The following is a 57,671-nucleotide window of genomic DNA, read 5'->3' on the forward strand; positions in this document are numbered from 1 at the left end:
GACGACCGTCACCCTTCGGGCGGCGTGATCGAACGCGAGCAGTCGGTCGACCAGCAGGAGGGCGGCGTCGGCGGCGTTGTCCCCTGCGGCGACGGGCGCGCCCGCGGCGGCCGCTCCGGCCTCGTACCCCAGCCGTCCCCACCAGCCGACCGGGTGGCCGGACGGCTCGGGATGCCGCCGAGCGGCGAGGTCGTCGCGGAGCGGTTCCAGGATGCCGCCGTGCCGCGTCGAACCGCCCAGGGTCACCGTCCCGTCCGCGACGGACGACGTCGCGGTGACACGCCCTGTCCCGATGAAGGACCGGCCGTCGACCGCATCCACACCGCTGTCCAGCCAGACGGCGTCCTCTGCGGTGCCGCCGAACAGGGTCACGAAGGCGTCCGCCGGGTCGACCCAGGTGTCGAGCCGGAGCACGCGGAGCGGTTGGGCCACCGGACTAGCCTAGGCGAGTGGACGCGCGCAGCACGGAGACCCTGAACACCCTCGCCGACTGGGCGGGCGGTGAGCTCCTGGTTCGCGACGATTGCGAGGTCGTGGAGACCGAACTGCTGGCCGCCGACTCCTTCCTGGTCCGCGACGGCCGGGCGCTGGCGCTGCGACTCCACGGAGCGCGCTTCGCGGAGACGGCCCGCGAGCAGGGCTTCACCGGGAACGACCTGAACGCGTTCTGGGACGCAGGGGTTGCCTCCCTCCCCCGCCAGGGCGACTGGTTCCCCCGGTTCGAGTTGGTGCGGGCGCGGGATGCGCTGCGCCTCCGGTTCCGGCTGCGCCCGGCGCCCGAGCTCACGCAGACCCTCGTTGTAGCGACGGCCGACGGCGACCCCCGGCAGGCGCCGCACCTCAAGGGTCCGGATATCGACCGGCTCAGCGCGTTGCGGCAGCGGGCACAGCGGCGCGGAGCGCAGGAGGCGGTGATCGTCGATGAGGGCCGGGTCTCCGACGGCGCGACGACCGCTCTGCTCTGGTGGCGCGGCGACACACTCTTCGCTCCCCCGTTCTCGCTGCCGCGGGTCGACAGTGTCGCGGCGCGAACGGTCCGCGGCATCGCGGCGGCCCTCGGTACGCCGGTCGAAGAGGAGGAAGCGCGTCCTGCCGAGCTCGGCGGCGCGGTCCTGTGGGCGGTGAACGCGCTGCACGGCATCCGGGCGGTCACGTCCTGGGTCGACGGCCCGGCGCTGGCCCAGGATGCGGCGCGCACGGAGGCGTGGCGCGCCCGCTTCGCCGCGCTGGCCCGGCCGCTTCCGTAGCCCCTGCGGGCGTCAGCGACGCCCCTGGCGGGCCCTGCGGGCCGCCCGGTTGCGCGCCAGGATCCACCCGGTGAGGCCGCCGATCAGGAACACGATCACAATGAGCAGCCACGTCGGCAACTGGACCTGACCCCAGAACACGAAGATCGTGGCCTGGTCGTTCGCGACACCGTTCTGCAGGGCGACGATGACCAGCAGCGCGACCAGCACGATGGCGAACCATTTGCGTTTCAGGAACCGCACGAATCCGCTGTCCTCGGTACGCCGCCCCACTGCCCTGTCGCTCATGCGGTCAGTATGGTGCCAGGCGCCGCCTACCGACAGCACCTCACGGGACGAGCCGGCCGTCCTCCAGGCGGAGCACGCGGTCGACGAGCCCGGCAGGGATGTCGGTGTGCGAGATCAGCAGGACCGTTCGCCCGTCCTCTGCCGCCGTCTCCAGCACATCGCGGACGATGGTGTCCCCGACGGCGGCGTCGACGTTGGCCGTCGGCTCGTCCACCACCAGCACAGGGAAACCCGCGAGCAGTGCCCTGGCGAGAGCGATGCGCTGGGCTTGGCCGCCCGAGACCAGTGCGCCGCGTTCGCCGACCGCAGCAGACAGTCCTCCGCGCGCGAGCGCCCAGTCCCGCAGGCCCACGCGTTCCAGCACGTCGAGCAGTTCGTCGTCCGTCGCCGTCTCACGGGCGAAAAGGAGGTTCTGACGCAGGTCGGAGTCGAACAGGTACGGCCGCTGCTCGACGAGTCCGACGACGGCGCGGACGTCGTCCTGCCGGAGCTCACCGGTGGGGATGCCGTCCAGACGGTACTGGCCGCCGTGATCCAGAAGGCGGGTCAGGACGTGCGCGAGAGCGGTCTTCCCGGCCCCCGTCGGACCGGTGAGCACCACCCGCTCCCCTGGCAGGAGCCGCAGCGACACGTCGTTCAGCACGGCGCTCTCCTCGTCGGGCCAGTAGGCCGAGACGCCGTCCAGGAGCACCTCGGGGACGCCGGTCGACGCGGGCAGCGCCCGCGCGCCCGGCGCATCCACCGGGATCCCGGCCGGCACCTCGGCCGGAGCGGCGGATGCGATGCGCTCGGCGGCGGCCCGTACCCGGCTCCAGGCGCCGAAGACCTGCGGAACCGTCCCGAACACCTCGAAGACCGCCAGCGGGAGTAGCGCGATGACGGCCAGCCCCGGACCGTCGAGCGCGCCGTGGCCGAGTGCCGGGATGCCCGCGGCCAGTGCCGCGACCGTGGCCGCGCCCGCCAGGAGAGACACCGCGCCCGCCGTCAGGCCGAGCCACGCGGCGCGGCTGCGGACCGCTGACGTGAGCCGCGCGCTCGCGCCGCTCACCCGATCCTCAGCGGCTAGCGCGCCGAATGCGGTGAGGACGTCCAGGTTGCCGACCAGGTCCTGCAGGGCGTCGTTCAGCTCGGCACGCAGTGGAGCGATGCGACGCTCAGCCGCTCCGGCGGCCCACCGATTCAGCAACGCCCCGGCGACGAACGCCAGAGCGAGCGTGACGAGCAGCGCGATCCCGGCAGCAGGCAGCACCAGGAAGGCCGCCACCACACTTCCCACGGCGACCACTCCCGCGCCGGCGAGCGGCTGGATGACGCGCAGAGCGAGGTTCTGCAGCTCGTCGACGTCATCGGCGAGCCGGGTCAGCAGGTCGCCGGAGCGTACGCCGCGCAGACCGTCGGGCGCAAGCGGCTCGAGCCGGGCGTACAGGCGCGCGCGGACGGTTCCGAGCTGCCGGAAGGCCGCGTCGTGGCCCGCGAGCCGCTCCAGGTACCGGAAGAACGCGCGTCCGAGGGCGAATGCGCGCACGCCGACCACCGCCATCGACAGGTACATCATCGCGGGCTGCGCGGACGCGCGGGTGATCAGCCAGGCCGACACTCCGAGGAGCGCGACCGCGCTGCCGCCGCTCAGCGCACCGAACCCGATCGCGATCCAGAGCCGACGGGCGGACGGGATCGCCAGTCGCAGGATGCGGCGCACCTCGGCGGGGTCGACCGGGCGTTCGACAGCCGCCTGGGCCACCGTTTCCTCGCGGTGGATCGTCTCAACGGACACCGGACACCTCCTCCGTCGTCAGCTCGGCGCGCACGAGGCCGGCCGCATCCTCCGGCGCCGGGAGCGTCAGCACCACATCCGCCGCGTCGGCAACGGCGGTCCGGTGGCTGACGACCAGGACCGCGACGCCCCCGTCGGCCACCCGTCGCAGCGACCCCAGCAACCGCTGCTCCGTGGCGGCGTCGAGTGCCGAGGTGGGTTCGTCGAGCACGAGCACCGAGCAACCCCGCGATCGCATCCGGTAGAGGGCGCGTGCGACGGCGACGCGCTGTGCCTGACCGCCGGACAGGCCCACTCCACCCGGGCCGAGTACCCGGTCGGCGTCCACATCGGCCGCCGCCGCATCCCGGAGCGCCGCCACGACCAGCCCCCGGTCGGCGGTCTCTCCGAGCGCGACGTTCTCAGCGACAGTGCCGGCGAGGAGTCCCGGGCGCTGCCCGGCCCAGGCCACGGCATCGCGTCGGCCGGCCGGGTCTGATCGACCACCTGCCTGGACCCGTCCCTCCACCGGCACGAAGCCGAGGAGCCCCGCGATCAGACTGGACTTGCCCGCCCCACTCGGTGCCCGAAGCACAGCGAGGGTCCCCGGCGCGACGGAGGCGGTGAAGCAGTCCACCACGATGCGGTCGTCGTAGCGGATGCGGACGTCCTCGAAGACCAGCCCTGCGGATGCGCCCGGCTGCGACGGTGCCGCGGCCGTCGGGTGCTCCGCCGTCGGCAGCTCCGCCGCCTCCTCGATGATCGCGAGCGCGTTCGCCGCCGCCTCGATCCCCTCGGTGGCCGCGTGGTAGGCCGCGCCGACGTTGCGGAGCGGCAGGAACGCCTCCGGTGCGAGGAGCAGCACGAACAGGCCGACCGACAGGTCGAGCGAGCCGCCCAGCAGTCGCAGCCCGATGGTCACCGCGATCACCGCGACCGACAGGCTCGCCGCCAGCTCCAGGACGAACCCCGAAAGGAACGACATCCGGAGGACACGCATGGTGTGCACCCGGTACTGCTCGCTCACCTGCCGAATCCGCGCCTCCTGCCGGTGCTGCCGCCCGAACAGCTTCAGGGTGGCGAGGCCCGCCACCACGTCGAGGAAGCCGGTCGACAGAGCGGAGAGTGCGCGCCACTGGCGCTGCTGCGCCGCTTGCGTGGCCCAGCCGACGAGCACCATGAACACCGGGATCAGCGGCAGCGTGACCATGAGGATGAGCCCGCTGGTCAGGTCCCGCCAGCCGATCGTCAGCACCAGCAGTGGTGTCGCGACGGCGGTCCCGATCAGCTGCGGGAGGTACTTCGAGAAGTAGCCGTCGAGGGCCTCCATGCCGTGTCCGGCGATCAAGGTCGCGTCGGCCGAGCTCCGGCGGGAGGCCCATCCCGGACCCAACCGCCCGACGGCGGCGACCACTCGCTCACGGAGCTGGCCGACGACCCGCGCCCCACCCCGGGACGACACCGACTCCACCGCCCACAGCAGTACCGCCCGGAGCAGTACCACGAGAGCAAGCAGCGCGAGCGTCCCGCCCAACGAGGCGAGGGGCTCGCCGGCGATCGCTCGAACGATCAGGTCGGTGACCAGCCAGGCGAACGCCACGACGGACACGGTCTGCAGCAGAGCCAGCAGGGCGCCGGCAGCGAGGGTGCCGCGCGTCGCCGACGCGTAGCGGAGGAGGCGGGGGTCGAGCGGCCGCATGTCAGGCCGTCACCGGATGCTGGGTGTCGCCCGCCTCGTCTGCACGCTGCCCGGCCCCCGGCTCCAGCGGGATGTGGTCACGCGTCACACGCTTGCGGAACACCCAGTAGGTGAACGCCTGATAGACCAGGATCAGCGGCAGGGAGATCGCCGCCACCCAGGTCATGATGGTCAACGTCGTGTCGGAGCTCGATGCGTTCGTGATCGTCAGGCTGTTCTGCGGGTCCGGCGACGACGGCATCACGTTCGGGAACAAGGCGGCGAAGAGCGACACCACCGCCAGACCGATTGTGGCGGCCATGAACGCGAACGACCAGCCCTCCGCGCCTCGCAGGTTGGCGATCCAGGATGCGACCAGCGCCACGGCGGCGACCACCGCCAAGGCCAGGAACACCGGCGAGAAGTGCGAGAGCGCGGTCCAGCCCAGGAAGACCACCGCCACGACGATCGCGGCGATGCCCGAACGGGCGGCCAGCCGCCGCGCCCGGAGGCGCAGCGCACCGTCGGTCTTCAGCGAGATGAAGACGACGCCGTGCGTGAAGAACAGCAGCAGCGTGGTCAGTCCGCCGACCAACGCGTAGCCGTTCAGCAGATCGAAGAGGCTGCCGGTGTAGTCGTGATTGGCATCCAACGCGACGCCCTGCACGATGTTCGCGAAGGCGACCCCCCAGAGGAACGCGGGAACGGCCGAGCCGACCACGATCATCCCGTCGAACCATTTCTTCCACCGCGCGCCAGACCGCTGGTGCCGGTACTCGAACGAGACCCCACGCACGATCAGCGCAAGCAGGATGAGCAGCAGCGCCAGATAGAACCCGCTGAACAGTGTCGCGTACCACTCCGGGAAGGCGGCGAAGAGCGAGGCACCGGCGACGATGACCCAGGTCTCGTTGAGGTCCCAGACCGGGCCGATGGTGTTGATCATCACGCGGCGGTCGACGTCGTCGCGGCCGAGGAACGGCAGCGCCATCCCGACCCCGAAGTCGAAGCCGTCGAGCACGAAGTAGCCGACGAAGAAGAAGGCGATGATTCCGAACCAGAGAACTGCGAGATCCATTGCCGTGCTCCTCCTAGTAGACCGTCGCGACGGGGATGGGCTCGCCCGCGTCATCGAGGTGCTTCTCGATCGGCGCCGGGCCTTTCTGGGCGGCGCGCTTGATCAGCTTGAATTCCACCACCGCGAGCGTTCCGTAGATCGCGGTGAAGGCGATCAGCGAGATGAGCACCTCGAGGCCGCTCGTCCCGGGAGAGACGCCGTCGGCCGTCTTCATCAGGCTGAACACGATCCAGGGCTGCCGCCCCATCTCGGTGAACACCCAGCCGACGATCATCGCAAGGAGCGACAGCGGCATCGCCCAGACGGCCACCCTCCACACCCACGGCCGGGCGGGCATCCGCCCCTTCCGCGTCAGCCACAGGCCCACGACGGCGATCAGGATGTGCAGCGAGCCGAGCCCGATCATCCAGCGGAAGGCCCAGTAGGTGATCCAGATGATCGGCGTGTAGTCGCCAGGGCCGTACAGGTGCGTGTACTGCGCCTGCAGGTCGTTGATGCCCTCAACGGTGCCGGTGAGCGTGTGCGTCGAGAGGAACGAGAGCAGGTACGGGATGCGGATGCTGAAGAGCTCGTGCACGCCGTCAGGGGTTCCGAGGGTGAAGATCGAGAACGAGGCATCCGCCCCCGTCGACGTCTTGTACAGCGCCTCGGCCGCGGCCATCTTCATCGGCTGCGTCTCGACCATCGCCAGGCCTAGCTGGTCGCCCGAGAGCACCGTGCCGATTCCGGCGCCGATCATGAGCCACAGGCCGAACCGCAGTGCGGGACGCATCGTGTCGAGGTGACGGTTGCGTGACAGGTGCCACGCGGCGACGGCGATGATCACGCCGGCCGAGACCATGAAGCAGCCGAAGATCGTGTGCGGGAAGGCCGCAAGCGCCACCTTGTTCGTGAGCACCGCCCACAGGTCGGTGAGCTCCGCGCGGCCCTTGACCGGGTTGAGGTGGTAGCCGACCGGGTTCTGCATGAAGGCGTTGGCGGCGAGGATGAAATATGCCGAGAGGACGCTGCCGACCGAGACGACCCAGATCGTAGCGAGGTGGATGCCTTTCGGCAGGCGATCCCAGCCGAAGATCCAGAGCCCGATGAAGGTCGCCTCCAGGAAGAAGGCGAGCAGACCCTCCAGGGCCAGGGGTGCGCCGAAGATGTCGCCGACGAAGCGCGAATAGTTGGACCAGTTCATGCCGAACTGGAACTCCTGGACGATGCCGGTTACCACGCCCATCGCGAAGTTGATGAGGAAGATCTTGCCGAAGAAGTGGGTCAGCTGCAGGTAGTGCGCCTTGGCCGTCCGGTACCAGGCGGTCTGGAAGATCGCCGTGCAGGTGACCAGGCCGATGGTGAGCGGGACGAACAGGAAGTGGTAGACCGTGGTCAGCCCGAACTGCCAGCGCGACAGCAGGAGCGGGTCCAGCAGTTCGTTCACGTGCGATCCTCCGATGAAGTTCTACGCTTCGTAGAAGCAACTTCTACAGAGTGTAGAACATTCCCAGCCGGTTCGCGCTACCCTGGATTCGTGGCGAATCTCGGAGAACTGGAGCGGGCGGTCATGGACGCCCTGTGGGACGGCGACGCCCCCATCACGGCGGGCGAGCTGCGCGACAAGCTGACGGCCTCCCGCGAGAGCGCGAAGGCGCCGGCGCTGACCACGATCCTCACCGTGCTCTCCCGGCTGGAGTCCAAAGGCTTCGTCGCTCGCGACCGCGACGCGCGTCCCCACCTCTACTACGCCGCCCTCACCCGGGCGGGCCACGTCGCCGACCTCATGCGCGAGGTGCTGGAGTCGTCCTCCGACCGCACCGAGGCGCTGGCCTACTTCGTCGGCTCGGTCGACGAATCCGAGGCCGAGGTGCTGCGCCGGCTGCTCGACGCGCGCAGCGTGTGAGCACCGACCCCGTCGCACCGCTCGCCGGGGCGATCTTCCTCGGCGCGCTCGCGATCGCGCTGGCCTGGCCGGTACCCCTGCTGCTGGCACGAGCGAAGTGGCCGTCTGCAGCGCCCGTTCTCGCGGTCGCCCTCTGGCAGTCCATCGCGCTCGCCGGTGGCATCTCCATGATCGGCTCTCTGCTGCTGGCCGGGCTCATCCCGTTCGGAGACGACCTGTGGACGCGCATCCAGGGCGCCGCGGCGTCGCTGTTCCACGGGCCGCTGCCGCCGGCCGCCAGCCTCCTGAACGCGTTCCTGCTGAGCGCGGCCGTCCTGCTCACGGCGCACCTCGTCCTGAACCTCGCCCTCACCTCCGTCCGCAGCCGCAACCAGCGGCACCGGCACATGGAGCTGCTGCGGCTGCTGTCCTCGCCCCTGCCGGACACCCCGAGCACGCGCGTCATCGACCACCCGGCGCCCGCGGCGTACTGCCTGCCCGGCGCGCGAAGCGTCACCGTGCTGTCGGAGGGCATGATCGGGCTGCTCTCCACCGATCAGCTCGATGCCGTTGTCGCCCACGAACGTGCCCACCTGCGTCAGAAGCATCACCTGCTCCTGGACGCGTTCCGCTCCTGGAAGCGCTCGCTGCCCTGGTTCCCGATCGCCACCCGGGCGCAGGATGCCGTCGCGATGCTGCTGGAGATGCTCGCGGACGACACCGCTCGCCGGACCTCCGGGGATGCGGTGCTGGCCGACGCCATCCGCCTGGTGGATGAGACCGGGCCGGCCGGAGCAGCCCTCGGTGCCCCGAAGGATCGACGGACGCCCGAGCAGCGGCGGGCCGCCCTGCTCGCTCGCGAGGAGCGGCTCACGCCCGGCGGGCGGACCGTCGGCCCGGTGCTGCGCGCGAGTGTGGTGACCGTGACCGTGCTGCTGGTGGTCGTACCGCCCCTCGTCGTTCTGTTGAGCTGAGGGCCGGAACGCCAAGCGGCGGCCCGGAGATCCGGGCCGCCGCTGGGTACCGCGGTGTCGAGTAGTGGCGAGCCGCCTACTTCTTGATCGGGTGATCCTGAAGCCACTTCTTGGCGACCGCGTCCGGCTGCGTCTTGCTGGCGCCCTGGTTGTCACCGTTCATGACGATGAGGTCATCGGTGGTGAGCTCCTTGGAGACCTTGTTCAGCACATCCTTGACCGTGCTCGACGCCTTCGAGGTGTTGATCAGCGGCACGATGTTCTGCGCCGCGATCAGGCTCTTCGGGTCTTTCAGGGACACGAAGCCGTTGTCCTTGATCGCCGGAGTGGTCGTGTAGATGTCGGCCAGCTGCACATCGCCGTTCTTCAGCGCGGCGACGGTCAGCGGGCCGCCGGAGTCGCTGATCGGCTTGAGCGTGGCGGTGACGCCGTACGCCGACTTCAGGCCCGGAATGCCGTAAGGCCGGGTACCGAACTCGGGATTGCCACCAACGGTCAGCGGGTCGGTGACCTTCTTGAGGTCGTCCAGGCTCTTGACGCCCCACTTCTCCGAGAACTCCTTGGTGACGTTGTAGGAGTCGGCGTCCTGCGCCTCCGACTGGTCGAGCACCTCGTAGCCCTTGGGCAGCGCCTTGCTGAGGCCCGAGTACACGTCACTGCTGGAGGTGGCGGTGCTGTTCTTGTCGTAGAACTGGAGCAGGTTACCGCTGTACTCGGGGATCAGGTCGATCGAGCCGTCCTGGAGCGCTTTCAGGTAGACGTCGCGCTGCCCGATGCTGGGCTTGTACGACACCTCGACGCCGTTGGCCGCGAGGGCCTGGCCGTAGATCTGCATGAGGATCTCGGACTCGCCGAACGCCGCCGAGCCGACCGTGATGGTGTCGGAGGACGAGGAGGCCTTGTCGCTGCTGAACGCGCCGCCACCGGACGAGCAGGCGCTGAGGGCGACGAGCGCCCCAGCGGCGAGCACGCCGGCCGCGATGCGACTCTTCTTGGATGCGAGCATGATTTTCTCTTCTCTTGGTTTTTCCCGCGGTGACGGGCTCTTCGGTGTGCGTGGAAGGTGAAAGCAGTCAGGTGGTCGGCGCGCTCTCGGTCGCGACGGTCGGCCGCTCCGATCGGTGGTTGTCGCCGTCCGTGGTGTCGCGGACGCGTCCGGCGATCACGCCGCGCGGGACGACGAGTCTCTGCACGATCGCGAAGACCGCGTCCGCGACGAGTGCGAGCACGACGACGAGGATGGAACCGCCGAGCATCTCCGGGTAGTTCTGCACGGCCAGCCCGTCGAACAGGAAACGGCCGAGCCCTCCGACGGGCAGGATCGCCGCGACGGTCCAGGTGGCGATCACCTGCAGGCCGCCGGAGCGGATTCCGCCGATCACCAGGGGCAGTGCCAGAGGAAGCTCGACCTTGGTGAACACCTGCCACCCCGTCATGCCGATGGAGCGCGCGGCATCGATGGTGTTCCGGTCGACCGACTCCAGCCCCGAGTAGGCGCCCGCGAGCACCGGAGGGATCGCGAGGATCGTCAGCGCGATGAGGGGCGGCACGATGGTGAGGTTCGTGGTGATCAGGGCCAGATACACCACGAGACCCAGCGTCGGAAGCGCACGCAGGGCGCCGGAGACGCCGACCGACAGGCCCCGGAAGCGTCCGGTGTGGCCGACGGCGAACCCGATGGGAAGCGCGATGATCGCTGCCAGCAGCAGGGTGAGCAGGGAGTACAGGATGTGCTCACCCAGACGCGTCGGGATGCCGCTGGGGCCGGCCCAGTTCGCCGGGTCCGCGAGCCAGCCGAAGGCGGCGACGAAATCGGTCATGCGCCCCTCACCGCCTTCATCGCCGCGCTCCGGCTGAGACGTCGCGTGCTGCTATCGAGCCGAGTCCACGGGAGCAGGAGTCGCCCCAGCAGCACCAGCACCAGGTCGAAGACCAGCGCCACGATCATGATCGCGACGATGCCGACCACGACCTCCTCCGTGTACGACCGGTTCAGGCCGTCCGTGAACAGGTAGCCGAGATTGGGGACACCGATCAGCGCCGCGACACTCACCAGGCTGACGGTGCTCACCGAGACCACACGCAGTCCCGCCAGCAGGACGGGACCGCCGAGCGGAAGCTCGACCGACCAGAATCGACGCCAGGCCGAGAATCCGATCGCGGTCGCCGACTGGAGGACGTCGCCCTGGACCGACGCCAGAGCGTCCGCCACTGTGCGGACCATGAGCGCGACCGCGTAGATGCTCAACGCGAGGACGACGTTCACCGGTGCCAGGATCTGCGTCCCGATCAGGGCGGGCATCGCGAAGAACAGCGGCAACGACGGGATCGTGTACAGGATGCCGCCGATCGTGAGCAGTACGCCGCGGCTCAGCCGGTAGCGGTTCGCCAGCCAACCGATCGGAAGCGAGACGATGAAGCCGATGACGATCGGAAGCGCCGCCAGCCACACGTGCGAGACCGTGAGATTCCAGACCTGGTCGAAGTTCGACCACAGAAAACTCACGACGCGTCCTCACCCTGCGCCGGAGCACCCGCGACCGAAACGGTCGCGGCCTTTGCTTCGGAGGGGCCGGCGTCGCCGAGCGGCGAGCCGGTGAGGACGCCCGCAGCGCGGCCGTCGCTGTCGACGAGCACCGAACCGGTGGCGGTCTCCTCGATGTGCAGGGCGCGGCGGCCCCGGTCGGCGCCGATGAAGGACGCGACGAAGTCGTCGGCGGGGTCGGCGAGGATCTCGGCCGGCGTGCCCTTCTGCGCGACGACGCCTCCCTTGCGGAAGATGACGACCTGGTCGCCCAGCTTGAACGCCTCGTCGATGTCGTGCGTGACGAAGACCACCGTCTTGTCGAGGTCGCGCTGCAGGTGCAGCAGCTCGTTCTGCAGGTCGTCCCGGACGATCGGGTCGACGGCGCCGAACGGCTCGTCCATGAGCAGGATGTTCGGGTCGACCGCGAGCCCGCGTGCGACACCGACGCGCTGCTGCTGCCCGCCGGACAGCTGACTCGGATAGCGATCGGCGAGCGAGCGCTCGAGGCCGACGGTATCCATCAGCTCCAGAGCCCGCTCGCGCGCGGACTTCTTGGCGGTGCCCTTCAGCAGCGGCACTGTGGCGATGTTGTCCACCACTTTGCGGTGCGGCAGCAGGCCGGAGTTCTGCATCACATAACCGATCGAGCGGCGCAGGGCGACAGGCTTGAGGCCCAGCACATCCTCGCCGTCGATCTCGATGTGGCCAGAGGTCGGGTCGACCATCCGGTTGATCATCCGCAGGATGGTCGTCTTGCCGCTGCCCGACGAACCGACCAGCACGGTGATCTTCCGCGAAGGGACGACCAGCGAGAAGTCGTCGACGGCCAGCGTCCCGTCGGGGAAGCGCTTGGTGACATCACGGAACTCGATCACGACAGCGCCCTCGTGAACCGGGTCGCTGCGCTCAGGGCGTCGCGCGAAAGAGCGGGGACTGTGTCAGCCATCGCCTTCAGCCAAACAGCCGCGGGCTGATTTGGCAACGAAATGCGTCGAATCGTGACGTACAGGGTCGGTCGCATGCCGGCCCCCCTTCATTCGATGTCGTGGCCGTTCGGCGGCGTTCGCACTCTGTTCGGAGCACTCGGACCTGTGGATGGCAACTTGCCACCGACCACCGACATTCCCGGATCCGGGTCAGTCTTTCGTGTCGAATCGCCGTTCGAGGTACTCGCGCGCAACGGTGCGGGCTTCGGAGATGTACCGCTCGTCACCGTTCGGATCCTCGACGAAGGCGCGGTTGATCAGGGAATCCATGATCTCGACGACGACCTCGAGCCGGAAGGCGAGGTCCGCGCCGCCCGGCAGCCCGTACTCGTCGGAGAGGATCTGTGCGAACTGCTGCGCGAAACCGATGGCGCGGACCACCTCGTCCTCGGGCACGCCCCCGCGCTCGGCGTCCGCGAAGCGGATGATGCGGAAACCGCGCTCGGTGCGGAACATGTCGACGAAGGCGTCGATGGCGGCCTCGACGGCGTTCCACCAGTGCTCCGGCGCCTGCGCGTCGATCGCGGCGACCACCGAGTGGCGGTAGCGCAGCAGCGCCCGGTCGCGCAGCGCCTGCAGCAGCACGATGCGGTCGGGGAAGTAGCGATAGACGGTGCCGATGGATGCTCCGGCGCGCTCCGCGACCATGGCGGTGGTGAGCCGGTCGAAGCCGATCTCGTCCACCACTTCGGCGGCCGCGTCGAGCAGAGCGTCGATGCGCGCTGCACTGCGCTCCTGGATCGGCTCCGTACGGACGAGCGGCGCTCCGACGGGGCTCTGTCCAGCGACCAGATCATTGATGGGCACGAGGGCGACTCCTTCTCTCAGTCGATTAAGGCGGTGGTGCGGGTCCCCAGCCCGGCACCGCGTGAGCGGTGCACTGAAAGGATCATAATCGTGGAAACCTCACTTCTGCTGGGCATTACCCCCCGACACACCGTATTAATGTCCCCCAAATCTGGGGGATGCGTTCGAATGACCTTCCCTCCATGAGAAAATGGACCAGATGCTCTCCCCCGAATCGCGCCCAGTGAAGGCGTCCCGCGACCCCGCCGGGCGACGCGGCGCATCGGTCGAGCCGATCATGCACCGTGCCGCTCGCATCGAGGACGCTGTGCACGAGTTCCGCGCTCGGCGCGCCCGCAGGCGTGGATTTCTGGCAACCGTCGTGCCCTACACCGGCTACGGCTCCCCCAGCTGGGTGCGCATCCTGGGCCGCGTCGTGCTCGCGAAAGACCCGCGGCCGGGGAGCCGGGCCGAGCGACTGCACCGAAAGCGCGAAGAATCGGTCCGCGGCTGGCGGTCGTTCGTCAGCGTCCCGCTGGCCGGCACGACGGTCACCGTCGAGATCGAGGGCGACCGGCACGAGGTGAAGACCGACCGCGGTGGCGTCATCGACACGGTCATCCCGGTGCAGCTCACGCCGGGGCGGCACACCGTGCGGCTCTTCACTGCCGAATCGACGCGGGTCTTCGAAGCGCCGATCTACATCGTCGACCCCGCGGCGACCTTCGGCATCATCTCCGACGTCGACGACACCGTGATGGTCACCGCGCTCCCGCGGCCCTTCCTCGCCGCCTGGAACACGTTCGTCCTCGACGAGCACGCCCGCGTTCCCACCCCCGGCATGTCCGTCCTTCTCGAGCGACTGTCGGCCGCGCATCCGGGCTCACCCGTCGTGTATCTCTCGACCGGAGCCTGGAACGTCGCGCCGACACTGACCCGTTTCCTGTCGCGCAACCTGTTCCCTGCCGGTCCGCTGCTGCTCACCGACTGGGGGCCGACGCACGACCGCCTGTTCCGCAGCGGGCGGGAGCACAAGCGCACCAGCCTGCTTCGGCTCTCCGAGGAGTTCCCCGGGGTGAAGTGGCTGCTGATCGGCGACGACGGCCAGCACGACGAAGACCTGTACGGCGAGTTCACGGTCGCGCACCCGGAGAAGGTGTCAGCTGTGGCCATCCGTCAGTTGTCGAGCGGCGAAGCGGTCCTCGCGGGCGGCCGCTCGAAGGCGGAGAAGCACAGCGAACTGTCGGGGACGCCGTGGGTGTACGCGCCCGACGGTGCGGGACTCAGCGAGCAGCTGACAGACCTGGGGCTGGTCTAGCCGACCGGAGCGCACCCACAGGGCCGGAGTGCGCCATGTCGGCGGTCCCTGCCAGGCTGGACCCATGCCCGCCAGCCGCACCGCCCGCACCAGCCGCGTGAGCCGCGGCGACCTCCTCCGTCTGCGTCGGCTGGCCCAGGCGATCGACGGCCCCCGCGAGCCCGACCCGGCAGCGGCCGCGCGCCGCCTGCTCGCTCTCCAGGGGCAGGACTTCGCGGCGGGATGCTGGGCGCTCGCCCTCCGCACCACCGGTTCGACGCTGAACGACGTGCTGGCCGACCTCGATGCCGGCCGCATCATCCGCTCCTGGCCGATGCGCGGCACCCTCCATTTCGTGGCGCCCGACGACCTGCGATGGATGCTGTCGGTCACGATGGATCGAATGGTCGCCAGTCTGGGCCGGCGTCAGGAGCAGCTGGGCCTGGCGCGCGCCGACTTCGAACGGGCGGCAGAGGTGGTCAGCGCGGCCCTCACCGGCGGTGGCAGCATCAGCCGGGCCGATGTCATGGAGTTGTGGGAGTCTGCGGGCATCGCGACCACCGGCCAACGCGGCTACCACCTGATCTACTTCCTCGCGCAGACCGGACTGCTGTGCTGGGGTCCGGTCGTGCGCTCGGGAAACGGCAATCCCACGCAGGCTCTCGTCCTGCTCGACGAATGGGCGCCGCCTCCCCCGGCTCTGGAGCCGGACGAGGCACTGGCCCGGTTCCTGCTCCGCTACCTGAGCGGCCACGGACCGGCGACAGTGCGCGACTTCGTCTGGTGGACCAAGGGCACCGTGGCCGGCGCGAAGACGGCGCTGGGCGTTCTCGGCGATTCCGTCACCACGCTCGACGTCGACGGCGTCGAGTACCTCGTCACGACCGAACTCGTGGACGGGGCGGCGGGCGCTCCGGCCACCCGCGCCGAGAAGGAGGCGGTGCACCTGCTGCCCGCCTTCGACGAATATCTGCTGGGTTATCAGGACCGCGCACCCATCCTCGACGACGAGCACGCGGAACTCATCGTGCCCGGGAACAACGGTGTCTTCCAGGCGATCATCGTCGCGGGCGGCCGGATCGTCGGCACCTGGCGCCGGGACGGCCGAACCGTCGTCCCGTTGCCCTTCGCACCGCTGACACCGGCCCGGCAGGGCCGACTGGAACGCGCGGCGACGGCGTACTCCCGCTTCGCCGGGTAGCGTGGAGGGGTGGCACGCATAAGCTCGACCCGACGCCGACTCCCGGCCGGGATCGCGCTCCCCGCCACCATCCGCACCAGTACGAGGGCGCCGTTCCTCCAGGTGGTGAAGACCGCGGTGGCGATGATCGTCGCGTGGGCGGTGGCCAGCGTCTTCGTCCACGGCGAGCTACCGATCTTCGCGACGATCGCGGCACTCCTGGTGGTGCAGCCGAGCGTGAATCAGTCGGTGGGGCGCGCCATCGAGCGTTCCCTGGGGGTCATCGGCGGCGTGCTCGTCGCCTACCTGATCGGGTTGGCCTTCGGGACGAACAGCTGGATCGTGCTGCTGGCGGTCGTCGTCTCCGTGCTCCTCGCCTGGGCGCTCAAGCTGACGCCGGGGACGGCGAATCAGGTGCCGATCACGGCGATGCTCGTGCTCGCCATCGGCGCGTCCGACCCGCAGTACGCGCTCGCCCGCATCGTCGAGACGGTCCTCGGGGCGGCCGTGGGCGTCGTCGTGAACGTGGCGATCGTCCCGCCGGTGCTGACCGGTCCGGCACGGCAGTCGGTGCTGGCGCTGGGCACGGAGATCGCGGCCACCCTCGAACGGCTGGCGGACGCCCTCAAGGCGACGCACAGCCGGGCGGAGTTGGACGCGCTGCTGATCGAGGCGCGGCTGCTGCGGCCGATGGAGACCAAGGCTCAGTCCGCGCTGACGGCCGCGGACGACAGCCTCTCGCTGAACCCGCGGCAGCGGAAGCATCGGGTCTACCTGACCCACGACCAGCAGCTCTTCGACAGCCTGCGACCGTTGATCAACCGCACGCTCGGCATGACCCGGGCGTACCACGACCACTACGACGACAGCCTCGCCGCCGAGCCGACCATCCATGCGATCGCCGACGAACTGCACCGCGCGGCGCACGACCTGCGGCTGCTCGCTCGCGACCCCGAGGAGCCGATCGTGGAACCGGGCACGGAGACGGCCGGCGTTCCCGTGCTCACCGCGCCGCTGACCGTCGCGACGCCCGACCCGCGCCACTGGGTGCTCATCGGGTCGCTGGTGGAGGACTTGCGGCGCATCCACGTCGAGATCGCCGGCGACGACGCGTCGACGGCCTGACCTCGCCTACGCCGTCAGCTCGGCGACCGCCTCCGTGACGGGAAGGGTGCGCCGGTCACCGGTTCGCCGGTTCCACAGCTCGACCTCGCCCTCCGCAGCGCCGCGACCCACCACGAGAACGCGCGGAACGCCGATCAGCTCGGCGTCGCCGAACTTGACGCCGGGCGAAACCTTCGGGCGGTCGTCGTAGAGCACGTCGAGGCGGGCGTCCTCGAACTGTGCCACGATCTCCTCCGCCAGCTCGTAGGCGGCTGCGTCACGGCCCGCTGCGACCACATGCACGTCGAAGGGCGCGACTGACTCCGGCCAGACGAGACCGCGGTCATCGTTGTTCTCCTCGGCGATGATCGCGAGGATGCGTGTCACGCCGATGCCGTAGGAGCCCATGGTGACGGTCACCAGCTTGCCGTTCTCGTCGAGCACCTTGAGACCGAGCGCCTCTGCGTACTTGCGGCCGAGCTGGAAGACGTGGCCGATCTCCATGCCACGGGCGAGCTCGACGGGTCCCGAGCCGTCGGGCGCGGGATCGCCCGGCTTGACTTCGGCTGTCTCGACAACGCCATCCCAGCCGAAGTCACGGCCGGCGACCAGGCCGAAGACATGCTTGCCGTCGATGTTCGCGCCGGTGATCCATCCCGAGCCGTCGACCACGCGCGGGTCGACGACGTAGTGGATGCCGGTCGCCGACTTCTCGCCCAGCACAGCGCCCTCGGGCGACCACGGTCCGATGTAGCCCTTCACCAGGCCGGGATGCTTGGCGAAGTCGTCGCCGTTCGCCGCGTCCACCTGGGCGGGTGCGAAGGCGACCTCGGCACGCTTCATGTCGACCTCGCGGTCGCCGGGCAGACCGACGACGACGAGTTCGCGGGTTCCGTCGAGCTGCGTGAGCGCGAGCACGACGTTCTTCAGGGTGTCGGCGGCGCTCCAGGACCGGCCGTCCGGGCGGGGGTGCTTCTCGTTCGCGAGGTCGACCAGCGACTGGATCGTCGGAGTGCCCGGGGTGTCGAGCACCTCCTGCGGAGTCAGCTTCTCGTACGAGCGCGCGGGCGGCGGCGTGGTGGTGAACGCCTCGACGTTGGCAGCGTAGCCGCCGGCCGAGCGGACGAAGGTGTCTTCGCCGACGGGCGTCGGGTGCAGGAACTCCTCCGACCGGGAACCGCCCATGGCGCCGGCGTCGGCCTGAACGATGACGTAGGAGAGGCCGAGACGGGTGAAGATGCGCTCATACGCGTCGCGCTGCGCGAGGTAGCTCGCATCGAGTCCGTCGTCGGTGTAGTCGAACGAGTACGCGTCCTTCATCGTGAACTCACGGCCGCGCAGGAGGCCGGCGCGAGGGCGTGCCTCGTCGCGGTACTTGTCCTGGATCTGGAAGATCGTCAGCGGCAGGTCTTTGTAGGACGAATAGAGGTCTTTGACGAGCAGGGTGAAGACCTCCTCGTGCGTCGGCGCCAGCAGGTAGTCGGCGCCCTTGCGGTCCTGCAACCGGAAGAGACCCTCGCCGTATTCCTCCCAGCGGCCCGTCACCTCGTAGGGCTCGCGCGGCAGCAGCGCCGGGAAGTGCACCTCGTGCGCACCGGCCGCGGACATCTCCTCGCGGATGATTCGCTCGATCTTCTCCTTGACCCGCAGGCCCAGCGGGAGCCACGCGAAGATCCCCGGTGCCTGGCGGCGGATGTAGCCGGCGCGGACCAGCAACCGATGGCTGGTGACCTCGGCGTCCGACGGGTCTTCACGGAGGGTGCGGAGGAAGTAGTTGCTCAAGCGAGTAGGCACCGTTCCATATTAAGGGGCCGGGGATAGGGTGGTCGGCATGCCCGACCGCCGGACCCGCGTCGCCCACTCCCCCGCCGCTGCTCCGCTGGCCGCCTCGCTGGCGGCCCTGCGGCGGGAGCTGAAGGTGCCCGACGGCTTCCCTGCCGTCGTGGAGGCGGAGGCGGCCGGCGTGGCCGCGCGGCATCCCCTACCCGAGGCCGACCTCACCGAGCTGCCGTTCCTCACCATCGACCCCGCAGGCTCCACCGATCTCGACCAGGCGATGCATCTGTCGCGCAGCGCGAACGGTTTCCGGGTCCGCTACGCGATCGCCGACGTACCCACGCTCGTGGCTCCGGGAGGCGAGGTGGATGCGGAGGCTCGGCGTCGCGGCCAGACCATCTACGCGCCCGACGGCCGCGTCCCGCTGCACCCCGCCGCCATCGGCGAGAACGCCGGTTCGCTGCTGCCCGACGTCGTCCGCGGAGCCTTCGTCTGGGACATCGCGCTCGACGCCGACGGCCACGAGACCTCCGCCCACGTGTCGCGGGCACGCATCCGTTCGCGACGCCAGTGGAGCTACGAGGAGGCGCAGGCCGCAGTCGACGACGGCAGCGCTCCGCCGGAGCTGGCGGTGCTCCGGGAGATCGGCGCCGCGCGGATCGCCTGCGAACGGGAACGCGGCGGCGCGAGTCTCAACACCCCCGACGAGGAGGTCGTCGCCCGGGATGGCACTTACACGCTCCAGCGGCGGGCGACGCTCCCCGTCGAGGAGTGGAATGCGCAGCTCTCCCTCCTGACCGGGATGGCGGCCGCCGGGCTGATGCTCGAGGCCCGGGTCGGCATCCTGCGCACGATGCCCGCTCCGAGCGAGGAAGCGTTCACGGCCTTCCGCACGCAGACGATCGCCCTTGGGCTGCCGTGGGGCGAGGGGATGCCGTACGGCGAGTACCTCCGGATGCTCGACCCCGCGCATCCCCGCGCCGCCGCGGTGCTGCAGGCGGCGACGGCGCTGTTCCGCGGAGCCGGCTACGTCGTCATGGACGGCGAGGTCCCGGCCGATCCGCAGCAGGCGGCGATCGCCGCTCCGTACGCGCACGTCACCGCGCCGCTGCGCCGTCTCGCCGACCGCTGGGCACTGGTGATCTGCGAGGCGGTCTGCGCCGGACTGCCCGTGCCCGCATGGGCGCGCGACTCGCTGGGCGAGCTGCCCTCGATCATGGGTACGTCGTCCCGGTTGGCCGCACAGGTGGAGGCCGGGGCGGTGGATCGCGTGGAGGCTGCCCTGCTCAGCTCCCGGATCGGAACCGAACTGGATGCCACAGTGCTCGCCGTCCGCAACGGCACGGTCCTGGTGCAACTCGACGACCCACCGGTCAGCGCCTCAGCACCCCGTGCGGACGGCGTCGCGCCGGGCGACCGGGTGCGGCTCCGGGTGCAGGCCGCCGACATCACGACTGGCCGGGTCGTGTTCGAGCCCGTCACCGGGTGAGCGCGGCCCCCGGGACGGGAATCAGTGGGCTCCGACGGTGACTGACGGCTCACCGGACGGACGGTCGTCCATCTCGTCGGCCAGGCGGTTCGCCTCGGCGATCAGGGTCGCGACGATCTCCGACTCGGGGACCGTCTTGATGACCTCGCCCTTGACGAAGATCTGACCCTTGCCGTTGCCGCTCGCCACACCGAGGTCGGCCTCGCGGGCCTCCCCGGGGCCGTTGACGACGCAGCCCATGACGGCGACGCGGAGCGGCACGCTCATGCCCTGCAAGCCCTCTGTGACGCTGTCGGCGAGCGAGTAGACGTCGACCTGAGCCCGGCCGCAGCTCGGGCAGGAGACGATCTCCAGCTTGCGCTCCCGCAGGTTCAGCGACTGCAGGATCTGCAAGCCCACCTTGACCTCCTCCGCCGGAGGCGCCGACAGCGAGACGCGGATGGTGTCGCCGATGCCCTCGCCGAGCAGGATGCCGAAAGCGGTCGCCGACTTGATCGTGCCCTGGAAGGCCGGGCCGGCCTCGGTGACGCCCAGGTGGAGCGGCCAGTCGCCGCGCTCGGCGAGCATCCGGTAGGCCTTGACCATGACGATCGGGTCGTTGTGCTTGACCGAGATCTTGAAGTCGTGGAAGTCGTGCTCCTCGAACAGGCTCGCCTCCCAGACGGCCGACTCGACGAGCGCCTCCGGGGTCGCCTTGCCGTACTTCTCGAGCAGGCGGCGGTCGAGCGATCCCGCGTTCACGCCGATACGGAGCGACACGTCGGCCGCTTTCGCGCGCCGGGCGATCTCGGCGACCTGGTCGTCGAACTTGCGGATGTTGCCGGGGTTCACCCGCACGGCCGCGCATCCGGCGTCGATGGCCGCGTACACGTAGTTCGGCTGGAAGTGGATGTCGGCGATCACCGGGATCTGGCTCTTCTTCGCGATGATCGGCAACGCCTCGGCGTCGTCGCGGCTCGGGACGGCGACGCGGACGATGTCGCAGCCGGAGGCGGTCAGCTCGGCGATCTGCTGCAGCGTGGCGTTGATGTTGGTGGTCGGCGTCGTGGTCATCGACTGGACGCTGACGGGTGCGTCCCCACCGACCAGCACTTTGCCCACGCGGATCTGGCGGGACGTGCGACGGGGGGCGAGGGTTTCGGGGACCTTGGGCATCCCCAGATTGATTGCTGCCACGGTCTCAATCCTACGCGGCTGCGTGGGAGGCGGCTGGGTACCGGCCGAGGGCCGGCCATACGTGCACTAGCCGAACAGGTTGACCGGTTTGACGATGTCGGCGTACATCAGCAGGACGCTCATCCCGCCGAGCACGACGACGACCGCGAAGGTGAGCGGCATGAGCTTGGCCATGTCCACCGGCCCCGGATCGCGGCGGCGGAAGAGCTTCGCGACCGTGCGCCGCAGCCCCTCCCACAGCGCTCCGGCGATGTGGCCGCCGTCGAGGGGCAGCAGCGGGACCAGGTTGAAGACGAACAGCGCGATGTTGAGGGAGGCGAGCATCCCGATCATCGTGTACACCTTGTCGACCGCCGGGACGCCGTCCAGTGCCGTCAGCTCACCGGCGGCGCGGCCGATACCGACCACGCTGATCGGGCCGTTGGGGTCGCGCGGTGCTGACCCGAAGGCGGCGTTCCAGACGTCGACCATGCGCTGCGGGAGGTGGACGAAGACGTTGGCGACGGCACCGGTCTGGGCGCCGACCGCCGGAAGCACGGCCGTGGGCGGCTGCGGCACCAGCTTCGTCAGTGGGCCGATGCCGACGAAGCCGACCGTCAGCGTCTCGATGCCGCCGGCGGCGTTCTTGACGACTGCCCCGTTCGCGTCGGTCTTCGCGACCTTGTTGATCACAGGGGTCAGTTGCACCGTCCGCTGGACGCCGTCCCTGCTGAGCACCACGCTCAGGGTCTGGCCGGCCGACTTCCGGATGATCGCGGTGGACTGGGCCCAGCTGGCGATCTTCGTGCCGTCGATGCTGACGATCGTGTCGCCGGGGCGGAGGCCGGCGGCCGCGGCGGGGCCCTGTGTCGCATCCGCCGGGCAGGCGTCACCTGTCTGGCTCGTCTGGCTCGTGCTCCCTGGCGGCAGCACGCACGGGCTCACCGTGGCAACCGTCGTCGAACTCTGCGGCGCGCCGAAGCCCATCAGCAGCACACCGAACAGGAGCACACCGATGAGCAGGTTCATGAACGGTCCGCCGAACATGATGATGATCCGCTTCCAGACCGGCAGCCGATAGAAGGTCCGCTCCTCCTCGCCGACCGCGACGGTCTCCGCGCTCGCGGTCCGCGCATCCTGAGCCAGCTGCTGCATGAAACCGGTGGTCGCGTTGCGGCCGCGGCCGCCGTCCTTGCCGGGCGGGAACATCCCGATCATCGAGATGTAGCCGCCGAGCGGGATGGCCTTCACCCCGTACTCGGTCTCGCCCCGCCTGAAGGAGAACAGTGTCTTGCCGAAGCCGATCATGTACTGCGTCACCTTGACGCCGAACAGCTTGGCCGGGACGAGGTGCCCGATTTCGTGCAGCGCGATCGACAGAGCGACGCCGATCAGGATGATGACGACGCCGAGGACGAACAGGAGCACGGATTCCACGGCTTCAGGCTAGCGGTGGCCGCCTTGGAGGAGGCCGCGAAGCGGATGGGTGACCGCTATGCGCCTGCTGTCAACGTGCGGCGATCAGCGCGTCGGCCTTGGACCGCGCCCAGCGCTCCGCCTCAGCGAGAGAATCCCTGGTCAGCTCCCCCGACGGCACGTGCGCGTCGACCACGCGCTCCACCGTCCCGAGGATGTCGAGATAGCCGATCGCGCCCGCGTGGAATGCGGCCACCGCCTGCTCGTTCGCAGCGTTGAAGACGGCCGGGTACGTGCCGGCGGCCATGCCGACCCGCTTCGCGAGTGCGACCGCGGGGAACGCCTCGCCGTCGAGCGGCTCGAACGTCCAGGTGTGCGCCGTCGCCCAGTCCAGAGGCGTGCCGACGTCGGGCACGCGGTCCGGCCAGCCGAGGCCGAGCGAGATCGGCAGACGCATGTCCGGCGGTGATGCCTGAGCGATGGTGGAGCCGTCGACGAACTCGACCATCGAGTGGATGACGGACTGTGGGTGCACGGTGACATCGATCCGGTCGTACGGCACGTCGAAGAGCAGGTGGGCCTCGATGACCTCCAGGCCCTTGTTCACGAGAGTCGACGAGTTGGTGGTGACCACCAGGCCCATGTCCCAGGTGGGATGCGCGAGCGCCTGCCGCGGTGTCACGTCACGCAGCGAGTCACGCGACCGGCCACGGAACGGGCCGCCCGATGCGGTGAGGACGAGGCGACGCACCTCCGAGGGCGTGCCCGAACGGAGGGCCTGAGCGATGGCCGAATGCTCGGAGTCGACCGGGACGATCTGCCCAGGAGCCGCGGCGCGCTTGACGAGCGAGCCGCCCACGATCAGGGACTCCTTGTTGGCCAGCGCGAGCATCGCACCCACCTCCAACGCCGCCAGGGTCGGGCCGAGGCCGACCGAGCCGGTGATGCCGTTGAGCACCACATCCGCCTCGACCGAACGCACCAGCAGCTCGGAGTCGTCGGCACCGAGAGCAGTGTCGACCACGCCGAAGCGCTCCGCCTGCGCGGCGAGCTCGTCGGCGTTCCGACCGGCGCTCAGGCCGACGACGCGGAACCGGTCAGGGTTCGCCGCGACGACGTCGAGCGCCTGCGTGCCGATGGAACCGGTGGACCCGAGGATGATGACTCTGCGCACGACGCCATCGTACGCACGGTGCCCACCTGCGGGGCCTCGTCGGAAACGGAGGAGCTTCGTGCCGATGTCGGCCGCAACTCCTCCGTTTCCAGCGGGTGAGCGGCGCGCCGCGGGCAACCTCCTCCTTTTCCAATCGCTCTGAACGAGACGGGAAAGGGAGGAGTTCGCAGTCGACACGCCGAGTGGGGTCGGGAACGGAGGAGCCGTGGGGCCGCCCCGGCTCAGATCCCTTGATCATCGCGAGATCGACGTCACCGTCTGCAAAGCATTGGGGAACGTGATCATCTGCGTCGCTTGGATGATGTAGGTGGTGCCGCTGGCGAGCTTCACGGTCGTCGTACGATTCCCGGCCGCGACCGATCGAATGCTGCCCTGACTGATGGCGATGGACCCCGTACCGTCGTATCCGACCGGAGTGCCATCTCCCCGTTTCATGCACACACCGGTCGTCGTGCAACCAGGCGCTGTCCACGTGATCGCAGCGTTTGCGCTCAGCGGGGTTGCGAACGCAAGCGTTACTGCGAGAACCGCTGTTCCTCCGTACCTGGCGCCGGTTGGCGCGCGTAGGAACCTATGAATCAGAAATACAAGTAGTCCAGAGGCGATATGCCCGGTCGGCTAGCTCGTCGCCTTGAGGATGTCCAGAACGAAGACCATGGTGTCGGTGCCCTTGATCTCACCGTTACCGGCGCTGCCGTAGCCGTCTGCCGGCGGGATGACGACGATGACCTGCGAGCCGACCTTCTGGCCGACGAGAGCCTTCGTGAACCCGGGGACGAACCCCGAGGCCGTGTTCGTGTACGGCGCACCACGGCTCCACGTGGCGTCGAACGTCCCGCCGGTCCGCCACAGCACCCCCTTGTACTGGATTGTCACCGTATCCGTTGCCTGCACTGTGGCGCCGTCGCCCTGCTTGAGCACGGCGATCTTGGTCTCGGTCGGCGGGTCGGCCTTGGGGATGGTGATGCTCGGCTCGCCGGTCTTGGCGTTCAGCTTCACGGTCGGGAAGCCCTCGGTGGGGGCGACCGACTTGCCGTTGGCACGGGTCGGCGGCATGTCGACCACATCCGCCACGAACACGACGCTGTCCTTGTCGGTGAGGCTCAGCTTCGAGAGGTCCTGGTTGCCGAAGGCAGCCTTCGCCGGCGCCGTCAGCACGACGCGCGAGCCGACCGGAAGGCACTCGACAGCCCGGACCAGGCCCGGTACGTACGCCTTGTCGTCGACCTGGACGGTGGCTGCAGCCGAGCCGTCGAAGCCCTGGGCCGCCGTCAGCTCCTTGCCGGTGGTCCCGTTGTAGGCGGCCAACGCGATGTCGACGCTGGAGCCGCCGACCGCCTTGGCGCCGTGGCCCGTGATGACGACCGTGCGCTCCACATCCGTCGCCTTCAGCGGGGCCTTGAACGAGACCTTCGGGCTCGACCGGTATGCGCCGGTCACGCTGACCGCCTTCGAGGTCGCGCCCGACTTCACGTTCTGGCAGGCGTTCGCGGCGGGGGTCGCGGTCGTCGACGGTTCGGCGGAGCTGCACGCCGCCAGCCCGGCGACGAGGAGGGCCGCGGTCGCGGAGGCGGTCAGGGCCTTGAGAGAGGTACGCACGGTCGTCCATCCTGCCCTATCCGCCTCCGTCGAACCTGACAGGCGGTCATGGGTGCGCTGAATGCGGCCGCATACGATGGAGGGCATGACCCGCGAATTCTCCGTGCCCCAGTCCCGTCACCTCCTCACCGAGCTGCCCGGCCCGCGTTCGGTCGAACTGCAGCAGCGCCGCGTCGCCACGGTGAGCCGCGGCGCGGGGACCCTCGCGAACATCTACATGGAGTCCGGCTCCGGCGCGATCCTGGTGGATGTGGACGGCAACCGCCTGATCGACCTCGGTTGCGGCATCGGCGTCACCACGATCGGCCACGCGCACCCGGCCGTCGCCGCGGCGGCCGCCGAGCAGGCGTCCAAGCTCACCCACACTCTGTTCACCGTGACCCCGTACGAGAACTACGTCGCGGTGGCCGAGAAGCTCGCCGAGATCACGCCGGGCGACTTCGAGAAGCACAGCATCCTGGTCAACACGGGGGCGGAGGCCGTGGAGAACGCGGTCAAGATCGCGCGCAAGTACACCGGTCGCCGCGCCATCGCGACACTCGACCACGCCTTCCACGGCCGTACCAACCTGACCATGGCGATGACCTACCGCCCCTGGCCGGAGCGCGCCGGCATGGGACCGTTCCCCGGTGAGATCTACAGCCTGCCGATCAGCTACCCGTTCCGCGATCCTGAGGGGATGACCGGCGAGGAGGCCGCCGAGCGCACGATCGACTACATCCGCACCCACATCGGTGCCACCGAACTGGCTGCGCTTTTCGTCGAGCCGATCCAGGGCGACGGCGGCATCATCATCCCGGCGCCCGGGTACTTCGCCCGCCTGGCCGAGTTCTGCGCCGAGAACGGCATCGTCTTCGTCGCCGACGAGATCCAGGCCGGCATCGGCCGCACCGGAACCTGGTACTCGATCGAGCACCACGGAGTCGTCCCCGACCTGGTGACCAGCGCGAAGGGCATCGCAGGCGGCTTCCCGCTCGCGGCCGTCACGGGGCGCGCCGAGATCATGGATGCCGTCCAGCCGGGCGGAATCGGCGGCACCTTCGGCGGCAACCCGGTCTCCACCGCCGCGGCCCTCGCGGTGTTCCAGGCCTTCGAGGACGAGGACCTGCTGGCGGAGGCACGCCGGGTCGAGAAGGCGCTGTGGGCGCGGATCGGCGACTGGGCCGAGCGGTTCCCGGTGGTCGGCGAGGTGCGCGGAAAGGGCGCGATGTTCGGCGTCGAGCTGGTCAAGCCGGGCACCAAGACGCCGAACCCCGAGGCTCTGCAGGCGGTGCTCAAGCATGCCACGCGCAACGGTGTCATCCCGCTGGATGCGGGCAGCTGGGACAGCGTGCTGCGCCTGCTGCCGTCGGTCGTCATCTCCGAGGAGCTGATCGACGACGCCGCCACCGTGCTCGAGGAGGCGCTCGGCCGCCTGAGCTGAGCGCGTTTGTGCGCCGTCGGGGGCCGCAGAGGAGCTTCTCAGTTCGGCATCTGTAGCGTTGAAGGCACGCTGTCCGCGGTGTCGAAGGGAGATCACTCGTGCGGCTCCCCCGCCTGCGGCTCCCCCGCCTGCGCCTGATCGCCGCGGCGTCCGCCGTCGCGGCGGGACTCGCGCTGGTGCCCGCTGCGGCGGTCGCCGAGTCGCCTGCGCCGTTCTCGCCCGGCTACATCATCAGCGATGACAGCTTCTTCAACCCGGATGCCATGACGGCCGGGCAGATCCAGCGCTTCCTCGAAGACCGGTCGTGCCACCCGAAGGACGCCTCCCCCTGCCTCGCCGACTTCCGGATGGACGCGCCGGCGCAGCCCGCTTCGGCGGAGCGTTGCACGGCCATGTCCGCACGGAAGAACGAGCGCGCAAGCAGCATCATCGCCCGCGTGGCGGCAGCCTGCACGGTCAGCCCGCGTGTGCTGCTGGTGCTGCTGCAGAAGGAGCAGTCCCTGCTGACCACGCCCAGCGCCTCGGGCTACCAGAAGGCGACGGGCTACGCCTGCCCGGACACCGCCGCCTGCGACACCCGCTACTTCGGGTTCTTCAACCAGGTCTACCGAGCGGCGTGGCAGTTCCGCGAGTACACCGTCCACCCGAAGGACTGGCGCTACAGGGTGGGCGGCAACACCATCCAGTACCACCCGAGTGCGGCGTGCGGGTCGAGCCCGGTCACCATCCTCAATCAGGCGACCGCGAACCTGTACAACTACACCCCCTATCAGCCGAACGAGGCGACGCTGAAGAAGGGCCCGGGCGACGCCTGCTCGGCCTACGGCAACCTCAACTTCTCGCGGCTGTACAACGCGTGGTTCGGCTCGCCATTGGCGGTGCGGTACACCGGCTTCGTCGATGGCTGCCTGGTCTACGTTCGTGGCTTCGGGTGCAGCCCGGTCGCACCGCTCGCGCCCTGACGGCTTATTCCGATTCCGGCATACAGGGCCGCCTACGCTCGAAAGGTGAGCATCGACGAGCCTGACGATGATGCCGCCGAGGTGAAGAAGCCCGGCGCGCTGTACTTCCTCGGCCGTGTGCTCATGGCGCCGCTCCTCAAGCTGGTCTACCGGCCGCGGGTGATCGGCAAGCGCAACGTCCCGAAGCACGGCAAGGTGATCCTGGCGAGCAACCACCTGTCGTTCATCGACTCGGTGGTGATCCCGATGACCGCGCCGCGGCGTGTCCAGTTCCTGGCCAAGTCGACCTACTTCGAAGGCACCGGGGTGAAGGGACGCGTCTCCCGCGACTTCTTCACCGCGATCGGCGCGGTCGGCGTCAAACGCGGAGCGGGAGCGGCAGCGCAGGAGGCCCTGGAGCAGTCGCGCAAGATCATCGACACGGGCGCGGCCTTCGCGGTGTACCCGGAGGGGACCCGCTCGCTCGACGGTCGCCTGTACAAGGGTCGCACCGGGGTCGGCTGGCTGGCGCTCACGACCGGCGCCGTCGTCGTCCCCGTCGGGCTGGTCGGGACCGACCAGATGCAACCCGTCGGCGCGAAGTTCCCGAAGCCGCACCGGATCACGGTCACGTTCGGCGAGCCGATCGACGTCTCGCGTTTCGGATCTGCCGACTCCGGACGCGCCCGCCGCCAGGCCACGGATGCGATCATGGCGGCCATCCACGGGCTCACCGGGCAGGAACTCGCCGGCGTCTACAACGAGACGCCGCCGGCGAACGCTGTCGAGCGCGTCAAGCGCGCATTCCGCCCCGAACGCCTCTAGCCGCCGAGTTCAGGCGAGGGTCAGCAGCTCGGGGGCGTGGTGCACGGGGAAGTTGACGCTCGCCGCGATGAAGCACTTCTCCGAGGCCGGCCCGTGCAGGGAGGCGGCGAACTCGGCCTGCGCGGGGTCGGCGATCGTCACCCGCGGGCGCAGGGTCACCTCGCTGAAATGGCCGCCGCCGTTCCCGGTCTGGACCATGGTGCCGGTCGCTGCATCCGTGTATCCGACGACGACGATGCCCGCGCGGGCGGCCTCCGCCAGGTAGCTGAGCATATGGCACTGCGACAACGCAGCGAGCAGCAGTTCCTCCGGGTTCCATCGGTCGCGGTCGCCGAAGAAGACGCGGTCTGCCGAGCCCTCGATCGGCTGCTTGTCCGGTGCGCTGACCACATGGTCGCGTCCGTACTCCTTGTAGCCGCTGGTGCCCGTCCCCCGGTTCCCGGTCCACTGCAGGTCGATCGCATACCCGTGCTCGAGCTTCATGCATCGATTCTCGCACCGCGGTTAGACTCGAATCACCATGACTGACACCGTGAGCACATTCGCGCCCGTCTACTCCGTTCCACAAGAACGCCGCATCATCACCGCCATTCCCGGCCCGAAGTCGCAGGAGTTGCACGAGCGTCGCCTCGCCGTCGTGCCGACCGGCGTATCGTCGGCGCTGCCGATCTACATCGCCCGCGCGAACGGCGCGATCCTCGTGGATGTGGACGGCAACCAGTTCGTCGACTTCGGCGCGGGCATCGGGGTGACCACGGTCGGGCACACCGAGGCCAGCGTCGTGGAGGCCGCGGCCGGGCAGCTGCAGGACGTCATCCACACGCTCTTCACGATCACCCCGTACGAGGAGTACGTACGCGTCGCCGAGCTGCTCGCCGAGCACACCCCCGGCGACCATACGAAAAAGACCGTCCTGGTCAACTCGGGCGCCGAGGCCGTCGAGAACGGCGTCAAGATCGCCCGCAAATTCACCGGCCGTCGCGCCGTCGCCGTCCTCGACCACGCCTACCACGGCCGCACGAACCTCACCATGGCCATGAACTACAAGGCCATGCCCTATGCGACCGGCTTCGGCCCGTTCGCAGGCGACGTCTACCACGCGCCCAACTCCTACCCGTACCGCGACGGCCTCAGCGGCGCCGAGGCTGCCGCACGCACCATCGCGTACCTCGAGAAGGTCGTCGGCGCCTCCGACCTGGCCTGCCTCGTCGCCGAGCCGATCCAGGGCGAGGGCGGCTTCATCGTCCCGGCCGAGGGCTACCTCGCCGCGCTGCAGGAGTGGTGCACCGCGAACCGAGTAGTCTTCATCGCGGACGAGATCCAGAGCGGGATGGCGCGCACCGGCGCCCTCTACGCCAGCGAGCACTTCGGTGTGGTCCCGGACATGGTGCTCAGCGCAAAGGGCATCGCGGGCGGCCTCCCCCTCGCCGCCGTCACTGGGCGCGCCGAGATCATGGACTCCGCCCAGCCGGGCGGTCTCGGCGGGACCTTCGGCGGAAACCCGGTCGCTGCCGCCGCCGCGGTCGCCGTCTTCGAGACCATCGAGCGCAACGACCTGCTCGCTCAGGCCCGTCGCATCGAGAGCGCGCTGAAGCCGGCGCTCGAGAAGCTTCAGCAGAAGTACGACATCATCGGCGACGTGCGCGGCATCGGCGCGATGATCGCCATCGAGCTGGTCAAGCCGGGCACCGGCGACACGACCAAGGAGCCCAACCCGGACGCGGTCAACGCCATCGTCGCAGCGGCCGCCCAGCAGGGCATCCTGTTCCTCAACGCCGGCACCTGGGGCAACGTCCTCCGTTTCCTGCCCAGCCTGGCCGTGTCCGACGAGCTGATCGCCGACGCCGTGTCGGTGATCGACGACGCCATCGCGGCACTGTGAGCACCGGGACGCCCGTGACCGCTGAAGTGTTCTCCGTCGACGATTCGGTGGAGCTCGCCGTCGTCGAACGGAGCGGCTTCGTGGAGTCACGCCACGCCGGCTCGGCCGTGGTGCTGGACCCGGACGGCACGGTGATCCGCAGCCTCGGCGCCCCCGCGCGTCCGGTCTTCCCCCGGTCGAGCATGAAGCCGTTCCAAGCGATCGCGGTGATGGGAGCAGGCGTCGCCCTGGAGGGCGCGACCGCGGTGCTCGCCACCGCCAGCCACGCCGGGACGCCGTCGCACCTGTCGGTGGTGCGCAAGCTGCTCGCGCAGGCTCAGCTCGCAGAGGACGCCCTTCAGTGCCCGGCGGACTGGCCGCTCGACACGGCCGCACGGGACGAACTGGTCCGCGCCGGCGAGCACAAGCATCCGGTCTTCATGAACTGCTCGGGCAAGCACGCCGCGATGCTGCTGGCCTGCCGGGTCAACGGCTGGCCGACCGAGAGCTACCTGGACCCGACGCATCCCGTACAGCAGCACATCCGCGACACGATCGAACGGCTGACCGGCGAGAAGGTCGTCGCGACCGGCGTGGACGGCTGCGGTGCACCGGTCCACGCGATGTCGCTGATCGCCCTGGCCCGCGGCATCCACCGGATCGCGACCGCGTCGGACGGCTCTCCGTTCGCGCTCTTCCGTAACGCCGCCCTGCTCAAGAATGCGGTGCTCGCGGACGGCTGGGCGATCGACGGGCCCGGGCGGGCGAATACGGTCGTCATCGACGAACTGGGCGTCTTCGCCAAGGGCGGCGCCGAGGGTGTCATGGTCATGGCCGCGCCGGATGGCACCACGGTGACGCTGAAGGTGCTCGACGGCAGCCTCCGCGCCGCCTCCATCGTCGCCCTGCGCCTCCTGGCCGACGCCGACGCGCTGACCCACGACGCCGTCGACCGCGTCGCTCCCGCTTTGGACCTCGCCGTCCTCGGCCGTGGCACCCCCGTCGGCGCCATCCGGGCCTCCTACACCTGACCCCCCGCCGTCGAGTACACAAAGAGTGCACGCTTTTCCGCAAGGAAGCGTGCACTCTTTGTGTACTCGACGGCGGGGAGCGGGGCGGTTATTGGCGGGCGAGGCGGCGGGAGCGCGCGGCGGCGGTCAGCTGCGAGACGAGCACCACGAGGAGGGTCAGGATGAAGACGGCCGAGGCGATCACGTTGGCCTGCGCCGGGATGCCGCGCGATGCCGCGATGTAGATGTACATCGGGAAGGTGGTCACCGCGCCGGCGTTGAAGTTCGTGATGATGAAGTCGTCGAAGCTGAGCGAGAACGACAGCAGTGCCGCCGACAGGATGCCCGGGAGCAGCAGCGGGAAGGTGATCCTCCAGAAGACGGCGTTCGGCGACCCGTACAGGTCGCGCCCCGCCTCCTCCATCGCGGGGTCGAGGGAGGCGACGCGCGCCTTCACCGTGACCACCACGAAGCTGATGCAGAACATGACGTGGGCGATGATGATCGTCAGGAAGCCCTTGTTCACGCCGAGGCTCAGGAACTGGGCGGCCAGGCCCGCGCCGAGCACCACCTCCGGGCTCGCCATCGGCAGGAAGAGCAGCAGGCTGGTCTGCGACCGGAGCCGGAACCGGTAGCGCATCAGGGCGATCGCGATCATGGTGCCGAGCGCCGTGGCGATCACCGTCGAGATGACACCGATGATGATGCTCGCCGAGAACGCGTCGCAGATGCCGGCGGCGTCGCAGACGTTGGTCCAGTTGCGCAGGGTGAAGCCGCGCCACGCGATGTTGTTCTTGATCGCGTCGTTGAACGAAAAGACGAACGTGTAGACGATGGGGATGAGCAGGAACGCCAGGGCAAGGAACGCGTAGACCCCGAGTCCGAGGCCCTTGAATCGGCGCCTGCCCTTGGCCGCGCTCGGCGGCGTGGTGGTGTCGGTGGGTGTCGCCATCGTGGTCACAACAGCTCCTCCGTCCCGCTCCGCCGCACGTACGCACCGACGATGACGAGGATGACCGCCATCAGGATGACGGACATGGAGGCCGCCGTCGGGTAGTTCTGCAGCACCAGGAAGTTGCTCTCGATGACGTTGCCCATCATCGAGGTGTCGGCGGCACCGAGGAAGTCCTGCGACGCATTGATGTAGTCGCCGGCCGCCGGGATGAACGTGAGGAGCGTCCCCGACACGATCCCCGGAAGGGACAGCGGGATGGTCACCCTGCGGAACGTCGTCCACGGGCTCGCGTACAGGTCCTGTCCCGCCTCCAGGAGCCGCGTGTCCAACCGCTCCAGCGTCGCGTACAGCGGCAGGCACATGAACGGGATGAAGTTGTAGGTCAGGCCGAAGATCACCGAGAACGGCGTCCCGGTGATGTGGGCGTCCGGCGGCAGGATGGACACCGCTTTCAGCGAACTGGCGATCCACCCGTCGTCGCTGAGGATCGCCTTCCACGCCAGCGTCCGCAGCAGGAAGCTGATGAAGAACGGTGCGATCACCAGGGTCATCAGGAGGTTCTGCACGAGCGGCCGGCCGCGCATCGTCACACCGATGAAGTAGGCGAGCGGGTAGCTGATCAGCAGAGCGGCCGCGGTCGCGATGATGGCGTAGACGAAGGAGCGCAGGATCTGCGGCCAGTACTCCGACAGCGAATCGGCGTAGTTCTGCCACTGGAACGCGGTCTGGTACTGCCCGATGTCGCCGTCCACGACGGGGGCCTGGAAGGAGGTGATGATCAGCGAGACCAGCGGCGTCAGGAAGAACAGGATGAGGTAGAGCACCCCGGGCAGGAGGAGGACGAGCGCGATACCGCTCTTGCGGCGGACCGCGGGCTCCTGGTCCTGCGTCGGCGGCGCCCCCGTGAATGCGGCGAGGGCCATCTACGCCTCCTCCAGCTCCGTCAGCATCCGCTCCCGCGCCTGCGCCGCCAACGCCTGCGTGTCGGCGTCCTCGACGAAGCGACCGTCGGCGGGCGGCTCGTCGGCGAGCACGAACGTGTGGTCGGCGTCCCAGGCCACCCAGACGTCGGCGCCGAGCGCGGCGACCGGTCCGCTCGCGGTGTTCTGGGCGAAGACGACGACGGTGCCGAGGGCGGGCACGTCCACGAGGTACTGGGTGCTGACGCCGCTGAACGACACGTCGGTCACCCGGCCGGGACCGAGCCGGTTGGCGCCGGCCCGGATGGTCTCTGGCGTCGCGTGCAACGTCAGCTTCTCGGGGCGGACCCCGACCGTGACGAAGCCGCTGGTGCGCTGCGCGCGCGACCGCGGAACCTGGATGCGCTCTCCCCCGACATCGACGCCGAGCGTGTCCGTCCCGGACTCCTGGATCGGACCAGCGAACAGATTCGACTGCCCGAGGAAGTTCGCGACGAACACCGTCGACGGCAGCTCGTAGAGCACCTCCGGTGAGCCCATCTGCTCGATCCGCCCCTTGTTCATCACGGCGACCGTGTCGGCCATGGTCATGGCCTCCTCCTGGTCGTGCGTGACGTGCACGAAGGTGAGCCCGACCTCCAGCTGGATGGACTTCAGCTCCAGCTGCATCTGTCGCCGCAGCTTCAGGTCGAGCGCGCCGAGCGGCTCGTCGAGCAGGAGCAGTGCGGGCCGGTTGACGACGGCCCGGGCGAGCGCGACGCGCTGCTGCTGGCCGCCGGACAGTTGGGCCGGGCGGCGCGCAGCCAGGTGATCGAGCTCGACCAGCCGCAGCGCCTCGTGGGCTTTCGCGATCGGGTCGCCGATGCGGCGCCGGCGCAGCCCGAAGGCGACGTTCTCGAGCACCGTCATGTGAGGGAACAGCGCGTAGCTCTGGAACACCGTGTTGACGGGACGCTGGAATGGCTTGGTGCGGGTCACATCCTCGCCGCCGATCAGGATGCGTCCCTCGGTCGGCTCCTCCAGCCCGGCCACCAGGCGCAGTGTCGTCGTCTTGCCGCAGCCGCTCGGGCCGAGGAGGGCGAAGAAGGAGCCGGCGGGGATGGTGAGGTCCAGCTGCTCGATCGCGGTGAAGCCCGGGAACCGCTTCTTGATGCCGTCCAGGCGCAGATCCGCGCCCGACTCGGCGAACACTCCCCTGGCCATCAGGCCCCCAGGATCACTTTCTGGAACGCCGCCTGGTACTTCTGCTCCTCGGCCGGGGTCAGGGTCCGGAACACCTTGACCTTCTTGAGCGTCGCGTCGTCGGGGAAGATCAGCTGGTTATCGGCGAGCTCCGGGTCGATCTTCGTGGCCGCCTCCTTGGCGCCCTGCACCGGGGTGATGTAGTTGACCCACGCGGCGACCTCGGCCGCCACCTCCGGCTGGTAGTAGTAGTCGATCAGCTTCTCGGCGTTCGCCTTCCGGGTGGAGCCGATCGGAATGACGAAGTTGTCGCTCCACAGCGTCCCGCCCGCCTCCGGGATGGCGAACTGCCAGTTGTCGCCTGCCTCCGCATTCAGCTGGGTGATGTCGCCGGACCAGCAGATCGCGGCGAGCGTGTCTCCGGACTTCAGGTCGTTCAGGTACGAGTTGCCCTTGATGTTGCGGATCTGGCCGTCGTTGACGTGCTTGGTGATCGTGTCGATGGCCTTGTTGAAGTCGTCGTCGCTGAAGTTCTTCGAGATGTCGACGCCCTGCTGCAACATGATCAGGCCCATGGTGTCGCGCATCTCGCTGAGCACGCCGACCTTGCCTTTGAGGTCGGACTTCCACAGGTCGTCGATGCTCTTCAGACCCTGGGGCAGCTTCTCCTTGTTCCAGGCGATGCCGGCGAACCCGCTCTGCCACGGCAGCGACTTGGTGCGGCCCGGGTCGAAGTCGACATCCTTGAGGTTGGCGACGAGGTTCTTCTTGTTCGGGATGGCGGACTCGTCGAACGGCTGGACGTAGCCCAGGCGGATCCAGCGCGCGATCATCCAGTCGGTGAGGCAGACGGTGTCGGCGCCGATGTCCTTGCCGAGGGCGAGCTGGTCCTTCACCTTGGCGTAGTAGGTGTTGTTGTCGTCGACGGCGACGTCGTACTTGACCGCGATGCCGCTCTGCTTCTCGAACGCCTCGAGCGTCGGGTATTTGCCGGCGTCGTCCTGGTCGAGATACGCCTGCCAGTTCGCCCAGGTGAGCGTCTTGTCGGTGGCGGACTGGTCTTTGGCGGCGCTGGGCTTGTTGGAGGCGCCCCCGGTGGAGCAGGCGGCCAGGGCGAGGGCGGCGGCGCCGGCTCCCGCGCCGGCGAGGAGCCCGCGACGCGTCAGCTGGGACGCGCGCGCCGACTGGACGAGCTGGCGGATCATCGGGTCTTGCGGGAGGTTGCTCGGTTTCACAGTGGTGCTCCTTGGGGATCGAACACGGACCACGGGCGACGGCGCATCGGGCGGCACTCCGTCGTGCCGTCGCGGTGGACCGATCCTGACATAGAACCGTTGCGATCCGCAGCACTCTGTGGCCGGATCATCCATTTGGAAACACAATCTTTACGAAATCCGTGCCAGATCGGTCGAAACGCCCGGGAAACCGCAGACCGGCCCTTCTGCCGGCGACGGGCTCGTGGATGCACTGCGGCGGCGAGCATCGCTGCGGAAACCGTCTGCTCGAACGACATCCGCCCGCGAAATCAGTGTTCCGATGGCAAGATTCCCATCGAAATCCTCCGTGAACCTCGCTATGGTGAAAGCGAATCACATGTCGAGTGTCGAAGGAGCCCCATGAAGGTCGCGATCCCCCGCGAGATCAAGAACAACGAGTTCCGAGTGGCGATCACGCCCGCAGGAGTCCACGACCTGGTCGGTGCGGGGCACGACGTCTTCGTCGAGTCGGGCGCCGGCGTGGGTTCCTCCATCCCCGATGAGCTCTATGCCAAGTCGGGCGCGACCATCCTCCCGGATGCCGCAGCCACCTGGGAGGCCGGCGACCTCATCCTGAAGGTGAAGGAGCCGATCGAAAGCGAGTACGGCTACTTCCGCCGGGGACTGGTGCTCTTCACCTACCTCCACCTCGCGGCCGACGCTGCGCTGACCCGCGCCCTGATCGACGGCGGTGTGACGGCGATCGCGTACGAGACCGTTCAGCTGCCGACGCGTGCCCTGCCCCTGCTGGCCCCGATGAGCGAGGTCGCCGGACGACTGGCGCCCATCGTCGGCGCCAACACGATGCTCAAGCCGAACGGCGGACCCGGCCTGCTCGTCCCCGGCGTCCCGGGAACCCACCCGGCCGTGGTGACCGTACTCGGCGGCGGCGTCGCCGGAACGAACGCGATCTCGGTCGCCGTCGGGCTCGGCGCAGAGGTCACGGTGCTCGACACGAACATCCAGCGCCTGCGTGAGCTCGACGCCCACTACGCCGGGCGCATCAAGACCATCGCCTCGAACAGCTTCGAGATCGACAAGGCGGTCGTCGCCTCCGACCTCGTCATCGGCTCGGTGCTCGTGCCCGGCGCGAAGGCTCCCAAGCTCGTCACGAACGAGCTGGTGTCGCGGATGAAGGCGGGCAGCGTCCTCGTCGACATCGCGGTGGACCAGGGCGGCTGCTTCGAGGACTCGCACCCGACCACGCACGCCGACCCGACCTTCACCGTGCACCAGTCGGTGTTCTACTGCGTCGCGAACATGCCGGGCGCAGTGCCGCACACCTCGACGTATGCGCTCACCAACGCGACGCTGCCGTACGCGCGCGCCATCGCGAACCGCGGCTGGCAGGACGCGCTGCGGGCCGACCCGTCGCTGGCTCTCGGTCTCAACGTCCACGACGGCCGGGTGACAAACGAGGGCGTCGCAGCGGCGCACGGCCTCGAAGCGGCCTCCGTCGAGGACGAGCTGGCCTGAGGGCAAGAGCTCAGCGGGCGAGGCTCAGCGGGCGAGGTTTCCGGCGCCCGGTTCGGGCGCCGGTCAGGAGACGTCGAACCACTGGTCGCCGATCTCGACCCTGGTGCCGCGGGTGACCCGGTAGCGGCGGCCGGCCTCGCACTGCCGGGCGACACCGCCGAGTGGATGCGCGACCGTGCCGTTGCCGGAGTAGCGGTCGCAGATCCACAGTTCGTCACCCTCCAGCCCGAACTCGAGGTGCGTCTTCGAGACGCTGCGCGTGGGGTCGGAGACGACCACCAGGTGGTCGACCTCCTCGCCCGGCTGGGTGATCGGGCGGCGGCCGACGAGGCCGGAGCCGGACACCTCGACGGCGTCGCCCGTCGAGAAGCTCAGGGTGAAGGAGCGCTGGACGGTGGGACGCGCGCGCGGCGCATCCTCCAGCGACACGATGGTCATCGCCTGGGTGGGCGGGAGTCCGTCCTCGTCGAGCTCGAATTCTGCGCCCTGGAGGTCGGCGGGGAACCGCCCGGCGACCGCAGGCGCTGCGGGGCGCTCTGCGACGCGCTCGGAGATGATCGAGGTGTCCGACGGACGCGAGTCGGCGAGCTCCGGAGCACGAAGGCGCGATGAGGTCACCGAGCTGCCGCACATCGGGCAGAACAGCGTCCCGTCCGCCAGTTCCGCTCCACATACGCGACAGTTCATCGGCTCCGTCCCTTCCGGCTCGCTCTTCCACGGTAGCCGAGCGATCGCAAGGAGACGGCCGCGAGCAGCCCCTTCCACCGCGTGTCGCGTTTGGCGAGCTGCCCCCGGAGGTCGTCGACGGCCTTCCACACCGACTCGGCCTCCGCGGGGGTCGGGGCGACGCCGCTGAAGGTGGCCCGGTCGGCGACTTTGGCCAGCGCATTCGCGCGCGACCCGCCGATGGTGTCGGCGAACTCCACCCTGGTCGCCGCAGGGGGCCGGTCGTACCCGTGGTCCACGGCGGCGTCGGCGAATTCGCGCCACCCGCCGACGATCCGTTCGCGCGCGGTCGCCGCGGAGCGCCGCAGGACCCGTCGCCTCCATTTGGCGGCCAGCACGGCGAGGAACGGGGCCGCCACGATCGCCAGGACGAGCAGGGTCCAGCCGACCACCGTCAGGATGGCGAGGAGAGTCTCCAGCACCGGGTTGGGGCGCGGCTGCTTGGACGGGTCGACCTGCGCCTGGGGAGGTTCGTCGTTGCGCTGCGGGTTGTCGTCCACCGGGGGTTGCACGTTGGTCTGCGGACGGGAGATCTGCGTCGGCTGGTCGGGCTGCTTCGGCGGCACCGGACGGACGGGCGGTGTCGGGTCGACGGTCACCCATCCGCGCGTCGTCTGCACCTCGATCCAGGCGGAGATGTCCGAGCCGGTGAAGGTCACGGCCGAGGACGTGTTGTCTTTCGGCGCGACGAAGCCAACGGTCACGCGTGCCGGGAATCCGAGTTGCCGCGCCATGAGCGCCGCGGTCACGGCGTACTGCTCCTGGTCGCCGAGCATGGGCACGTCGGTGAGCAGTTCTGTGATGCGGTCGGCGCCGTGGCCGGAGCGGCTTGGCGGCTCGTTCGGGCCGATGCCGTGGCTGAGGTAGCCGTCCTGCGCCAGGCCGCGCAGAGCGGCCGCGAGCTTTGCGCCCGCACCGGACACGCCCGCGGTGTACTTCTGCAGCGCCGACTGCAGCTCGTCCGGGATGACCGACGGACGGGGCACGGAGTCGGTTCCCGGCTGCACCTTCTGCAGCTGGGAGGCGGTGAGCAGCGGCTTCACCACCGATTCCTCGACGTACGCGTCGCCGCTGTGCAGCGAGGTGGTCACCGCCCCCGTGCCGGTCACGTCGTTGTAGAAGAACGCGCCGGCGAGCCGTCCGGCCTGCTGACCGGAGAACTGCACCTGCTCGAGCTGACCGTTGCCCGGCAGCCAGGGGCCCCGGTAGTCGCGGATGACGACGGTCGTCGTCGTCTGCTTCCCGGTCGTCGCTCGCTGGTCGAGGCGGTAGGGGACGCGCGTGAACGATCCGGAGGCGCTTGTCACATCGCCGCTGCCCACCGAGTAGGTGACGCCGTCGTAGGTGTCCAGGGTGGCGATCCTGATGCGATGGTCGGCCGGGAGCCCGCTCACCGAGAGCATCGGCGCGTCGGCCTTGCCCGGCTGCAGGTAGGAGCGGAAGCCGCTCAGCGGGCTCGCATAATCGCGTGGGTCAAAGGGCTGCTCCACGGCGGTGCGAACCACCTCACGGTCCCCCGGTGGCGGCAGCAGCGCGGCGGCCGCGACGCCGCCGGCCGCCGCGGCGACCAGCATGACCGTCGCACCCGCTGCGGTGAGAAGCGCGGTCGAGCGGCGCTCGCTGCGGGACTCGACGAGCAGGCCGCTCTGCTCGCGAAGGGTGCGGACGGCCGCCGACCGGCGTTCCAGCCGGAAGCGGATCAGCCACGCGAGGAGCACGACGAAGAGCGTGAACAGCAGGGGCAGCGGCACGGAGGCGACCGACGAACCGAGCAGGATCCCGGCGACGACCAGGAGCACGGGCGGGATGGCGGCGAGCTCCGGCCGGGACGACCGCAGCGCGATCGTCACGGTGAGGACCGTCGTGAGCAGGATGAGGAGGAACGCCGGCACCAGCAACGCCTGGTACGACCCGACCGGGACGCTGATCGTCACCAGCTGCTTCCAGCTCAGCCAGGTGCCCTGGACCAGGTCGACGAATCCCTGGCCGCTCGGCAAGAGCCCACCGGCGGCCGCCTCCGACGGCACTGCGAGCTGCACGCCCGTGCCCAGGAAGACCACGACGATGAGCCCGCCGATCACGATGCTGGGGAGCCGCCACGCCCATCCGACGACCCCGATCGCGGTTCCCAGCACCAGAGTGACGACGAGCATCATCATGAACTCCGCCGACTGGTAGACGGGCCAGAACGACCAGGCGCCGATGGCCACCGCCACGACGGCGAAGACGACGTCGAGGAGCGCCCGGACGGAGCGACGGGCGGGCATCAGGTGGCCAGCCGTTTCGCGAGGCTGCGCTGCAGGTCCTCCAGGTAGCCGATGGTGAGGACGCTCAGGTCGGCGACGCGGCGGAGCGACGGGACGGCGCCCTCGTCGCAGACGATCGCCACCACATCCACGCCGAGCGGGAAGTGGGCCGCCGCCGCCCGCAACTGCGACGCGCTCGGTGTGGAGCCGCAGATCAAGAACGCGATCGAGATGCCGGCGGAGTCGTCGGAGGCGACCTGGGCGAGCTCCGGGAGGCGCAGAGCCGACTCCGCGGTCTCCACACCGGCCAGGTCATCCAGGAGCCGCCCGCGGTTGATCGTGCTCAGCCGCCGGACGGTGAACACCATCCGTTTGGCGAAGTCGGGCGTCTCGGCGCTGGCGACGACAGACACCGTGCGCGAATCGATCATCGCCCGCACGCCGAGCGAGCCGGTGGCGCTGACGGCGAGCTCGAACTCCTCTTCGGTGGCGTAGTCGGCCGCGGACAGGCTGAGCGCGACCAGGAGGTGGCTGCGGCGGGTCTCCTCGAACTGACGGACCATGTAGCTGCCCGTCTTCGCCGTCGACTTCCAGTGGATGTAGCGGCGCTCGTCCCCTGGCAGGTACTCGCGCAATGCGTGGAAGGCGATGTCGCTGGCGGTCAGGTCGCGGGTCGGCGAGCCCTCCAGGTCGCGGACGAACCCGGTGCTCATGCTCGGGATGGCGATGGTGCGCGGGTGGACGAACAGGTCGAGCGACTCCGCCCAGACCACTTCGCGGCGGAGCAGCCCGATGGGGTCGGCTCGCACCGTCCGCACCGGGCCGATGGGCACGATCCCGCGCCGGGTCGTGGGCACGACGAACACATCCGAGTGCTCCTCGGCGGGCGCGAGGGAGGGCGCGGCGAACTCGGCGAGCCCGAGACCCACCGGCACCTCGACGCGGACGCCGGGGAGCCTCCGCCGCAGCGGATTGCGGACCGCCACCTCGCCGGGGGCGCGCTCGCCGACCACCACGCGGTTGGCGGGCAGGGACAGGCCCACGTCGTACGCGGTCCGCCCGATCAGGTAGCCGGAAGCGACGACCAGGAGCACCACGGCCGTCCACCCGGCGACGACGGCCTCGATCCAGCCCCAGACGTAACCGGCCGTGAGCGCCAGGACGGCGAGGACGAGCATCGACCAGCCGAGCGCCGTCACCACGGCGCCGACGCGGCGGGCGAGCGCGGCAACGGCCTTCCCGGCGGTGGCGGAGCTGCGCACGGCCCACACGATCGCGTCGGCGAGGAAGCCCTCGCGCTCGCCGACGATTCGGGCGCGCGCGTTGGTCAGCTCGGTCTGCGAACGGGTGACCGTTGTCACACGGCGGCCCGATCACTCGGGGGCGGGGTCTCGATGAGAAGCTGCCCGATCAGGCTGGACGGGCTGACGCCTTCGAACTCGGCCTCGGGGTCGAGGATGAGCCGGTGGGCGAGCACCGGCTCGGCGAGGGCTTTCACGTCGTCGGGGGTGACGTAGTAGCGGCCGGAAGCGGCCGCGAGCGTCTTCGCGGCACGCAGCAGCGCCAGTGCGCCGCGCACGCTGACGCCCAGCCGGATCTCGTCAGCGGTGCGACTGGCCTCGACCAGGCGGGACACGTAGTCGTTGATGGTCGGGTCGACGTGGACGCCCCGCGCCATGGACGCCATCTCCGCCACCGTTGCGGCGGAGATGACCTCGGGCACGACCACTTCGTGTGCCTTACGCTCCGAGCCCTCCAGGATGCGCAGCGTCGCCTCGTGGTCCGGGTACCCGATCGACGCCTTCATCAGGAAGCGGTCGAGCTGCGCCTCCGGCAACCGGTAGGTCCCGGCCTGCTCGATCGGGTTTTGCGTCGCGATGACCATGAACGGCGCTCCGACGGAGTGGCGGACGCCGTCGACCGTGACCTGCTGCTCCTCCATCACCTCCAGCAGTGCCGACTGGGTCTTCGGGCTGGCCCGGTTGATCTCGTCCGCGAGCACGATGTTGGCGAACACCGGCCCGCGGTGGAACTCGAAGTCGCCGGTCCGCTGGTCGTAGATGTTGACGCCGGTGATGTCGCCCGGCAGCAGGTCAGGCGTGAACTGGACCCGGTTGGTCGTGCCCCGGACGCTCTCCGCGATCGCACGCGCCAGCGAGGTCTTCCCGGTTCCAGGGAAGTCTTCGAGCAGCAGGTGCCCTTCGCTGAACAGTGCCGTCAACGCCAGCCGGATGACGTGCGACTTGCCCAGGAGCACGCGGTCGATGTTCCCGACGAGTCGATCGAAGACTCCGGAGAACCATCCGGCCTGCTCGGGGGTCATCGTCATGCTCCGGCCTCTTTCGGTTCGGGGCGCGGCGTGGTCGGCCGCAGGGATGGGGAGGTGCGCCACGGGTTGCGGCTGCACTCAGTATGCCGTTCGCGGATCATGGCAGCGTCGATCCTGGATAGTCGTAGGCGTACGTGTCGGGTTTGACGATTACGCGCACCGTGAGGGTGGGCGACAGGTCGTCGGCCGGCGCCGTGCAGGTGGCGGTCTGTCCGGCGGGCGGCATCGGCGTCTCCGTCGTTCCGTCGCAGCTGTAGGTCACGGCGTCGTAAGTGCCGGTCGGCCAGCTCGTCCAGGTGAAGACGTGGCTGGCGGGGTCGTACCGCGCTCCGTCGATCTGGAGGCTCACAGCGACGCCGAGACCCTGCGTCGCGCTCTGGTCGGTGCACAGCGAGGACCCGTCGGGGTAGCCCTCGCACACCCGGGTGATCCGCACGGTGAGCGGCACACCGTAGTGGTCGGCGCCCGAACCGGTCAGTACCCCGCTGGTGCCCGACAGGCTTCCGGAGTCGACGACCGCGCCACCGTTCAGGAGCTGATAATCGAACGTCGGGTTCGACCCGCCGCCTGCCTGATACGCGATCGTCACCCCGAAGTCCGCCGTGCGTCCGTTCTGCACGCGGGGGCCGACCGTGATGCTCGTCACGTCGCCGGGCGACTCCCGGGGCGTCGCGCTCACGATCGCCGCCTGCGTGCATCCCTGGCCGTTGTAGGCGTAGACGACGAAGTTGTACGTCTGGTTCGGGCTCAGCCCGTTGAAGGTCGTGCTCCCGCCGTCCACCTGTCGCAGTCCACTGGTGGAGAGCGACGGCTGCCCCTGGGCGACGCCGCTGACCGCGCACTGCGTCGGATTGCCGCCCTGGAACGCCGCCACATAATAGGCGCCGATCGACTTGCCGTTGTCTCCGAACACGCTGGGCCAGCTCAAGGTCGCACTCGTGCCGTCTTTCGTGTCGGGCTGCGCGACCGGTGCGGTGCCGGTGAGCGTAGGGGCTCCGGCGGGGATCCCGCTCCCCTGGGCCTGATTCCACGTCGTCCGGCCCTGGTAGAAGTCGTTGTGCGACGCGATGCTGAAACCGATCGAGGCCCCGTTCGCGATACCGGGGTCGGTCAGATTCAGCGCGTACGTCGTGCCGACCGGGTCTGAGCCGGAGACCTGCAACGTGTTGCTGAGGCCTCCGAATGACACCACGTAGGAGGTGATCGGACTGGCCCCCGGGGCATCGCCGGGCTTCGACCAGGTGATCCGGAGCCCGTGGTCGAGCGGAGTGGAGCCGAGGCCGGCCGGCGCGTTGGGGATGACGTCGGACCAGACCGGCTCGGCGTACGCCGTCGGGTCGGACAGCCCGAGCGCGTTCCTGGCGCGGACGCTGAGCGTCACGGCGTTGTCGGGGCCGTTGCCCGGCGTTGTGATCGCGCAGGTGGTGGTCGTGCACGGGGTTGTGGAGATCACCTGTCCGGTGGACGCGTTGGCCATGGTGACCTCGAACCCGGTGATCGGCGAGTTGTTGAAGGCGCCCGGGATCCAGCTCAGCGTGAGGCTTCGGTCGGCGATGTTCGCGATCTGAACGTTGGAGACCGGCGCCGGGTGGTCCTGCACCGACACCGTCACGGTTCCCCACGTGTAGCGGTCGGGGTCGCCCGTGGCGTCGGCGACTTCGTACTGCAGCGTGGTGTCCGTGGGCTGAGCGGTCGCCGAGACGGAGACCTGCAGCTGCGCGTTGCCGGCGCTGGGGGTGATGCTGAGTCCGTCCGGGAGCCCGCTGCCGAGACCGCGCACCGCGACGACGCTGAGCGGCTTGCCGGGGAACGGGTTGGTCGCGGTGTCGTTGGCGAGCACGTCCACCGTGGTCGTCTGGCCGCGCGGCGCGATCACCCGGTCGGGTTGCGGGCTCGCCAGCGGCCGCGTGGACGGGACCACCGAGATGTCGATGCGCCCCGCCTGACCGGCGTTCACCGCATCCTTCACTCCGATCGAGAGCGAGGGGGTGGACCCCTTCGGCGTTCCGGTCGCGACCGTGACCGTGAGCTTCTGGCCGTCGAGGGATGCGCTCACGCCATCCGGTCGCGGGTTCTGGATGGAGTACACCAGCTCGTTCTGGTCCTTGGCGTACGGGTACTTGGTGATCTTCGCCAGGTCGATCGTCTTCGTCTGGCCCGGCTCGAAGTCGATCAGCGCACCGGTGAACACCGGCGGTTGGTTCTCTCGCGGTGTGACGTCGATCGGCAGCACGATGGTCGCAACGTTGCCGTCGCTGGCGCTGGAGCCGTCGGTCACCTGGAACGAGATCGAGGCCGGCCCGAAGTACCGGGGCGACGACGTGAACTGCAGCGTGTCGTTGCCGACCACGAGGTCGTCCCCGTTGGCGTGCGTCGCGCGGACGGTGGCCGCGTCGGTGAGCCGCACCTTCCGGTCGCCGACCGCGACGATGTAATCGTTCAGGTGGATGGTGAGCGTCTTCTCGCTGACCACCGACAGCTTGGGCGCCCCCCGCTTCAGTTGGGGAAGGGCGTCGTCGTAGCCCGGGACATGGACGAAGCCGTAGGCGACGACGGACTCGTCTTCGGGATTGGCCACCCGGAACGGCACGATCTGGCTCTTCGCGCCGATGGCGATCCGCAACCGCTTCGCGTCGGTGACCTGGGCGTCGCTGCTGTAGCCGGGGACCACGGAGAGCTTGAGCGTCGAGACGGGGCCGTCGGCGAAGAACACATTGGCGAGGACGTTCACGTCCACGCGGTCCTTTCCGAGGATGTCGGAGAGCCCCAATGTCGTGTCGGAGACGACCGGCCGCGCCGGAGGCGCTTTCGGGTCGACGGTCAGCCGCAGGAACGCCTGGCTGGTGCCGCCGCGCTCGTTCTGGATCGTGTACAGGAACCCGTAGGCTCCCGGCGCTTTGGGTGCCGTCACGGTCACGACGGGTCCGCTCAGCTTCGCCTTCGCTTTGCCGTCGAGCGACGTGACGGCGGTGACGCTGAGCGGGCTGCCGTCGGGGTCGCTGTCGTTGGCGAGCACCTGCACGCTGAGCGTGCGCCCCGGGCGGGCGGTCACGTCGTCCTCGACCGCGACCGGGTTACGCGCACCCTCGACGCGGGCCGCGATGCCGACGCGGACGGTGCCGGTCGCCCGTGCGCCGAGCGCGTCCACGACCGAGTAACTGAAGCTGTCGGTGCCTGCGGCGTAGTCTCCGGCCTGGAAGTCCATCCAGTCGGCTCCCGAGGCGATGACGGCGCCCTTCTGCGGGTTGGTCTCCTGGCCGATGAACTGCACCGAGTCGCCGTCGGGGTCGATCCCCGAGAGTGGGACGGTGATGCGGACCGTGTCCCCCGCGAGCACGCGCGCTGTCACCGTCTTGGGCACCGGCGGGTTGTTCGTCGCTGCATCCCGCTCGCGCACGGCGATGGTGACATCGGCGGTCGCCCACTGACCGTCCGCGCCGTAGACCCGGTAGGCGGCGGTGTAGTTGCCCGGCTTCGACGGCGCGAGGTAGCGCAAGTGGTCGCCGCTGACGAAGAGCAGGCCGCCGCCGTTCGGCAGCGGCGTTGCCAGCGTCGGGTCGAGCGTCAGTTTGTCGCCGTCGGGCTGCACATCGTTGGCGAGCACGGGGATGTCGACCACGTCGCGCACACGCACCGACACCGAGTCGGGCGCGGCGATCGGCGGCTGGTGCACCGTCAGCGGCGGCAGCTGCACGACGGTCACCGTGCCAACGGTGTCCGCGAGGCCGTTGCTGAGCCGGTAGTGGAAGTCGACCGGGCCCTCGAGCGGGCGGCTGAGCGTCACCCGGAGGGTGCGCTGCTGCAGCACCTGGACGCGCACGCCGGTCGAGGCGGCGGGATCGGTGACCCCGGTGACCAGGAGGACGCCGCCGGACGGGTCGATGTCGGTCGACAGCACGTCCACATCCTGGGAGGACTGCTCGCGGATGAACGCAGTGTGCGGGACGGCGATCGGAGCCGTCTTGGCGCCCGGTGGCGCCTTCACCTCGACGCGCACCACACCGGTCGCCGTGACGACGCCGTCGGTGACCGAGTACTCGATGTTGTGCGTGCCCGCCTGATCGGACTCGAACCGGAAGGTGCCGCCCTGGTAGTCGGGTGTGATCGTGGCGTCGGCCTTGGTCGGCACGGTGCTCAGCCGGACGGTCGCGTTGCCGCCGCGGACATGATCGAGCGGCGACACGGTCACCTCTTGGCCCTGGTAGGCGAGCACGGCGAACGGGTCGGCGATGATCGGCACCTGGCCCGGAGCCCGCACGGTCACGGCGAGCAGCCCCACCGACTCGGCGCGGCCGTCGGAGAGGGTGAGGGCCACGTCCTTGACACCGGTACCGTCGCCGTGGTCGGAGTACGCGACCTGGCCCTGCGGGGTGAAGGTCACCGTGTCGGGCGCTGCGATGGAGGCGCCGGACAGGTAGAATGAGTCGCCGTCGGGGTCGTAGCAGTCCCCGATCACCGGCGCGGACACCCGGCCGCCGGTCTGCACGACGGCCTTGGCGTTCCGGACGCAGGCCGGTGGCGAATTCTCGGCGGCCGAGCGCACCGTCACGGTGACGTGCGCGGTCGCCGTGCCGCCGCGTCCATCGGAGATCGTGTAGTCGAAGGCGATCTCGCCGGTGGCCGTGTCCGGCAGCGAGATCTGCAGCTGCTGGTCGGCGTTGGTCAGCTCCAGCGTGCCCTGCTCGGCGGGAATGCCGGTGAAGGAGTCGATGGTGAGCACATCGCCGTTCGGGTCGTAGTCGTTCAGCAGCACCGGCAGCGGCGTCACCCGGCCCGGCCGCGCGCCGAACGCATCGTTGACGGCGACGGGAGGCTGCTCCTGCTTCTCGTACTGCGGGGCGGTGTCCTGCTTGGTCTGGTTGACGAGCTCTTGGGTGGTCTTCTTCGACACCAGTTCGTCCCAGTTGTCGATGCGCGTGTTGCCGCTCTGCACGGCCCAGGCCACACCCGAACGGCCGTCGTTGAGAACGACCCGATCGCCGTTGGCACGGAACGCCAGGGTGGCCCCTGACGGCACGTCTTTCAGTGTCGACCGCTCCCCCGCGCCGGATGCCGCACAGGACCGCCAGGCGGTCCCGTCTCCCCACGCCGCGTAGGTGCAGCCGGCCACCGTCACCGGCGGGGCCGCCGCCCCGGTGACCTGACGGACCGGCCGGCTGGGCCGCCCGCCGTCGAGCGGCACCCGCACCAGGCCGGTGTCGGTCGCGATCCAGACCGCGTTCCCACCGGCGGAGGGCTGCTGCAAGACCGCATCGGCCCCCGCCGGCAGGAGGGAGGCCAGGTCGACCGCGCGGCCATCCACCCACACCGTCCGCTGGTCGGGATCGAGCAGCGCCCAGTGACCGCCCACCGAGGTCAGCGACACGTTCGCCCCGTCGCCGCGCGTCGCGACGGTCGTGGTGGTGGTCGACGGCTCCGCCGCGTTCAGGTCGGCGCGAAACAACGAGCGGGTCGCCGGCTGGTACGCGAACAGGATGCCGGATGGGTCCATCGCGGACACCGCTCGACCGCCAAGGTCGACGGTCGGGGCGGACCCGGAGTTGAAGAGGTCGAGCTGCTGCACGGTGGTGAGCCACAGCTGGCCTGTCGTCCGCGACAGCAGCGCGACGTGACCGCCGGCGAGAGACACCTGCGGCGACCGCGGGGGCAGCGCGACCGATTTGCCCGTCTCGGCCTTGGCCGGGTCGACCACGGCGATGGTGTTGGCCTCGCCGTCGACGAGCAGGACGTCGGTGCCGTCCTGGACGACATCCAGCGCCTCGCCGGTTCCGGCGACCACCGAATTGAGTTTGTCGATCTCGGTGTTCGCGCGCCCGAGCGACTTCTTCGCGTCGCTGGCCACCCACACCGCCGCGTCGTTGAGCTGCAGGTGCTGCGCGCTGTAGCCGCCCGAGACGACCGCGAGCGTCGTCACCAGAGCCGCGACGGCCGTGCCGCTGACGGCCGTCGCCGCGACCGACTTGTGCGCGGCGAGCCAGGAGCCGATGGCGGCCAGCCGGGTCACGTCCCGTCCGTCCTCTGAACGCACTTCTGGCCGCTCGGCGTGCCCGTCTTGCCGTTGCGGTTGACCGTCACGGTCACGCACACGGTCGCGCCGGGCTTCGCATCGACGCGGAACTCGGTCGCGTGCTGGCTGCTGGGCGGCTGATCCTGCATCGTCACCTGGTACGTGTCGCCCTCGTGCAGTCCGGGATCGCTCCAGCTGAACACGATGGTGCTTCCGGTGACGCGTCCGCTCAGGTCTCGGACGGTCGGGATGTCGTCGCTCGAGCCCGCACGCACCAGCACGAACGCTGCGGTGATGCCGAGCACGAGTACGAGTGCAGCGCAGGCGATGAGCGCGATGACGAGCGACCTCGGGGTCTTCGACGGCGGCGCCTGCTGCGGGGTCTGCGCGCTTCCGAGGCTCTCGCGCACCACGGTGCGTGTCGGGGCCCTCGTGATCGTCGCCGACGCGGGTGCCGCACGCCGCCGACGACGCCGGCCTCCGGGGTCGACCGCGACGACGCCCTTCACCCGCGTGCGGTCCTCCGGGTCGCCGGCGGTGGCCAGCGCCCAGTCGTCCATGGCGACCTCGATCGGCGTCTGCGGCAGGCCGAGTTCGGCCTCGACCGCCTGCAGCTCGCGGATGAACTCGAGCGCGCTGCGCTGCCGCTGGGACGGCTTGCGGGACATCGCGCGCAGCAACACCTGCTCCAGCCGCGGCGGGACGTCCGCACGGCCGATCGGCAGCGGACGGCTCTTGCTGATCCGGTGCATGAGCTCGGAGGCGGTGTTCTCCTTGCCCGGCACCTCGAACGGCGAGCGGCCGGCCAGCAGCGAGTACATCGTCGCGCCGAGCGACCACACCTCGCTGGCGATCGTCCCGCTGGTCTCGTCGAGCAGCACCTCCGGCGCCGACCAGGGAATGGAGAGGCCGATGGCCTCGGTCACGTCCGCTTCGCTCAGCGTGGCGGCGATACCGAAGTCGCTGAGCACCGGATGCCCGTAGGCGGTGCTCAGGATGTTGGACGGCTTGATGTCCCGGTGTAGCACTCCCGCCCTGTGCGCGGTCTCGACCGCGCTGGCGATCCGGACGCCGATGCTGAGCACCTCCGGCACGGGCAGCGGCTCGGAGCGGTAGCGGTGCCCGATCGCCGAGGAGCACAACTCCATGACGAGGTACGGCCGGCCGTCGGACGAGACGCTCGCCTGGTAGACGGTGAGGATCGAGGGATGCGTGCTCAGCTGCGCCATCAGGTTGGCCTCGGCCTGGAACATCTGCTTGACCTGGCTGGTGACCACCTCGGCGAGCATGACCTTGACCGCGACCTGGCGGCGGGGCATGTTCTGTTCGTAGAGGAACACGTCGGCGAAGCCGCCGGAACCGAGCACCCGGACGTACGAGAAACCGGGGAGGTTGGGCGGTTGGGACGGCAGGCGCCGGGCCATCGGCTCCTCCCGTTCCTTCGGTGAAACGCGTTCGCGGGTGCAAAAGCGTCTGCCAATTGTAGGCAGCCGTCGCCGAGCATCAGCCGGGCTGAACCCGCACTGGGGACAACTCCATTACCCCCAAGTCGGGGGACACTTTCAGTGCCGTCGGGCCGCTCGGCGGGTCTCGCCGTCGCGGTGGGCACCAGACTCGGGCGTTGCCAGCACATCCACCACGACGACCGTCACGTTGTCCCGCCCGCCGTTGCCGAGGGCCGCATCCATCAGCTGCTGCGCCGCATCGAGCGGCGAAGAGCCCTCCGCCAGGAAGTACCGGATGCCGTGCTCGGTCAGCTCCTTCGTCAGGCCGTCCGAGCAGACCAGCAGCCGCGACCCCGCGACGATCGGGAGCAGGAAGTAGTCGGGGATCGGGTCCTCGTTGAAGCCCACCGCGCGGGTGATCACGTTGCTGTGCGGGTGCACCTCCGCCTCCGCCGGCGTGATCGCGCCGGCGTCGAGCAGCTCCTGGACGATCGAGTGATCGACGGTGAGCTGTTCCAGCGTGCCGTCGCGGTAGCTGTAGACGCGCGAGTCGCCGATGTTGAAGACCAGCCAGTACGGCGAGCCGTCGACGAGCGTCAGCGCGATCCCGGTCACGGTCGTCCCTGTGCCGAGGTCGGTCTGCCCCACCCCGCGTGTCATGTCGTCGACCGCGGACCGCAGTGCCTCGGTCAGAGCGACTTCGCCCACGAAGTCGACCTTCACCTTCTCGGCGAGACGCGTCACCACGGCGGTGCTGGCGAAGTCGCCCGCGGTGTGCCCGCCCATCCCGTCGGCCACCGCGAAGATGGGCGACCGCGCCAGGAGGCTGTCCTCATTCACGCTGCGCCGGTAGCCGGTGTCGCTGAGCGCCGCCCAGGACAGACTGATGCGCGCGTCGGGATCGCCGGGGACGGCCACGGTGTGGCGTCTGCTGCTGCGACCGATCTGGGTCACTCGCGTCCTTCGTCTCGGCGGGAGGTGATCTCGATGATATTACCGTCGCCGATCTCCACCCTCGCTCCTGCGAGCACGACGACCGACTCCCCCGGCCGCAACCGGCGCGAACCGCCCGGACCCGTGACCACCGTTCCGTTCGTTGAGCGAAGGTCGGTGACCACGACGGCGTCCCCCTCCTGCTCGATGCGAGCGTGGGTGGACGACACCTCCTGCGTCGGCGACGAGACGGTCACCAACCGCGGAGCGATGCCCGCCTCGACCCGCAGAAGGGCCGGGCGACGACCGATCAGCAGGGGCGCATCCAGAGCCATCGTGTCCCCCGATGGGAGCCGCGCGGCGAACGCCGCGGGCCGGGGCGGGAGGACCAACGGCTGGGTCGGCGGGAAGCCGTCGTCGAAGGGCATGGTGAACGGACCGCTGCTCGCGCTGGGCGTGTCGCGACCGGACGGCGGTGCGGGCACGACCGCATCGGCGCCGGATGCGGGCGGCTCCTCGAGGTCGACAGCCCCCGCCAGCTCGTGGGCGGCGGGATGCACGGCGGGCGGAACATCGTCGGAGTCCGCGGGTGTCGCGGCGCCATGGCCGAAGAGGCTGGAGCTGCGACTCCGGTCGCGGATGATCGTCTCCTCCGCCGCTGGGCCGCCCAGCGGCCGTTCCTCGGCGGCCGGCCCCTGCTCCTGCTCAGCGGCGCGCGCCCCGCGTTCGATCGGCGTGAGCGACCACGTGAGCAGGTCGCCGTCCGCGACACCGACGCCCATCGGGAGGGACCCGTGGGCCAGCCGGGCGACGGGACCCGTGGCCGCGTCGTCGCCCTGGAGCACGAGCACGGTCACCGCACGGAATTCGGCCAGCACCCAGGGCTGGACGCCTCCGGCAGAGAATCGCCGCGACCCTCCGACGGAGAAGACATCGATCGCTGCCGAGCCGCGGACGACGGCCGTCACCGTGACCTCGCCGTCGGGGTTCGGGTCGGCGACCTCCGCGACCGCGAACGAGCGGACGCTGTCCGGACCTGCGAGCGGAAAGGCGCCGACCACGGACTCGATCGTGGCGAGATCGGATTCGGCGAGCCAGAACAGCTGGTCGACGATCTCGTCCGTCACGGTGCTCTCCACCGCGGCGACGAAGCGGCGGCCGGCGACGAGCAACCAGCGGGAGGGCCCGGCCGTCGGGGCATACCGGATGAAGCCGCCAGTCATCGTCGGCTCCTCTCGTGGTCGATGCCGAGTGTAGCCCGATGCGTAGGATGAGTCCGCGTCGAGCGAAGGAGCGAGAATGGCGGACGGTACCCGGAGCGCCGGAAGCACGCCGAGCACGACCGCGCCGAGCACGTCTGCCTTGGGCGGCCTCCGCGTCGCCGACTTCTCGCGAGTGCTCGCCGGGCCGTACGCGACCATGATGCTGGCCGACTTCGGCGCCGATGTGATCAAGATCGAGAGCCCCGACGGCGACGACACCCGCGGTTGGCGGCCACCGGTCGACGACGCGGGCGAATCCACCTACTTCGGCGCCGTCAACCGGAACAAGCGGTCCGTCGTCTGCGACCTCGGCACAGAGGGCGGCCTCGCCACCGCGCGCCGCCTGGCGGAGACGGCCGACATCGTGGTTGAGAACTTCCGACCGGGGGTCATGGAACGCTTCGGACTCGACGAGGCGGCCGTGCGCGCGGTGAACCCTCGGCTGGTCTACTGCTCGATCACCGGCTTCGGCCGCGACGCCGGTGCCGCCCTGCCCGGCTACGATCTCCTGGTGCAGGCGGTCGGCGGCCTGATGAGCATCACGGGCTCCCCCGACGGCGAGCCCAGCAAGGTCGGTGTCGCCCTCGTGGATGTGCTGACCGGGCTCAACGCGTTCTCCGGCATCCTGCTCGCCCTGCGGCAGCGCGAGGCGACCGGACGCGGCTCCCGGGTGGATGTCGACCTGCTGGGCTCGCTGCTCGCAGCGCTGACCAACCAGGCCTCGAGCACCCTCGCGACCGGTCGCTCCCCCGGCCGCCTCGGGAACGCACACCCGAGCATCGCCCCGTACGAACTCTTCCGTGCCGCGGACCGCGACCTGGTCGTCGCCGTGGGGAACGACCGGCAGTTCGCCGCATTCGCGAAGGCTCTCGGGCGTCCCGAACTGGCCGCCGACGTACGGTTCGCCACCAATGAGTCGCGGGTCGCGCACCGGACGGACCTCCGCGAGGCCCTCGAACCGTTGCTGGCCGGGAGCCCCGCTGCCGAGTGGGTCGCTGCGTTGACGGCGGAACGCGTGCCCGCCGGCCTCGTCAACGACGTCGCCGAGGCATTCGCCTTCGCGCAGACGCTCGGACTCGACCCGGTCGTCACGACCGGCGACCCTGCGTCGGGCCGCGTCTCGCGCCAGCCGGCCACGCCCATCCACCTGGACACGGCCCCCGCCGTGCACCGCACCCCGCCCCCGCTGCTCGGCGCGCACGACGCCCGCTTGGCCGATGAGACGCCCGAACCCCGCGAAAGGACCGACCGTGACGACGCTCGATGACGCGTTCAGCATCGACCACCTGCTCACCGACGAGGAGCGCGGCTGGCGCGACCGGGCGCGGACCTTCGCGACCGACCGCATCCGACCGGTGATCGAGCAGGACTTCGAGGACAAGCACTTCCGCCGCGAGTTCGTCGCCGAGCTGGGCGCGCTCGGGTTCCTCGGCATGCACCTCTCGGACACCGGATGCGCGGGAGCCGGTGCCGTCAGCTACGGCCTGGTCTGCCACGAGCTGGAGGCGGCGGACAGCGGTTGGCGCACCTTCATCTCGGTGCAGGGGTCGCTGGCGATGAGCGCGATCTCGAGGTTCGGCTCCGACGAGCAGAAGGCCGAATGGTTGCCGCCGATGGCGCGCGGCGAACGGATCGGCTGCTTCGCCCTCACCGAGCCGGAGGGCGGCAGCGACCCCGCCGCGATGCGCACCCGCGCCCGCCGCGACGGCGACGACTGGGTGATCAGTGGCACCAAGCGGTGGATCGGCCTCGCGACTCTCGCCGATGTCGCCGTGGTCTGGCGTCCACCGATGATGGTGTCCGCGGCTTCCTGGTGCCCACCGGGACGCCCGGCTTCACGGCGACCGCCATCGACGGCAAGCTCTCGATGCGCGCCTCCGTGCAGAGCGACATCCTGCTCGACGAGGTCCGTGTGCCCGCGTCGGCGCAGCTGCCCGGCGCACGGGGCCTCTCCGGCCCGTTCTCCTGCCTCAACGAAGCGCGCTACGGGATCGTCTGGGGCGCGATGGGCGCGGCCCGCGACTGCCTGGAGGTCTCCATCCAGCGCGCGACCACGCGTGAAGTGTTCGGACGCCCGATCGGCGCGAACCAGCTCATCCAGGGGAAGCTCGCCGACATGCTCGTCGAGTACGAGAAAGGGATGCTGCTGGCGCTGCACCTCGGCCGGCTGAAGGAGTCCGGGCGCCTGACCCCGACGCAGATCAGCGTCGGCAAGCTGAACAGCGTGCGCGAGGCGCTGGCGATCGCACGCGAGGCCCGGACCATCCTGGGCGGCGACGGCATCACCAGCGCGTTCCCGGTGATGCGCCACATGGCCAACCTGGAGTCGGTCCGCACCTACGAGGGAACCGACGAGATCCACACCCTCGTCCTCGGCCGCGCCCTCACCAACCTCCCGGCCTTCACCTGACCGAGTCCTCACGCCCCACCGTCGAGTACACACAAACTGCACGATTTCGAGCCGAAACCGTGCACTATTCGTGTACTCGACGGAGGGGGCTAGTTGGACTCAGGTGCTGATTTCGTCAGCAGAATGGGCAGAACGGTGCGGAATCGCTTGCCACGCCCCCCATCCGCTGACAGAATCGCTCCATGAGTACCCCTCGGGCAACGAACGGCCAGAAGGCAGCCACGATCGATGACGTCTCCAAGGCGATCATCGAGCAGTTGCAGGTGGACGGCCGCAAGTCGTATGCAGAGATCGGCAAGGCCGTCGGTCTCAGCGAGGCGGCTGTGCGCCAGCGCGTGCAGAAGCTGACCGAGTCGGGTGTGATGCAGATCGTGGCCGTGACCGACCCGATGCAGCTCGGCTTCTACCGGCAGGCGATGATCGGCGTGCGCTGCACGGGCGACACGCGTGCCGTGGCCGACAAGCTGGCGGCGATGCCGGACGTCGACTATGTGGTGCTGACAGCCGGCACCTTCGACATCCTCGCCGAGGTGGTGTGCGAGAACGACCTCGACCTCATCACGATGCTCAACTCCGAGATCCGGACGCTGGAGGGTGTCCTCTCCACCGAGACGTTCGTGTATCTGAAACTCCACAAACAGTTCTACAACTGGGGAACGCGATAACCATGACGACAACCGTAGAAACGTTCGGCGAACCGATCGCGGCCGAGGAGGCTGCGCTGCAGGCCAAAGCGCGCGACCACCTCTGGATGCATTTCGCACGCCAGTCCGTGATGGAAGACGGACAGGGCGTCCCGATCATCACCCGCGGCGAAGGTCACCACATCTGGGACTCGCACGGCAAGCGGTACATCGACGGTCTCTCCGGGCTCTTCGTCGTGAACGCGGGCCACGGCCGCAAGCGCCTCGCCGAGACGGCGGCAAAGCAGGCCGAGCAGCTCGCGTTCTTCCCGATCTGGTCGTACGCGCACCCCAACGCCATCGAACTGGCCGACCGGCTCGCGTCGTACGCTCCGGGCGACCTCAACCGCGTCTTCTTCTCCACGGGCGGCGGCGAGGCCGTCGAGACCGCGTTCAAGCTGGCCAAGTACTACTGGAAGCTCCAGGGCCGCCCCACCAAGCACAAGGTGCTCTCCCGTGCCGTCGCCTACCACGGCACCCCGCAGGGCGCGCTCGCGATCACGGGCATCCCGGCCATGAAGGAGATGTTCGAGCCGCTGGTACCCGGCGGGTTCCGCGTGCCGAACACGAACTTCTATCGGGCGGGCGAGATGGGCGCGCCGACCGACGACCTGGAGGCGTTCGGCGTCTGGGCGGCGAACCGCATCGAGGAGATGATCCAGTTCGAGGGTCCGGAGACCGTCGCGGCGATCTTCCTCGAGCCGGTCCAGAATTCGGGCGGCTGCTTCCCGCCTCCCCCCGGCTACTTCCAGCGCGTCCGCGAGATCTGCGACAAGTACGACGTGCTCATGGTCAGCGACGAAGTGATCTGCGCCTTCGGCCGCATCGGCCACATGTTCGCGTGCGACCAGTACGGCTACGTGCCCGACATGATCACCTGCGCGAAGGGCATGACGAGCGGCTACTCGCCGATCGGCGCGACCATCATCAGCGACAAGATCTACGAGCCGTTCAAGCACGGCAACACGTCGTTCTATCACGGCTACACGTTCGGCGGTCACCCGGTGTCGGCGGCGGTGGCCCTCGACAACCTCGACATCTTCGAGGAGGAGCGGCTCAACGAGCGGGTCCGTGAGAACTCGCCGCTGTTCCGTGCCGAGCTGGAGAAGCTGCTCGACCTGCCGATCGTCGGCGACGTGCGCGGAGACGGCTACTTCTTCGGAATCGAGCTGGTCAAGGACAAGAACACCAAGGAGACCTTCGACGACGACGAGTCGGAGCGCCTGCTCCGCGGTTTCCTGTCGAAGGCCCTGTTCGATGCCGGCCTCTACTGCCGTGCCGACGACCGCGGTGACCCCGTGGTGCAGCTCGCCCCGCCGCTCACCATCGGGCCGGACGAGTTCGTCGAGATCCGGCAGATTCTGGAGTCGGTGCTGACGGAGGCGTCGAACCACCTGTAGACCCCCACAGGGCGAGTCCGGGACCGCTCGAGCAAGCCCGGACTTCGTCCGTGACTCCCGCGAGGAGCGCGTATGGACTACCGCGAGGTCGGCTTCTGGTTCGACTCCATCGCCGAGCAGGAGGACGGCTTCCGCCCTCGCCCGGGTCTGGACTCCGACATCGACGCCGACGTTGCTATCGTCGGCGCCGGTCTGACCGGGCTGTGGACCGCGTACTACCTGCTGGAGCGCGACCCCGGCCTGCGCATCGTGCTGCTGGAAAAGGAGGTGGCCGGTTTCGGCGCCTCCGGTCGCAACGGCGGCTGGTGCTCGTCGCTGTTTCCGTGGTCGGCGACCAAGCTGGAGAAGCGGTACGGGTTCGAGGCGGCGGTGGCCATGCGTCGCGCCATGGTCGGCACGGTGGATGAGGTCGGCCGCGTCGCCGAGGCCGAAGGCATCGAGATCGACTACGCCCGCGGCGGGACGGTCACCTTCGCCCGGTCGAAACCGCAGCTGGAGGCCGCCCTGGCCGAGTTCGAAGAGTCGGAGCGCTTCGGCGTCGACCAGGTCTCGCTGTGGGGCACGGAGACCGTGGGCGGTCGCTTCGGTGCACCGGATGCGGTGGCCGCGACCTTCACGCCGGCCTGCGCGCGCATCCACCCGGCAAAGCTCGTGCGCGGGCTCGCCCGCGTCGTGGAGCGGCGCGGAGCGACCATCGTCGAACGCACCGAGGTGCTGTCCTGGGAGGGCGGGACCGTGCAGGTGCGCTCCGGCGGCTCGCGACGCACGGTCCGCGCCGGCATCGTGGTGAACGCCACCGAAGGCTACGGCTCGCAGCTCCCGCAGGTCGGCCGCCGCATCCTGCCGCTCTACTCGCTGATGATCGCGACGGAGCCGCTGCCGGACGCCACCTGGGAGCGGATCGGCATCGAGCACGGCCAGACGTTCACCGACTTCCGCAACCTCATCGTCTACGGGCAGCGGACCGCCGACAACCGGTTCGCGTTCGGCGGCCGCGGGGCGCGCTACCA

The 57,671-nt window shown here is 69.6% G+C and carries 47 protein-coding genes and 1 pseudogene (2 of these 48 running past the window's edge); 18 read left to right on the plus strand and 30 right to left on the minus strand.

The features are described 5' to 3' along the window. A protein-coding gene (locus AB4079_RS10880; protein ID WP_441787309.1) for an anthranilate synthase component I family protein crosses the window boundary here: on the minus strand, positions 1-432 show its start. Its footprint begins 978 nt before the window's first position; only the first 432 of its 1,410 coding nucleotides appear in the window; it begins with the start codon at positions 430-432; the stop codon falls past the left edge of the window. A 17-nt stretch (positions 433-449) separates the two neighbouring features. Here AB4079_RS10880 and AB4079_RS10885 point away from each other — a divergent pair, with 17 nt between their 5' ends. Then, complete coding sequence (locus tag AB4079_RS10885; protein ID WP_441787310.1) at positions 450-1,247, plus strand: aminotransferase class IV; 798 nt, start codon at positions 450-452, stop codon at positions 1,245-1,247. 12 nt (positions 1,248-1,259) lie between these two features. Here AB4079_RS10885 and AB4079_RS10890 read toward each other — a convergent pair whose 3' ends face one another. The 5 genes from AB4079_RS10890 to AB4079_RS10910 are packed head-to-tail and all read right to left on the minus strand — an operon-like array spanning position 1,260 to position 7,470. Continuing rightward, positions 1,260-1,535, minus strand: coding sequence for a LapA family protein (locus AB4079_RS10890; protein ID WP_441787311.1), 276 nt, complete (start codon positions 1,533-1,535; stop codon positions 1,260-1,262). Between the two features lie 40 nt (positions 1,536-1,575). After that, a complete protein-coding gene (gene cydC / locus AB4079_RS10895) occupies positions 1,576-3,276 on the minus strand; it encodes a thiol reductant ABC exporter subunit CydC (RefSeq protein WP_441787552.1) in 1,701 nt (566 codons plus the stop codon). A gap of 22 nt (positions 3,277-3,298) precedes the next feature. Then, entirely contained in the window at positions 3,299-4,987 is a 1,689-nt protein-coding gene (cydD, locus tag AB4079_RS10900; protein WP_441787312.1) for a thiol reductant ABC exporter subunit CydD, read from the minus strand. Position 4,988: 1 nt separating this feature from the next. Next, the gene (gene cydB, locus AB4079_RS10905; RefSeq protein ID WP_441787313.1) at positions 4,989-6,044 is read right to left on the minus strand and encodes a cytochrome d ubiquinol oxidase subunit II; all 1,056 of its coding nucleotides are present in this window, start codon (positions 6,042-6,044) and stop codon (positions 4,989-4,991) included. A 13-nt stretch (positions 6,045-6,057) separates the two neighbouring features. Next, complete coding sequence (locus AB4079_RS10910) at positions 6,058-7,470, minus strand: cytochrome ubiquinol oxidase subunit I (RefSeq protein WP_441787314.1); 1,413 nt, start codon at positions 7,468-7,470, stop codon at positions 6,058-6,060. Positions 7,471-7,560: 90 nt separating this feature from the next. Between AB4079_RS10910 and AB4079_RS10915 the strand changes: the two genes are divergently transcribed. Together AB4079_RS10915 and AB4079_RS10920 are read left to right on the plus strand one after the other, a co-directional pair. Then, a complete protein-coding gene (locus tag AB4079_RS10915; protein WP_441787315.1) occupies positions 7,561-7,929 on the plus strand; it encodes a BlaI/MecI/CopY family transcriptional regulator in 369 nt (122 codons plus the stop codon). After that, the gene (locus AB4079_RS10920; RefSeq protein ID WP_441787316.1) at positions 7,926-8,882 is read left to right on the plus strand and encodes a M56 family metallopeptidase; all 957 of its coding nucleotides are present in this window, start codon (positions 7,926-7,928) and stop codon (positions 8,880-8,882) included. Before AB4079_RS10915 ends, AB4079_RS10920 begins: the two co-directional genes overlap by 4 nt. 76 nt (positions 8,883-8,958) lie before the next feature. Here AB4079_RS10920 and AB4079_RS10925 read toward each other — a convergent pair whose 3' ends face one another. From AB4079_RS10925 to AB4079_RS10945, 5 genes are all read right to left on the minus strand, one after another. After that, positions 8,959-9,888: an ABC transporter substrate-binding protein gene (locus tag AB4079_RS10925; RefSeq protein ID WP_441787317.1), complete on the minus strand. Its 930-nt coding sequence runs from the start codon at positions 9,886-9,888 to the stop codon at positions 8,959-8,961. A 67-nt stretch (positions 9,889-9,955) separates the two neighbouring features. Next, the gene (locus AB4079_RS10930; RefSeq protein ID WP_441787318.1) at positions 9,956-10,702 is read right to left on the minus strand and encodes an ABC transporter permease; all 747 of its coding nucleotides are present in this window, start codon (positions 10,700-10,702) and stop codon (positions 9,956-9,958) included. Next, on the minus strand, positions 10,699-11,388 hold the full coding sequence (locus AB4079_RS10935) for an ABC transporter permease (RefSeq protein ID WP_441787319.1): 690 nt from the start codon (positions 11,386-11,388) through the stop codon (positions 10,699-10,701). The genes AB4079_RS10930 and AB4079_RS10935 overlap by 4 nt, the downstream gene beginning before the upstream one ends. Continuing rightward, positions 11,385-12,284: an ABC transporter ATP-binding protein gene (locus tag AB4079_RS10940; protein ID WP_441787320.1), complete on the minus strand. Its 900-nt coding sequence runs from the start codon at positions 12,282-12,284 to the stop codon at positions 11,385-11,387. Before AB4079_RS10940 ends, AB4079_RS10935 begins: the two co-directional genes overlap by 4 nt. Positions 12,285-12,545: 261 nt before the next feature. Further along, positions 12,546-13,202, minus strand: a complete 657-nt coding sequence (locus AB4079_RS10945) for a TetR/AcrR family transcriptional regulator (RefSeq protein ID WP_441787321.1) — start codon at positions 13,200-13,202, stop codon at positions 12,546-12,548. Between the two features lie 199 nt (positions 13,203-13,401). Between AB4079_RS10945 and AB4079_RS10950 the strand changes: the two genes are divergently transcribed. The 3 genes from AB4079_RS10950 to AB4079_RS10960 all read left to right on the plus strand — a co-directional run bounded on the left by AB4079_RS10950 (position 13,402) and on the right by AB4079_RS10960 (position 16,783). Then, a complete protein-coding gene (locus tag AB4079_RS10950; protein ID WP_441787322.1) occupies positions 13,402-14,499 on the plus strand; it encodes an App1 family protein in 1,098 nt (365 codons plus the stop codon). Between the two features lie 64 nt (positions 14,500-14,563). Beyond that, positions 14,564-15,679 (plus strand): winged helix DNA-binding domain-containing protein, encoded by a 1,116-nt coding sequence (locus AB4079_RS10955; protein ID WP_441787323.1) that lies wholly within the window; start codon positions 14,564-14,566, stop codon positions 15,677-15,679. Positions 15,680-15,688: 9 nt separating this feature from the next. Further along, positions 15,689-16,783: an FUSC family protein gene (locus AB4079_RS10960; RefSeq protein ID WP_441787324.1), complete on the plus strand. Its 1,095-nt coding sequence runs from the start codon at positions 15,689-15,691 to the stop codon at positions 16,781-16,783. A gap of 6 nt (positions 16,784-16,789) precedes the next feature. On the opposite strand, the gene AB4079_RS10965 is transcribed toward AB4079_RS10960, so the two are convergent. Then, positions 16,790-18,556, minus strand: coding sequence for a proline--tRNA ligase (locus AB4079_RS10965; protein ID WP_441787325.1), 1,767 nt, complete (start codon positions 18,554-18,556; stop codon positions 16,790-16,792). Between the two features lie 37 nt (positions 18,557-18,593). Here AB4079_RS10965 and AB4079_RS10970 point away from each other — a divergent pair, with 37 nt between their 5' ends. After that, positions 18,594-20,027, plus strand: a complete 1,434-nt coding sequence (locus AB4079_RS10970; protein ID WP_441787326.1) for an RNB domain-containing ribonuclease — start codon at positions 18,594-18,596, stop codon at positions 20,025-20,027. Between the two features lie 21 nt (positions 20,028-20,048). On the opposite strand, the gene ispG is transcribed toward AB4079_RS10970, so the two are convergent. From ispG to AB4079_RS10995, 5 genes are all read right to left on the minus strand, one after another. Beyond that, a complete protein-coding gene (gene ispG / locus AB4079_RS10975; protein WP_441787553.1) occupies positions 20,049-21,182 on the minus strand; it encodes a flavodoxin-dependent (E)-4-hydroxy-3-methylbut-2-enyl-diphosphate synthase in 1,134 nt (377 codons plus the stop codon). 87 nt (positions 21,183-21,269) lie between these two features. Beyond that, on the minus strand, positions 21,270-22,619 hold the full coding sequence (locus AB4079_RS10980) for a M50 family metallopeptidase (protein ID WP_441787327.1): 1,350 nt from the start codon (positions 22,617-22,619) through the stop codon (positions 21,270-21,272). Between the two features lie 70 nt (positions 22,620-22,689). Beyond that, the gene (locus tag AB4079_RS10985) at positions 22,690-23,772 is read right to left on the minus strand and encodes a 1-deoxy-D-xylulose-5-phosphate reductoisomerase (RefSeq protein ID WP_441787328.1); all 1,083 of its coding nucleotides are present in this window, start codon (positions 23,770-23,772) and stop codon (positions 22,690-22,692) included. Between the two features lie 234 nt (positions 23,773-24,006). Beyond that, positions 24,007-24,207 (minus strand): hypothetical protein, encoded by a 201-nt coding sequence (locus AB4079_RS10990; RefSeq protein WP_441787329.1) that lies wholly within the window; start codon positions 24,205-24,207, stop codon positions 24,007-24,009. Positions 24,208-24,390: 183 nt separating this feature from the next. Continuing rightward, positions 24,391-25,371, minus strand: coding sequence for an FKBP-type peptidyl-prolyl cis-trans isomerase (locus tag AB4079_RS10995; RefSeq protein ID WP_441787330.1), 981 nt, complete (start codon positions 25,369-25,371; stop codon positions 24,391-24,393). Between the two features lie 76 nt (positions 25,372-25,447). Between AB4079_RS10995 and AB4079_RS11000 the strand changes: the two genes are divergently transcribed. The 3 genes from AB4079_RS11000 to AB4079_RS11010 all read left to right on the plus strand — a co-directional run bounded on the left by AB4079_RS11000 (position 25,448) and on the right by AB4079_RS11010 (position 28,560). Next, positions 25,448-26,794 (plus strand): aminotransferase class III-fold pyridoxal phosphate-dependent enzyme, encoded by a 1,347-nt coding sequence (locus AB4079_RS11000; protein WP_441787554.1) that lies wholly within the window; start codon positions 25,448-25,450, stop codon positions 26,792-26,794. 98 nt (positions 26,795-26,892) lie between these two features. Continuing rightward, positions 26,893-27,756 (plus strand): hypothetical protein, encoded by an 864-nt coding sequence (locus tag AB4079_RS11005; RefSeq protein WP_441787331.1) that lies wholly within the window; start codon positions 26,893-26,895, stop codon positions 27,754-27,756. A gap of 45 nt (positions 27,757-27,801) precedes the next feature. Further along, positions 27,802-28,560 (plus strand): lysophospholipid acyltransferase family protein, encoded by a 759-nt coding sequence (locus AB4079_RS11010; protein WP_441787332.1) that lies wholly within the window; start codon positions 27,802-27,804, stop codon positions 28,558-28,560. Positions 28,561-28,569: 9 nt separating this feature from the next. Here the strand turns inward: AB4079_RS11010 and AB4079_RS11015 are convergent, their stop codons facing one another. Then, entirely contained in the window at positions 28,570-29,043 is a 474-nt protein-coding gene (locus tag AB4079_RS11015) for an OsmC family protein (protein WP_441787333.1), read from the minus strand. 37 nt (positions 29,044-29,080) lie between these two features. Here AB4079_RS11015 and gabT point away from each other — a divergent pair, with 37 nt between their 5' ends. Together gabT and AB4079_RS11025 are read left to right on the plus strand one after the other, a co-directional pair. Beyond that, a complete protein-coding gene (gabT, locus tag AB4079_RS11020; protein ID WP_441787334.1) occupies positions 29,081-30,442 on the plus strand; it encodes a 4-aminobutyrate--2-oxoglutarate transaminase in 1,362 nt (453 codons plus the stop codon). A gap of 14 nt (positions 30,443-30,456) precedes the next feature. Then, a complete protein-coding gene (locus tag AB4079_RS11025; RefSeq protein WP_441787335.1) occupies positions 30,457-31,452 on the plus strand; it encodes an asparaginase in 996 nt (331 codons plus the stop codon). A gap of 88 nt (positions 31,453-31,540) precedes the next feature. On the opposite strand, the gene AB4079_RS11030 is transcribed toward AB4079_RS11025, so the two are convergent. From AB4079_RS11030 to AB4079_RS11045, 4 genes are read right to left on the minus strand one after another with little or no spacing between them, the layout of a single operon-like run. After that, positions 31,541-32,392: an ABC transporter permease gene (locus tag AB4079_RS11030; protein ID WP_441787336.1), complete on the minus strand. Its 852-nt coding sequence runs from the start codon at positions 32,390-32,392 to the stop codon at positions 31,541-31,543. After that, positions 32,389-33,309 (minus strand): ABC transporter permease, encoded by a 921-nt coding sequence (locus AB4079_RS11035; RefSeq protein WP_441787337.1) that lies wholly within the window; start codon positions 33,307-33,309, stop codon positions 32,389-32,391. The genes AB4079_RS11030 and AB4079_RS11035 overlap by 4 nt, the downstream gene beginning before the upstream one ends. Then, positions 33,310-34,509: an ABC transporter ATP-binding protein gene (locus AB4079_RS11040; protein ID WP_441787338.1), complete on the minus strand. Its 1,200-nt coding sequence runs from the start codon at positions 34,507-34,509 to the stop codon at positions 33,310-33,312. It lies immediately after the preceding gene. After that, positions 34,509-35,723, minus strand: a complete 1,215-nt coding sequence (locus AB4079_RS11045; RefSeq protein WP_441787339.1) for an ABC transporter substrate-binding protein — start codon at positions 35,721-35,723, stop codon at positions 34,509-34,511. Before AB4079_RS11045 ends, AB4079_RS11040 begins: the two co-directional genes overlap by 1 nt. Positions 35,724-36,104: 381 nt before the next feature. Between AB4079_RS11045 and ald the strand changes: the two genes are divergently transcribed. Next, a complete protein-coding gene (gene ald / locus AB4079_RS11050) occupies positions 36,105-37,220 on the plus strand; it encodes an alanine dehydrogenase (protein ID WP_441787340.1) in 1,116 nt (371 codons plus the stop codon). 63 nt (positions 37,221-37,283) lie between these two features. On the opposite strand, the gene AB4079_RS11055 is transcribed toward ald, so the two are convergent. The 8 genes from AB4079_RS11055 to AB4079_RS11090 all read right to left on the minus strand — a co-directional run bounded on the left by AB4079_RS11055 (position 37,284) and on the right by AB4079_RS11090 (position 52,129). Continuing rightward, positions 37,284-37,907 (minus strand): zinc-ribbon domain-containing protein, encoded by a 624-nt coding sequence (locus AB4079_RS11055; RefSeq protein WP_441787341.1) that lies wholly within the window; start codon positions 37,905-37,907, stop codon positions 37,284-37,286. After that, positions 37,904-40,213 carry a transglutaminase-like domain-containing protein gene (locus AB4079_RS11060; protein WP_441787342.1) on the minus strand — a complete coding sequence of 770 codons (2,310 nt, stop codon included), beginning with the start codon at positions 40,211-40,213 and terminating at the stop codon, positions 37,904-37,906. The genes AB4079_RS11055 and AB4079_RS11060 overlap by 4 nt, the downstream gene beginning before the upstream one ends. Next, a complete protein-coding gene (locus AB4079_RS11065; RefSeq protein ID WP_441787343.1) occupies positions 40,213-41,553 on the minus strand; it encodes a DUF58 domain-containing protein in 1,341 nt (446 codons plus the stop codon). The genes AB4079_RS11060 and AB4079_RS11065 overlap by 1 nt, the downstream gene beginning before the upstream one ends. Continuing rightward, the gene (locus tag AB4079_RS11070; RefSeq protein WP_441787344.1) at positions 41,550-42,521 is read right to left on the minus strand and encodes an AAA family ATPase; all 972 of its coding nucleotides are present in this window, start codon (positions 42,519-42,521) and stop codon (positions 41,550-41,552) included. The genes AB4079_RS11065 and AB4079_RS11070 overlap by 4 nt, the downstream gene beginning before the upstream one ends. 97 nt (positions 42,522-42,618) lie before the next feature. After that, positions 42,619-48,549 carry an Ig-like domain-containing protein gene (locus AB4079_RS11075; protein WP_441787345.1) on the minus strand — a complete coding sequence of 1,977 codons (5,931 nt, stop codon included), beginning with the start codon at positions 48,547-48,549 and terminating at the stop codon, positions 42,619-42,621. Beyond that, on the minus strand, positions 48,522-49,952 hold the full coding sequence (locus AB4079_RS11080) for a serine/threonine-protein kinase (RefSeq protein ID WP_441787346.1): 1,431 nt from the start codon (positions 49,950-49,952) through the stop codon (positions 48,522-48,524). Before AB4079_RS11080 ends, AB4079_RS11075 begins: the two co-directional genes overlap by 28 nt. A 138-nt stretch (positions 49,953-50,090) precedes the next feature. Then, positions 50,091-50,927 (minus strand): PP2C family protein-serine/threonine phosphatase, encoded by an 837-nt coding sequence (locus AB4079_RS11085; protein WP_441787347.1) that lies wholly within the window; start codon positions 50,925-50,927, stop codon positions 50,091-50,093. Next, positions 50,924-52,129, minus strand: a complete 1,206-nt coding sequence (locus AB4079_RS11090; protein WP_441787348.1) for an FHA domain-containing protein — start codon at positions 52,127-52,129, stop codon at positions 50,924-50,926. The genes AB4079_RS11085 and AB4079_RS11090 overlap by 4 nt, the downstream gene beginning before the upstream one ends. A 76-nt stretch (positions 52,130-52,205) precedes the next feature. On the opposite strand from AB4079_RS11090, the gene AB4079_RS11095 reads away from it, so the two are divergent. From AB4079_RS11095 to AB4079_RS11115, 5 genes and pseudogenes are all read left to right on the plus strand, one after another. Further along, on the plus strand, positions 52,206-53,435 hold the full coding sequence (locus tag AB4079_RS11095) for a CaiB/BaiF CoA transferase family protein (RefSeq protein WP_441787349.1): 1,230 nt from the start codon (positions 52,206-52,208) through the stop codon (positions 53,433-53,435). Beyond that, a pseudogene (locus AB4079_RS11100) lies at positions 53,386-54,578 on the plus strand (acyl-CoA dehydrogenase family protein). The gene AB4079_RS11095 and the pseudogene AB4079_RS11100 overlap by 50 nt, the downstream one beginning before the upstream one ends. Positions 54,579-54,760: 182 nt before the next feature. Further along, the gene (locus AB4079_RS11105) at positions 54,761-55,243 is read left to right on the plus strand and encodes an Lrp/AsnC family transcriptional regulator (protein ID WP_310129075.1); all 483 of its coding nucleotides are present in this window, start codon (positions 54,761-54,763) and stop codon (positions 55,241-55,243) included. A gap of 2 nt (positions 55,244-55,245) precedes the next feature. Then, complete coding sequence (locus tag AB4079_RS11110; protein WP_441787350.1) at positions 55,246-56,661, plus strand: aspartate aminotransferase family protein; 1,416 nt, start codon at positions 55,246-55,248, stop codon at positions 56,659-56,661. Positions 56,662-56,733: 72 nt separating this feature from the next. Next, positions 56,734-57,671 carry the 5' portion of an NAD(P)/FAD-dependent oxidoreductase gene (locus tag AB4079_RS11115; RefSeq protein ID WP_441787351.1) on the plus strand. The gene runs 451 nt beyond the window's last position, so only the first 938 of its 1,389 coding nucleotides appear in the window; its start codon is at positions 56,734-56,736; its stop codon lies off the right edge, out of view.

The sequence above is a fragment of the Leifsonia sp. 2MCAF36 genome (genome assembly GCF_052115525.1).
Classification (GTDB): Bacteria; Actinomycetota; Actinomycetes; order Actinomycetales; family Microbacteriaceae; genus Leifsonia.

Bases quoted from the DNA above. Each gene is read 5' to 3' on its own strand.
- AB4079_RS10890 (WP_441787311.1), bottom strand. From the start codon at position 1,535: ATGAGCGACAGGGCAGTGGGGCGGCGTACCGAGGACAGCGGATTCGTG.
- cydD (WP_441787312.1), bottom strand. From the start codon at position 4,987: ATGCGGCCGCTCGACCCCCGCCTCCTCCGCTACGCGTCGGCGACGCGC.
- cydB (WP_441787313.1), bottom strand. From the start codon at position 6,044: ATGGATCTCGCAGTTCTCTGGTTCGGAATCATCGCCTTCTTCTTCGTC.
- AB4079_RS10925 (WP_441787317.1), bottom strand. From the start codon at position 9,888: ATGCTCGCATCCAAGAAGAGTCGCATCGCGGCCGGCGTGCTCGCCGCT.
- AB4079_RS10930 (WP_441787318.1), bottom strand. From the start codon at position 10,702: ATGACCGATTTCGTCGCCGCCTTCGGCTGGCTCGCGGACCCGGCGAAC.
- AB4079_RS10950 (WP_441787322.1), top strand. From the start codon at position 13,402: ATGCTCTCCCCCGAATCGCGCCCAGTGAAGGCGTCCCGCGACCCCGCC.
- AB4079_RS10955 (WP_441787323.1), top strand. From the start codon at position 14,564: ATGCCCGCCAGCCGCACCGCCCGCACCAGCCGCGTGAGCCGCGGCGAC.
- AB4079_RS10970 (WP_441787326.1), top strand. From the start codon at position 18,594: ATGCCCGACCGCCGGACCCGCGTCGCCCACTCCCCCGCCGCTGCTCCG.
- ispG (WP_441787553.1), bottom strand. From the start codon at position 21,182: ATGCCCAAGGTCCCCGAAACCCTCGCCCCCCGTCGCACGTCCCGCCAG.
- AB4079_RS10990 (WP_441787329.1), bottom strand. From the start codon at position 24,207: ATGAAACGGGGAGATGGCACTCCGGTCGGATACGACGGTACGGGGTCC.
- AB4079_RS11000 (WP_441787554.1), top strand. From the start codon at position 25,448: ATGGAGGGCATGACCCGCGAATTCTCCGTGCCCCAGTCCCGTCACCTC.
- AB4079_RS11015 (WP_441787333.1), bottom strand. From the start codon at position 29,043: ATGAAGCTCGAGCACGGGTATGCGATCGACCTGCAGTGGACCGGGAAC.
- gabT (WP_441787334.1), top strand. From the start codon at position 29,081: ATGACTGACACCGTGAGCACATTCGCGCCCGTCTACTCCGTTCCACAA.
- AB4079_RS11035 (WP_441787337.1), bottom strand. From the start codon at position 33,309: ATGGCCCTCGCCGCATTCACGGGGGCGCCGCCGACGCAGGACCAGGAG.
- AB4079_RS11040 (WP_441787338.1), bottom strand. From the start codon at position 34,509: ATGGCCAGGGGAGTGTTCGCCGAGTCGGGCGCGGATCTGCGCCTGGAC.
- ald (WP_441787340.1), top strand. From the start codon at position 36,105: ATGAAGGTCGCGATCCCCCGCGAGATCAAGAACAACGAGTTCCGAGTG.
- AB4079_RS11055 (WP_441787341.1), bottom strand. From the start codon at position 37,907: ATGAACTGTCGCGTATGTGGAGCGGAACTGGCGGACGGGACGCTGTTC.
- AB4079_RS11060 (WP_441787342.1), bottom strand. From the start codon at position 40,213: ATGCCCGCCCGTCGCTCCGTCCGGGCGCTCCTCGACGTCGTCTTCGCC.
- AB4079_RS11070 (WP_441787344.1), bottom strand. From the start codon at position 42,521: ATGACGATGACCCCCGAGCAGGCCGGATGGTTCTCCGGAGTCTTCGAT.
- AB4079_RS11080 (WP_441787346.1), bottom strand. From the start codon at position 49,952: ATGGCCCGGCGCCTGCCGTCCCAACCGCCCAACCTCCCCGGTTTCTCG.
- AB4079_RS11090 (WP_441787348.1), bottom strand. From the start codon at position 52,129: ATGACTGGCGGCTTCATCCGGTATGCCCCGACGGCCGGGCCCTCCCGC.
- AB4079_RS11095 (WP_441787349.1), top strand. From the start codon at position 52,206: ATGGCGGACGGTACCCGGAGCGCCGGAAGCACGCCGAGCACGACCGCG.
- AB4079_RS11105 (WP_310129075.1), top strand. From the start codon at position 54,761: ATGAGTACCCCTCGGGCAACGAACGGCCAGAAGGCAGCCACGATCGAT.
- AB4079_RS11110 (WP_441787350.1), top strand. From the start codon at position 55,246: ATGACGACAACCGTAGAAACGTTCGGCGAACCGATCGCGGCCGAGGAG.